Here is a 53055-nt window from a genome sequence, read left to right as displayed (position 1 = left end):
AGAAGCCGCTGCCGGATGGAGTCTTCCCGGTGCGGAGGAACTGACTCGCTGATGCGCCAGCGACGCAAGGTGCTCTGGTTTACGTCCAGGATCCTCGCGATTTCCTGATAGGTGTGGCTGCTGCGTGCTTGCCTGATCAGTTCGATCGGCTTCAGTTCGGCATTCATCTGCTCGCTCCCCGCTGGGACTACTTCCGCGCATTTTGCGCGCTTTTAGTCCCAGTGACTAGTCCTTAGTAGTAAGACTACTAAAACAGGTCGCAGGAGCTGAGATTTCCGACAGATCAATGAGTTGGACGCAGGTGGCCATCGGAAGACCCCCAGCCCGTGGCAGGATTACTCCATGCCCCCCATCCTCACCATCCGCAACCTCACCAAGACCTACGCCTCGGGCTTCCAGGCCCTCAAGGGCGTGGACCTGGACATCCGAAGGGGCGAGATCTTCGCGCTGCTCGGGCCCAACGGGGCCGGCAAGACCACGCTGATCAGCATCGTCTGCGGCATCGTCACTGCCAGCTCGGGCACGGTGACCGCGGACGGGCACGACATCGTCCGCGACTACCGGGCGGCGCGGTCGCTGATCGGGCTGGTGCCGCAGGAGCTGTCCACGGACGCCTTCGAGTCGGTCTGGGCCACCTGCCGCTTCAGCCGGGGTCTGTACGGCAAGCCCCCGGACCCGGCGCACCTGGAGAAGGTGCTGCGCCAGCTCTCCCTGTGGGACAAGCGCGACAGCAAGATCCTGGCGCTGTCGGGCGGCATGAAGCGGCGGGTGCTGATCGCCAAGGCGCTGGCCCACGAGCCGCGCATCCTGTTCCTGGACGAGCCCACCGCCGGCGTGGACGTGGAGCTGCGCCACGACATGTGGCAGATGGTGCGCGAGCTGCGCGAACAAGGCGTGACCATCATCCTGACCACGCACTACATCGAGGAGGCCGAGGAGATGGCCGACCGCATCGGCGTGATCAACCACGGCGAGCTCGTGCTCGTCGAGGACAAGGCCACGCTGATGCGCAAGCTCGGCAAGCGCCAGCTCGCGCTCACGCTACAGTCGCCGCTGCCTGCGATCCCGGAGGCGCTGGCCGACCTGCCGCTGGAGCTGTCCGAGGACGGCAGCACCCTCACCTATACCTTCGACGTGCAGCAGGAGGAGCGCACCGGCATCGCCAGCCTGCTGCGGCGGCTGGCCGAGCTGGGCGTGGACTTCAGGGACCTGCACTCGAGCGAGAGCTCGCTCGAGGACATCTTCGTCAGCCTGGTGCGGCAGCACTGATGGAGGCCACGTGAACCTCAACCTGCACGCCATCCGCGCCATCTACCGCTTCGAGATGGCCCGCACCGGGCGCACGCTGATGCAGTCCATCGTCTCGCCGGTGCTCACCACCTCGCTGTACTTCGTGGTGTTCGGCACCGCGATCGGTTCGCGCATGGGCGAGATCGACGGCGTGGGCTACGGCGCCTTCATCATCCCCGGCCTGGTCATGCTGTCGCTGCTCGGCGAGAGCATCTCCAACGCCTCGTTCGGGATCTACATGCCCAAGTGGTCGGGCACGATCTACGAGTTGCTGTCGGCGCCGGTGTCCTTCGTCGAGGTGGTGGTCGGCTACGTCGGCGCGGCCGCGACCAAGTCGCTGGTCCTCGGGGTGCTGATCCTGGCCACGGCGCGGGTGTTCGTGGACTACGAGATCCAGCACCCGTTCTGGATGCTCGCGTTCCTGCTGCTGACCGCGATCAGCTTCAGCCTGTTCGGCTTCATCATCGGGCTGTGGGCGGACGACTTCCAGAAGCTGCAGGTGGTGCCGCTGATGGTGATCACGCCGCTGACCTTCCTTGGCGGTGCGTTCTATTCGATCAAGATGCTGCCGCCGGTGTGGCAGACCATCACCCTGTTCAACCCGGTGGTCTACCTGATCAGCGGCTTCCGCTGGAGCTTCTACGGCACCGCGGACGTGGCGGTCGAAATCAGCATCGCGGCGATCCTGGGCTTCCTGGCCGCGTGCCTGGCGGCGGTGTGGTGGATCTTCCGGACGGGGTGGAAGCTGAAGGCCTGAAGCGGCCTGGCACTCGGCCCGCCCGCACTGCGTTGGAGGGGGCATGGACAGCGCACTCTCGATGTTCCTCGCCATGGCGCTTGCGCTGGCGGCCCCGACCAGCCACGCGCAGGAACCCGACTACTTCAGCCACGGCATGCCGGACGCCAGTCCGACCGAGGTCTACCTGCAGTACGCCAAGGCCATCCATGCGGCCGACTCGCCCGAGGCGATCTTCCCGTACTCGCCGCAGCCGGCCGCGCAGGTGCGGGCATCACTGGCCGGAATGACGCCGGACCAGGTGGAACAGGCGCTGGGGTTCATGCGCTCGCTGGTCCCGCTTCGGCCCGAGGTGCTGTCGGAAACCGTGGACGGCGACACCGCCACCCTGGAGGTGCGCGGCGCGTTGCCGGGGATGCTCGACGGCGAGCCTTCGCCGCACCGGGGGACGGTCACCCTGGTGCGCATGGGCGGCGAGTGGAAAATCTCCAACCAGTCCTTCGAAGAGGAAGGCTGAGGCCCGGCTAGCCTTCCTGGGCAGGGCCCGCGCCGGGCGACGTGCCCTTCGCCTCGCGCTTCTTCGCTTCCTTCTCTTCCTTCTTCTTTTTCTTCGCGATTTCGCGCTGGCGCTTTTCGTACGAGTAGTTGGGCTTGGCCACTAGTTCTCCTTGCTGGGGGTGTCGGGTTCTTCGGCATCGATCCTGAGCAGGGTGCGGGTGACGCCCAGGACTTCGATCTTGCCGCCGGCGCCGCGGAACGCATCGATGTCGGCGGCGATGGCCTCGTGGGTCATCGGGGTGCGGACGTGGGCCTTGCGCGGGATGGCGACGTGGTGCGGCTTCTTCGGCTTGGTCATGGGGCCTCCTGGTACAGCACGAGCGGGATGCCGCGGGCGTTGCGGTCGCGGTAATCGGCTTGCAGGTCGCGGCAGTACGGGCCGGACATGGCGAAACGGCGGCACACCTGCGGACGGGTCCCGTAGATCGAGCACTGCATGCGCGCGTTGTCCACGGCCACGCACCAGCCTTCGCCGTCGCGCGCCATGACCTCCAGTCCGCTGGCGGTGCGGGTGGTGTAGTGCGCGGGGATGCGATCCTCGGGCTGGACCACCACGGTCAGGCGGCAGCACACGGCGTCGCAGCGGCTGCAGGCGCTCATGCGGGGCCGCCGCGGCGGAAGTGCAGCAGGCGGCCGCGGTAGGGCGGCGGGTCGTCGTCGGCGATCGGGCAGCGCTCTTCCTCGACGTCGAAGCCCTGCCCCGCGAGCAGGCGGGTGAAACGGTTGCTGTTGCCACGGCCCGGGTCGGTGACCAGCACCTCGGCGCGGGGTTCGGCGTGGCGCCCGACCAGCCCGGCGATCAGTTCGGCATGGCCGCGCTCGTACAGCACGTCGCTGGCGATGATCGCGTCGAAGCGGCCCAGCGCCGGCAGCGGTTCGTCCCAGCGCATGTGCCGGTAGGTCACCGCCGGCAGGTTGTTGAGCGCGGCGTTGTAGGCGAGGAAGACCTCGGCCAGCGGGTGCGAGTCGGTGGCGGTGATGTCGGCGCCGCGCCGCTGCAGCACCAAGCTGGCCAGGCCGATGCCGCAGCCGAGCTCGAGGATGCGCTTGCCTTCGATGTCGAAGCGCTCCATGGCATGTGCCAGCAGCGCGCCGGCCGGCCACAGCTGCCCGAACAGGCTCCAGGTGGCCGACGAGATGCCGGCGCGCTCGCCGTGCCCGTCGGGGTCGGCGAACTGCTGGGTGTCGCTGAGCACGCGCAGCCGGAACGGACGGCCGGCGACGGCGTGCTCGATCTCGCGGACCTGGTAACCGGGCATCGGCCCTCCCGGAGGACGTCCGCCCCGCGTGGGGACGGTGACGCGTGGAAGGGGGCGCTGGGAAGCGCGGCGAGTCTCCATCCTACGCGGATGCCCGGCCCGGTGGCGTAACGGGCGTTCAGGCGGGGCAGCGCTGGTGGGCCGCGCGTGGCCATGGGAAGATCGCCGCACCATTCCGGTGTCATGCTTCCAGGGGGTTGCCGATGTCGTGGTCCATGCGTGTTGCGTTGTCGCTGTCGTTGCTGCTGGCCGCGGTCGCGCCGCTGGCGCTGGCCTCGGATGGTTCGGTGGAGTCGCGCCTGCAGGAGCGCGGCATCGAGTACCAGGTGGACGCCGACGGCGACTACATGATCACCCTGTCCTACAGCGACGAGGGGCGCACCCAGCTGGTGTTCGTGGGCGGCCGCACCGAGACCGTCGGCGGCTACACCGTGCGCGAGGTGTTCGCGCCGGCGGCGCGCCTGTCCCACGGGGTCGACGGGGACTTGGCTTTGAAGCTCCTCGCCGACAGCCGCAGCGCCAAGCTCGGCGCCTGGGAACTGGGCGGCGACATCCTCTACTTCGTGATCAAGCTGCCCGAGCCGATGGACGCGGAGCAGCTCGATGCAGCGATCGGAATCGCGGCCTCCACCGCCGACGACATGGAGATCCAGATCAGCGGCGAGCTCGACGAGTTGTAGGGGTCCGGCCGGCGGGGTGGCACGCGACGCGTCGCCTCAGCGCTTCGGCTTGCCCTTGCCCTTGCGCTTCTGGAACTCCCGGATGAGCTGGGCGAGCTCGTCGTCCTCGGCGTAGAAGTAGGCCACCGGCAGGCCGAGCACCGCCGCCAATCGCTGCAGGGTCTGCAGGTCGGGCTGGTGCACGCCGGTCTCGTAGCGGTTGACGCGCGTGCTGGCGACGAAATCGTCGAGGCCGGCCTCGATCCCCAGGTTGCGCTGCGAGATCCCGTAGGCCTCCCGAGCCTCGCGCAGGCGGCGGCTGAAGACAGGAAGTTGCCGTTTCTCGGCCAAGCGCGTGCACGTTCCAGGGGACCCGACGCAAAAGCATCGGGAACGGCGCGCGGTTTCGATACTACGGTAAACGTATACGGCGGCCGCAATGCCGCAGGAACAGGCCGCTCCGCCCGCGTGGGCGTCCACGGATGCCGCGGTGTCCACCGCTTGACTCCTGCACTACGCATATCGTAGTTTCGCTTTCAGGCTACGGAATTCGTAGTTACGGAGGCGTGACGAGGGGTAGAGGCACGCCCAAATATCACTTGGGGAGCAGGGATGAAGACGAGCATTCTTTACGACGCGATGTCGGTGGCGTTGCTGGCCGCCGTGGCCGGCGCGACGGGGTCTGCGCTGGCAGCGGAGCACGCGGCAGGAGCGAGCGGGCCGCAACGCCAAGTTGAAGCCGGTGAACTGGCGGGGTCCGAGTTCGACCTTCCGGCCGGGGAGCTGGCGTCCTCGCTGGATGCGTTCGAACGGCAAAGCGGCATGGAAGTCCGCTACCAGGTCGCCGACGTTGCCGGCAGGCAGGCGAGGGCGGTGCGCGGGCGCATGGGGTGGCCGGATGCGCTGTCGCGGTTGTTGCGGGGCAGTGGCCTCGGCTACCGGCGGATCGACGCGCGCACCGTGGTGATCGGCAGTCGCGCGGCCCAGTCGGAGCAGGCGGCAACGACGCTGGGCACGATCACCGTGACCGGCACGCGCATCCGCGGCGGCACCAGCCCGTCGCCGGTGATCATGATCGGCAGCGAGGACATCCGCGAGCAGGGCTTCGCCGATCTCGGCGAGGTCGTGCGCAGCGTGCCGCAGAACTTCAGCGGCGGCCAGAATCCGGGCGTTGCGGGCGGCGCGACCACCGGCGCCGCGGGCCTGGCCAACCAGAATCTCACCGGAGGCTCGTCGCTCAACCTGCGTGGCCTGGGCCCGGACGCGACGCTGACGCTGCTCAACGGGCGCCGCATGTCGTACGGCGGCTTCGTGCAGGCCGTGGACATCAGCGCGATCCCGGTGGAAGCCGTCGACCGGATCGAAATCCTGCCGGACGGGGCCTCCGCGGTGTACGGGTCCGATGCGGTGGGCGGCGTCGGCAATGTCATCCTGCAACGCGACTACGACGGCCTCACCGTCGGCGCTCGCTACGGACAAGCGACTGGCGGCGGCCTGGCGACGCGCGAATACACCGCCACCGCAGGCACGACCTGGTCGGGCGGCGGCCTCATCGCCACCTACAAGAACGCCTCCACCGATCCGCTGCTCGCAAGCCAGCGCGACTACACGCGCCACATGGCCGAGCCGACCACGCTCTACCCCGCAAGCCATCTGCGCAGCGCGCTGCTGAGCCTGCATCAGTCGCTGGGCCACCGCGTCGAGTTCTCCCTGGATGCCTTGAAGACGGGCCGCGACCAGACCCAGTACCCATACAACAGCAAGCTCCTGCCCTGGTACAACATCCTCGCCCAGGACTCGGACGCGACCATGGTCGCACCCGGCATCGACATCCTGCTGCCGGCCGACTGGAGCATGCGGTTGGGGGCGGGATGGGGCAGGAATCGGTTGCTGAGCTGGCAGACCAGGATCAACCTCGCCGACGGGTCGCCCACTCCGCTCAGCGCCGACTGCTATTGCAACGAACTCGCCTCCGGAGAGGTCGGCGCGGAAGGTCCGTTGTTCGCACTCCCGGGCGGCAAGGCCCGGCTCGCCTTCGGCGTCGGCTATCGCGACACCGAATTCGCCCTCGAGCAGCACCTGGCCGGTGCCGTCGCGGTGGACGGCTCGGAGAGTAGCCGCTTCGCCTACGCCGAACTCCACCTGCCCTTTGCCGCTCCCGACACGCGGATTGCATGGGCGCGGCGGCTCGAGCTGAACCTGGCTGCGCGTGGCGAACGGTACGACAGCTTCGGCAAGGTCACCACGCCCAAGGTCGGACTGATCTACAGCCCGGGGTCGGACCTCACGTTCAAGGCATCCTGGGGCAGGTCGTTCAAGGCGCCCACTCTGTTCCAGCGCTACTGGGCGCAACAGGCGCTGTTGCGGCCCGCCACGGAATTCGGAGGCCCGGGCTATCCCGCCGATGCCACCGTGCTGATGCTCGGCGGCGGCAACCCGGGGCTGGAGCCGGAGCGCGCCACCACGCGCAGCGCCTCGCTGGTGCTGCATCCGAAGGCCGTGCCGGCCCTGGACGCAACGCTGACCTGGTTCGACATCGACTACACCGACCGCGTCGTGCAGCCGATCACCGACCTGAACCTCGCGCTGGAGAACCCGGTCTACCAGCGATTCATCAGCCACGCCCCGACCGTCCAGGAACTGGAAGCGCTGCTCGACTCGGCCGATGTCTTCTACAACCTGGCAGGCCAGCCCTACGACCCCGCCAAGGTGGTCGCGATCATGTACGCCAACTACGCCAACGTGGCGCGCCAGCGCATCCGGGGTTTCGACCTGTCCGGGTCTTACCGGATGGATCTCGGGCCCGGGCAGCTGGCGCTGCAAGGCTCGGCAAGCTGGCTCGACAGTTCGCAGCAGAGCGTGCCGGGCGCGGAGACTTACGACCTCTCCGGTGTGTTGTTCGGCCCGCCGAGGTTCAAGGGCCGCGTGGGCGGGGTGTGGACCAATGGCGGATTCAGCGTCTCGGGATTCGCCAACCACATCGATGGCGTCATCGCGCCGTCGGTCGGAGGCGGAAAGGAAAAGTCGGGTTCGTTCACCACGCTCGATACCACGATCCGCTACGACACCGGCCCGGGCAACGGCGCCTGGTCCGACCTCGAGTTCGGGTTGTCCGCGCGCAACCTGCTGGACCGCGATCCGCCGACCTATCCGCCCGCCAGCCCGTCCTTCGCGCCGTACGACTCCACGAATTACTCGGCCATCGGCCGGTTCGTGAGCCTGTCCGTGACCAAGCGGTTCTGAGGAGGACGACCGGTGAGCAACGGAAGGAAGGACAAGATGCGCTCCATCGCCATGGCGGGCCTGATGCTGGCCGCTGTCGCGGGCGCGAGCCATGCGGCGAAGATTCCCCCGCAGCGACTGGTGGAGGTGGTGGATCTCTCCACTCCCAGCATTTCGCCGGATGGCCGGCTCGTGGCATTCCGGGCCGAGCAGGCGTCCGTCGACCGCAACACCTACGACTCGGCCTGGTACATCCAGGAGATGGACGGAAGCGCGCCGCCGCGTCGCGTGGGCGACGGGGGTGTGCCGCTGCGCGATTCCGCCGGCGGCTCCTTTCCGGCAACCGCGGTGTGGTCGCCGGATGGCAGGTTCATCTTCTACCGGGCAATGCTCGACGGCAGGGTCGACGTGTGGCGTGCGGCGGCGGACGGCTCCGGGGCGCAGCCCGTCACCCTCGATCCCGCGGACGTCAGGGAGTTCTCGCTGGTCGACGGAGGCAGGACGCTGAGGTACGCCGTGGGCGCCACGCGCGCCGAAGTCGTGCGCGCCGAGGAAGCGGAGTACGACAACGGCATCCACATCGACGAGACGGTCCCGGTGGGCGCCAACCTGTTCCGCTCCAGCTACGTGGGCGGTCGCCTGGCGACACAGCGCTACATCGGCATCTGGTTCGCCCGCGGCCCGCTGCTCGGAGATCTCCCGGACCGCTGGCGGGAGATCGACCTGGAGACGGGCGAGCGCCGGGAACTTCCCCCGGTGAATTCCGCCGGGGAGCAGGATCCGCGAAAGACCGATCCGTCCTTGCTGCCGCTCACCGTCTTCGAGGCGAAGGACGAACGCAGCGGCCGCACTGCCGTACTCCTGCGCACGGACGGCGGCGACCGCGCCAGGCGAACGACCTTGACCCGGCTTTCCGTCCTGCCCGCAAGCAAGGGTGGAGGGGAGATCACCTGCAAGGCCGAGGCGTGCACCGGCAAGTCGATCAGCAGCGTGCAGTGGCGGCCGGACGGCCAAGCGCTGCTGTTCACCGTGACCGACCACGACGCGGGTGAGGCGCAGTCGATTTTCCTCTGGAACATCGGTACCGGTGCGGTGCGCCCGGTGGTTGCGGCGCAGGGATTCCTCAACGGTGGCCGCACCCGCTCCAGCACCTGCGGAATGTCGGCCACGACCCTGGCCTGCGTCGCTGCCGAAGCTGCGAATCCCCCCAGGCTGGAAGCCGTCGACATCGCGACCGGGAAGCGCCGCGTGCTGTATGCGCCGAACGCCGCGCTCGATGCAGATCTGGAAGAAGCGATCTCATCCCGACTGGTCACCTGGACGGACGCGGAGGGAAGGAAGTTCGACGGACAACTGTTCGTCGGACGCTCGGGAGCCGCGGGGCCGCGGCCGCTGTTCATCAACTACTACCGCTGCAACGGCTTCCTGCGCGGCGGCATGGGCGACGAGTGGCCGCTGGCGTCCCTTGCCGAGGCCGGAATCTCGACCCTGTGCATCGACTCCCCGCCGCCGGTCAAGGACGCCGTGGTGCGCTTCGACACGGCACTCGGTGCGGTCAGGAGCGCGATCGACCTGCTCGCCACGGAGGGACTGGTCGACCGCGAGCGCGTGGGCATGGGCGGGCTCAGCTTCGGCAGCGAAGTGACCCTCTGGGTGGCCATGCGCTCCGGCCTGCTGGCGGCCGCCTCGGTGACGTCCCCGAACTGCACGCCCACCTACTATCTCCTGAACCAAATCAAGGGCGACATGTTCCGGACCGGCCTGCGGGCCATCTGGGGGTTGGGGTCGCCGAAAGAAACTCCGGAGCGATGGAAGCAACTGTCGCCGGTCTACGCCCTGGACAGCATCGACATCCCGATCCTGTTCCAGATGCCCGAGGAAGAGTACCTGTACGGGATGGACTACATCGCGCCGCTGATGCTGACCGGACGCGCCGACCTGTACGTGTTCCCCGACGAGCCGCACCGCAAGTTCCAGCCGCGCCACATGCTCGCCGCCTACGAACGCAACCTCGACTGGTTCCGGTTCTGGCTGCAGGGGATCGAGGATCCGGATGACGACAAGGCCGCCCAGTACGCGCGTTGGGGCGCCATGCGGGATCAGGACTGATGGCGGATCCAGTTCTCGGCCCTGCACAGGTCGACGACGCGCATGTACGACTGGTCGCGCGGGCCCAGCGGCCGATCGAAGAACGTGTCCAGCACATTCGTGTCGAGGAGGTTCATGGCACGGAGTTCACCGTCCATCAGGAACCTTCGCATGGCGTCCTTGTTGCGCCTGTAGACCGCGCCGTTGTACTGGGCGAAGTCGCCCTTGCTCCTTCGCTGCAGCACGATGGACGGTAGCGCGTCGGAGAACGCCATCCTTGCAACGGCGCGGTTCCTGCCGCCGTCTATCCACATCCAGCTCGGGATGGACAGGCAGGTTTCCATCACCGGCTGCGACAGCAGCGGGAGACGGAGACATCGCCGCATCGCGCGCGGCACTGCGTCCCGGAACAACTGGGTGCCTGCCAGTCCCTCGATGCGCTCCAGATCGCCGGGCAGCGCGGGGCAGGGCGGCTCCCGCCAGGGGTGCGGCTCCGAAGCATCCGGGACCACGGAGGGATCGAGCAGGCTGCCGTCGGCGGGCCTGCGCGGGGCGCCTGTCTTCGCCAGTTTCCGCAGCGCCAGCCTGGCGGCCAGCCAGAACGTACACTGATGCAACTCGGAGAGCTGGTCGACTGCACGGAGACCTGCCAGCACGCCACGTTCACGGAACGCATCCGCGGCGGGCGCCGCTCCGCCCAGGAACCCGAAGACCGTGTCGCCACCGCCGCCCGAGTACAGGGAGTCGAAGCCCTCGCGGGCGGCGACGCCTTCCATGATGCCGTCCACCGCGTGCTGGAGCGGGGCGATGCCCGGCGTCACGCACCACGGCGGCACCGGGGCGTCGAACCGTGCGTTGTCGACATCGAGGGGCTCGCAGCTCAATTCCGCGCCCAGGCTCCTGGCCACGGGTGCGGCATACATGCGTTCATCGGCACCGGGCAGTGCGGGGATCAGGGTGGCGCAGTGGATTCGCGCGGCCTTCCCCTGCAGGCAGGCGGCAACGATGGACGAATCGAGTCCTCCGGACAGTTCCACCAGCGCCGTGCCGTCCACCCCTGCCCAGGCCCCGACGGTGCGTTCGATCACGTCCCGCAACCCGGAGGCAGCCTCCACGATGTCGCGCTGACGCCGTGCCGGCGCGACGAAATCCCATGGAGACCAGGTGCGGCTGGTCGTGGCATCGCCGCGGTGCACGTGCAGCGTGCATCCCGGGAGCAGCTCGCGGATGCCGGACAGGCCGGTGCGCGCCGACTTCATGTACGGATAGGCCAGGAATTGGGCGATGAAGTCCCGGTCCACGCGGCGCTCGAACAGCCCCAGGCGCTCCGCGATCGAGATGTCCGAAGTGGCGAACCCCGCGGCGTCACGGATGGAGTGGACGCAGGCAACGCCCCCGGACGGGTCGCGCGTGATGCACGGGCCCAGCCCGTTGTCCCGGGCCGGTTGCACCAGCAGGTACTCGCCCCAGCAGTTCCGTGCCAGCCATCGGCCGGCGTCGTTCGCGTCGAGCGAGGCCAGGGCAGCCGACTGCTCGTGGAGCGGCATGCCGTCCGGTCGGAACAGATGTCCGATGACGATTCCTCCGCCCGGAACCCGAAGGGTCGGCGTCCCAGGCGATGCGTAGAGCGTCGCGCCCGCACACGAGTGGCGCTCTTGCATCCCCATCGCACGAAGCTGCCCGGGGATCACCGAGGTCTCGTCGCGGGAGTCGGCCGCCGGTTCCCCGAGCAAGAGGATGTAGCGACAGCCCATCACAGCACCCGGATGATGGTGTGGGCCATGGCCGTTCCGACCGTTTCGTTGAGTGCGATGTCGCCGGCCTGGACCCAGCAGTGCGCCGAGAATGGATCGTAGGTGACACCGAAAACGATGTTCGCGTAGAGGCCGCGGCGCGCGAGGAAGCGCAGGCAGGCGAGCGAATCGGGCAGGCAGCACGGGGTGGCGGGAACGTATCGTCGCGCCCGGAGGAATGCCCTTGCGACCCGCAGGAGGCGCTGTTCGGAAGCGCGAGCGGTTGCCGCAGATGGCGCGACGCACCGCAAGTCGCGGTACCGGGCCGCGCTATCGAGCACGGACTTGAGGGGCTTCCTTCGGAGTTGGCGCCGGCAGGTCCACACGGTGGACAGCAGGTCAAGGATGACACCAGCGTCGAAGACCGCATCGGACGAGGCCATCTCCCTTGCACTGCGTAGCGGGCTCTCGAGCCGCACGCCTGGATCCTGGCTATCGGCGGGGGTCGTCGGGACCAGAAGGCCACTCGCCAGAAGTGCCGGGGAAGCCGGCGCGTGATGGCGGTCGCCAGCGAATGCCAGGAACGCCCGCTGCAGGGGGTCGGGCAGTGTGAAGTACCGGTCCGCTTCGACGTCGAGGAACACCGCGTGCTCGCCGATCACGCAGTGGGACAGGTTGTCGCGGAGCCTGTAGTGCATGCGCGAAGAGGAAAGGGACGCACCTTGCCGGTGCGCCCCTTCCGTGCTCACTCGGCCGAGATGCCGGTCTGGAAGTTCATCCCCAGCGGCTCGTCTGCGCCGACCGGGAAGCCCTGCGTTTCCTCGCTGGCGATGCCGATCGCCCAGTGGCCGAGTGGTTCGTCGAGCTTGCCGGGAATGCCGCGCGTTTCTTCGCTGGCAATGCCGAGCACATCGTCCCGGCCCAACGGTTCGGTGGTGCCGACGGGGATGCCGCGGGTCTCGGTGCTGGCCGTCCCGAGTGCGATGTCGTCCGACTGCGACCTGCGCGCGGTGTTCTCGTTGATGTCCATCTTCTTCTCCTGCGATAGCGCCATGAAAGTCATGGCAAGCCGAGGCTAGGAGCGCGGAATCCTGATTTTCAAATCATTTCTGCATCGTATTCCGCTAATTCTTTCCCACCGCATCAATGCGGCAATCCGCTGGCGTCTCCCAGCATCGCCACGATCTCCGGCACGAGCTGCCGCCGACGCTCGTGGTAGGCGTCCAGCCCCGACCTGAGCGAGTCCATGTCCTGGCGCGCCCAATGCTCCGTGAGCATCGCGATTTCCTCGCGGGCGTCGTCGAAGAAGCCCTGGCCGACTTGCCGGATCGGCGCGAGCCTGTCGTTCGCTTGTTTCGCCGCCAGGTACAACGAACGCTGGTCGGCCGCGCGCGCGATCGCGTCGAACAGCTGCCAGGTCAGGCTCGCGATGTCGTCGCCATCGACATCGGGTTGCGGATCCACGGCGCCGGCGTGGCCGGCTTCCCCGCGGATGTCGCAGGCCATCAGCAGCAGTCGCCGCATCCAGTCGTAGAGGTCGCGCAATGCCAGTTCCGTCGGCAGCGGCACGTACAGCCCGCTGCGGCCGTGGTCCGTGATCAGGCCTTCGCCGACCAGGCGGTACAGCGCGAAGCGGACCGGCGTGGGGCTCGCATGGAACGCTTCCGCGAGCGTGGCAGGGTCGATCCGCTCCCCGGGAACGTAGCGTCCCGAACGGAGTGCGCGCCTGACTTCCCTGTAGAGGAGAGCACTCTTCGACTGGATCTCGGTCATCGCAAAACTCCATCTCTGCGAGGACGATCTAGGCGCGATACTACAGCCGCGATTTGTCGAGGCAACAATCAAACGATAATTGCGCGGACCCGGAACTGGCCTGCATGAAACCGTCAATTGACGGTCGTTCAATTATCGCTTTCGAACCGTTTGCGGGTGCATGATCCGGTGATGGTCAACGACGGCATCGTCCTGGCGGCATTCCTGGCCGGCTGCATCGCGGCCGCGGCCACCATGCTCGGTACCTTGCCGGCATTGTTCGCGCGCTCGCTGGGGCGACGGTTGCAGGACGCGATGCTCGGCTTCGGCGCCGGCATCATGCTCGCCGCGGTCGCCTTCTCGCTGTTGCTGCCGGCGCTGGGCACCGCGGAGCGGCTCGGCGCCGGCGCCTGGACCAGCGGCCTGCTGGTGGGCATCTCGCTGCTGGTCGGCGGCGCGGCGGTGATGTGGCTGGAGCGCGCGCTGCCGCACGAGCATTTCATCAAGGGCCCGGAGGGCGGCGACCGCCGGCGCATCGCGCGCACCTGGCTGTTCGTGTTCGCGATCTACCTGCACAACCTGCCCGAGGGCCTGGCGATCGGCGTGGCCTACGCGGCCGACGCGCAGCAGGGGCTGGTGCTGGCGACCGGCATCGCGATCCAGGACATTCCGGAAGGGCTGGTGGTGGCGCTGGCCCTGCTCGCGGCCGGTTACGGCCGGCGCCACGCGATCCTGATCGGGGTCGCCTCGGGATTGATCGAGCCGGTGGGCGCGGCGCTGGGCGCCAGCGTGGTGATCGCGGCCTCGCCGTGGCTGTTGCCCTGCGGCCTGGGCTTCGCCGCCGGCGCGATGCTGTTCGTGGTCAGCCACGAGATCATCCCGGAGTCGCACCGCCAGGGCCACGAGAACTTCGCCACCGCCGGGCTGATGCTCGGCTTCGTGCTGATGATGGTGCTGGATACCGCGCTGGCCTGAGCGGGCAGGTCCGGGAGACGGGTTTCAGCGATTCCTCAGGCGTTGCTCATGCGCCTCATCGCCGCTCCGGGGACGCTGGCGCCTCCACTTACTTGAGGATCCGGCAATGACGGAAGGAACGATGGCGCGGCGCGGCAACAAGGTGCGGATGGTGGCCTGGGGGCTGGCGGCGGCGCTCTGGCTCACGCCGCTGGTGGCGATGCAGTTCACCCGCGAGGTGGACTGGGACGTGTTCGACTTCGTGGTCTTCGGCGCGATGCTGCTGTTCGCGCTCGGCTGCTACGAGATCGTGTCGCGGATGTCGCCGAACCGCTTCTACCGGGCCGGCGTCGGGGTGGCGGTGGTGGCCGGGTTCCTGCTGGTCTGGGCCAACCTGGCAGTCGGGATCATCGGCGACGGCGGGCACTGGGCCAACCTCGGCTTCTTCCTGGTGCTGCTGGTCGGCATGGCCGGCGCGCTGGTCGGCTGGTTCCGGCCGGCGGGCATGGCGCGGGCGCTGTACGCGACCGCGGCCGCCAACGTGGCGCTGTCGCTGTGGTGCCTGGTCGCGGGCCCGGACCTGCGCGGCGCGATGGTCTCGCTGTTCTTCGTGCTGCCGTGGCTGCTCTCGGCCGGCCTGTTCCGCAAGGCGGCGCGCGAGGAAGCGGCCTAGGAGGCGGTCCCCGCCCCCTGGCCGAGCCGTGCGCGCAGGGCTGCGGCGAACCCCGCGCCCGCGGCGGGGTCCTGGCCGAGGAAGAAGTCCGGCTCGATCAGTTCGGCCTCCATCAGCAGCCAGCGGCCGTCGGCGTCGGGGAGCATGTCGATGCGCGCGTAGAGCAGCGGCTCGCCGATCGCGGCGAGGGTCCGCTCGGCCAGGGCAACGGCACCCGCCGGCGGTTCGGGCACCGCGTGGTAGCTGCCGCCGAAGTCGAGCTGGATGCGGAAGTCGCCGGCGGCCGGGCGCTTGTTGACGGCGTGGCTGAGACGGCCGCCGAAATAGAGCAGGGAGGTCTCGCCCTCGCGCTCGATCGTGGGCAGGTAGGGCTGCAGCATCGCGGCCGCCTCGGGAAGATCGGCGAGCGGATCGCCGCGGCGCAGGCGCTGCGTCTTCCATGCGCCGCCGGACACCACCGGCTTCACGATCACCTGCCCGGCGCCGGTGGCGTCGAACAGCGCCTCTACCTGGTCGGCGGTGACGGCCTCGCTCCAGGTGGTCGGCGGGATCGCCACCCCCTGGTCCGCGAGGCGCTGCAGGTAGCGCTTGTCCGAGTTCCAGGCCAGCACGTCGGCGGGGTTGGCCATCGCGATGCCGGCGGCCTGCCAGGTGCTGCAGGCGCGCAGCCAGCGCGCATGGTCGAGGTGGTAGCCCCAGGTCAGCAGCGGCAGCACCAGGTCGAAGCCGGCGAGGCCGGCGGCGTCCGCGACGTGGTCGGTCCATGGCGTCGGCACCACCTCCACGCCGGTGGCGGAGAGCGCGGACTCGAGCCGGGACAGCACCACCGGCCAGGTGGCCTCGTAGACGCCCTTGGCGGGGGTGAGGATCGCGATGCGCGGGCCGGGCATCGCGCAAGTCTAACCGTGGCCAAACGGCGGTTTCGCCCGCCGCCTTGAAACCTGCGTCCCGGACGCCATTTCCGGGGCATGGGCGGGGACGCCCCCGCCTGCCTGAAAGGAGGAACGACAATGAACAAGTTGACCCGTTATTCGTCGCCCACCGACCAGGACCCGATGCGTGCGCTGATCGACCGCGTCTTCGGAGGCAGCCTGCTCCCCGATGGCCTGCTTTCGAATGGCTTGTTCCGGGACCTCGCCGACGAGTCCTCGGTGGTGACCAGCCAGTGGATGCCGCGCGTGGACATCCGCGAGGAAGCCGACCAGTTCGTGCTCGACGCGGACATCCCCGGCGTGGACCCGCAGGACATCGAAGTCCAGATGGACAAGGGCATGCTCACCATCAAGGGTGAACGCCGGTCCGAGTCCAGGTCGGAGACCGAGCGCTACTCGCGCATCGAGCGCATGTACGGCAGCTTCCATCGCCGCTTCGCGCTCCCCGACAGCGCCGATCCGGACGGCATCACCGCCACCGGCAGCAACGGCGTGCTGCGGATCGTGATCCCGAAGCGCCCGGAGTCGACCCCGCGTCGCATCCAGGTGGGGTCGCCGACGCTGAATTCCTGATCCGCGCCTGGCGGAACACGCAAGTCGTGGAACAGGGGACCAGGGCTGCCGCGCGAGCGGCGGCCCTTTTTCATGCCGTCAGTCCGGATCCCTGCGCCAGAACCGGTAGATCAGCGCCCCCGCGACCAGTGCCAGCGCGCCGGCCGCCAGGTTCTCCACGCTTGCGCTCGCCAGCAGGCCGACCGCGACCAGCGTCGCCGCGACCGGGATGAGCAAGCCGCCGGGCAGGCGCAGCGCCTGTTCGCGGTCGCCATGACGCCGCTGCAGCACGATCACCGCCAGGGCGGTGCTGATGTAGGTCACCAGCCGCGCCACCACCGACAGCATCGCGAGCTGCACGAACGAACCGCTCAGCGCGAGCAGCAGCGACAGCACGCCGATCACCAGGATCGCCGGTACCGGCGTGCGGAAGCGCGGATGGATCCGGGTCAGGAACTTCGGCCCGAAGCCATCGTCGGCCACCGCCAGCAGGTAGCGCGGTCCGAGCATGATGGTGTTGCTGTTAGTGCCGAGGATCGACACCGCGGCGCCGACCGTGATCACCCACACCAGCCAGTCGTCGCCGAACCGCGCGGCCGCATCGGCGATCGGCGTCTGCGATTCCGCCAGCCCCGGCAGCGTGCCCAGCGCCACCCACTGCACCGCCACATAGATCGCGGTGACGGTCGCGATCATGGACAGCATCGCGAACGGCACGTCGCGTCGGGGGTTGCGGTACTCGCCGGCCGCAGCCGGCAGGTTCTCGAAGCCGGCGTAGGCGAACAGCAGCAGCAAGGCCGCCTCGCCCAGGTCGCGCAACGGGATGTCGTTCGCCAGCACCGCCGCCTGCGACAGGTCGGCGAACGCCGCGCCGATGGCGATGAACATCAGCAGCGGCACCACCTTGGCGATCGCCAGGAACACGCCGGTGCGGGCGGCCGCGCGTACGCCGATGATGTTGATCGCGACGAGGAAGGCCAGCGAGCCGGTGACGATCGCGATCCGCGCGCCGCCGCTGGCCGCGCCGGGCCAGAAGTGGGTCACCGCCTCGGCCAGGCCGTTGGCCAGCGCGGCGGCGCTGGCGATGCGGGTCAGCACCTGCATCCAGCCGACCTCGAGGCCGACGAACGGGCCGAAGGCTTCGCGCGCGTACAGGTAGCTGCCGCCGGGCTGGTCGAAGTAGCTGGCCGCCTGCGCGTAGCACAGCACCAGCAGGCTCACCGCGAGTCCCGCGAGCAGGATGCCCCACAGGCTCGCCGGCCCCAGCAACGCAGCGGCGGCAGCGGGCAGCAGGTAGATGCCGCTGCCGATGACGTCGTTGATCGAGAGGCCGTAGAGCTGCCAGCGCCCGACGGCGCGGCGGAGGGTCGGTCGTGGTGTCGTCGTGGAATCGATCACTCGGCAGGCAAGCTAGCACGACCCGCGACCAGTGGCGCCAGCGCGACCATCGCCCCGACGATGCAGGCGCCGAACAGCGCGCCTTCCATCGCGCCGGTGGCTGCCTGGCTCACCGGCCCGAAACCGGGTTCGCCGAACAGCGCGCCGATGCGGTCCAGGCGCAGGCGCGAGCCTTCGAAGCTGCCGGCGAGCAGGTCGAGGCTGCCGCCCATGAGGCGACCGCCGGACAGCGGTACGGCGACACCGGCGATCGCACCGGCGATGGCCGCCGCGACGATGCTGCGCCGGCGCCACGGCTCGCGTCCACCGCGCGCCCCGAACCACAGGCCGAAGCCGACCGAGGCGCCCAGCAGCAGGCCTTCCGCGCCGCCGGTGATGTCGCCCGGCGAGCGCCCGAGCAGCAGGTTGAAGGCATCGAGGCCGAGCAGCTTGACCACGACGCCAACCAGCATGCCGCCGAGCGCGCCGCCGGCGATGCTCCAGCGCCAGCGCGGCCCGGGCAGCAGCGCCGATGCCGCGATGCCGGCACTGACGCCGGCGCCGCCGGCGACCGCGGCGACGATCGTCAGGCACACCATCACCAGCAGCATCGAGACCGCGCCCATGCCCGGGGCCAGCGGCTGCGAGGCACCGGCGAAACCGTAGGCCAAGCCGCCGAGCAGGCCGGCGATGCCGGCACCGGTGGTGCCGGCCGCGGCGAGCAGCAGCGACTGCTGCCAGCCCCAGCCCTGCGCCGGCGCGGCGCGGATCGCATCAGGCGCGGGCGCGGGCGCGTCTACGGCGCTGCCGGCCACGACCGGCGCGATGAACCGGTACCCATGCTTCGGCACCGTCTCGATGAAGCGCGGATTCGTCGCGCTGTCGCCCAGCTCCCGCCGCAGCGTGCGGATGCACTGCGTCAGCGCCTCCTCGGTGACCGGGATGCCGTTCCACACTTCCTCCAGGAAGCGGTCCTTCGATACCAGCCGGCCGGCGTCGGCGACCAGCAGCGCCAGCGCATCGAAGTAGCGCCCGCCGAGCTCCACCGGCGCGTCGCCGCGCAGCAGCCGGCGCTCGGCGGTGTCGAGTGTGAAGCCTTCGAAGCGGTAGCGATCGGAGCGCGCCGGTGCAGTCGGTGCGCTGTATCCTGTAGTTGACATGGTGTGAACCACGGATTACAGTCCTTGCGTGATCGAGGTCAGGACGACCGAGGCTTTCGACAGGTGGTTTGGCCGGCTTCGCGACCGGCAGGCACGGGTTCGCATCCAGGTCCGCATCGATCGCTTGGCGTGGGGCAATCCGGGACAGTATCGCGCCCTTCCCGGCGGACTTCACGAGATGAAAATCGACCACGGCCCCGGTTACCGGATCTACTACACCCATTCGGATGGGGCAGTCGTGGTCCTGCTGTGCGGCGGCGACAAGCGGACCCAGCGTCGGGACATCGCGCTGGCCGCTGGAATGAAGCGGCTGCTGGAGGAGTGACATGGCACTCAAGACGACTCGATGGGATTCCGCACGGCACCTCGCCACCGAGGAGGACCGTGCGGCATACCTGGATGCCTGCATGGAGGAAGCCGGTGGCGATGCCGGTTTCATCGCGCACGCGCTTGGGGTCGTGGCGCGATCCCGAAGCATGAGCCAGTTGGCGCGCGACACCGGACTGACCCGCGAAGGTCTCTACAAGGCACTGTCCGAGGACGGGAACCCGAGTTTCAGCACCGTGTTGAAGGTTGTGGATGCGCTCGGGTACCGCTTTTCGCTTGTGCGGGAACCACGAGCGTCGTACAAGGCCACCGAAACACGGGCAGCACGCAAGCGTCGTTGAGTTCCACTCACATGTTGCGGAACAGGGCCATGTACGGCTGGCTGACCACGAGCGTTTCCGGGCGGGTCTTCAGCCGCAGGGTGCCGCGGCCGGCGTCGTCGCGGGTGACCGCGGCGACCGCGTGCAGGTTGACGATGGTGGAGCGGTGGACCTGCTTGAACACTGCCGGATCGAGCAGGGTCAGCAGTTCGCGGATCGGCGTGCGCAGCAGCGCCTCGCCCTCGGCGGTGACCACCGTCGTGTACTTGTCGGCGGCGCGGAAGTAGGCGACGTCGTCCACCAGGATCAGTCGCGTCTCGCGGCCGGCGCTGGCGGTGAGCCAGGTCAGCGGCGGCCGGGCGTCCGTCGCCTTCCCCGCGAGCGCGTCCTCGAGCTTCGCCACCAGTGCGGCGAGCGCCTCGGCGTCGCCGCTGGCGCGCATCTGCAGCCGGTCCACGGTCGCGGCCAGGCGCTCGGGGGTGATCGGCTTGAGCAGGTAGTCGATCGCGCCCTGTTCGAAGGCCTCGATCGCGTACTGGTCGTAGGCGGTGATGAACACCACCTGGGTGCGTGGGCTGGTGTCGGCCAGCGAGGCGGCGACTTCCAGGCCGGTGAGGCCGGGCATGCGGATGTCGAGGAAGGCGATGTCGGGCTGGTGCTCGGCCAGCGCCTCCAGCGCGCCTGCGCCGTCCTCGCATTCGGCAAGGATCTCCAGTTCCGGCCAGGCCACGCCCAGGCCTTCGACCAGCGCGTCGCGCAGCAGCGCTTCGTCCTCGGCGACGATCGCGGTCCAGGTGCGGTCGTTGTTCATGTCAGCGGACCTCGGCCGTGGCGGTCGTCGCCGGCAGCGCCGGCACGGTGATCGTGGCCGCGACGCCGGCGGGGAAGTTCGCCACCACCGCCAGCCCGGCGCGCTCGCCATGGCGCAGCTGCAGGCGCTCGCGCACGTTCTTCAGGCCGATGCCGCTGCCGGACGTGGCGCTGCTGCCGAGGCCGTTGCCGTCGTCGGCCACGGTGACGGCGACGCTGTCGCCGTCGCGGCGCGCGCGGATCCAGACGGTGCCGCCGCTGGTGCGCGGCTCGAGGCCGTGCTTGATCGCGTTCTCGACCAGGGTCTGCAGCATCATCGGCGGCAGCGGCGTGGCGCGCAGCGATTCGGGCACGTCGATCTGCACCTGCAGGCGCGGGCCCATACGGATCTTGAGGATCTCGAGGTAGGCGATCGCGCGCTCGAGCTCGTCACCGAGCGTGGAGGGCGCTTCCTCGCCGCGCGGCAGCGAATGGCGCAGGTACTGGATCAGGTGCCCGAGCATCTCGTCGGCGCGGCGCGGGTCGCTGCGCGTCAGCAGTTGCGCGCTGGCCAGGGTGTTGTAGAGGAAGTGCGGTTCGACCTGCGCGTGCAGCAGGCTCAGCCTGGCCACGGTGAGTTCCTTCTCGACCGCGGTCTGCGCGGCGGCGGCCTTCTCGTGGCGACGGTGCTCGGCGACCCGGCGCGAAATGGCACGGGTGATCGCCTCGAGGTTCTCGTAGTTGGTGCCGTCGTCCACGCGGAACCAGTCGCTCCACGCGGCGCTCTCGGGTTCGCAGATCAGGGTCACGCTGCCGCTGTCGTGGCCGGGAGTGACCGTGGCCAGGATCTGGTTGCGTGGCGTGCCGAACCAGTTCAGCGGGTTCCAGCGTCCGAACGGTTGCTTGCCGTAGGGATCGGTGCGCACGACCTTGGCGCGCACCTGCAGGCTGTCGCGCGCGCTGACCACGTCGGCGACGCCAGGCAGTTCGCGGATCGCCGCGTCGAGCAGGTCGAAGGCCTCGCCCGCCTCCAGCGGGATCTCGATCTGGCGCTTGTGGCGGTTGGCGAGGGTCTCGCCGTTCACCCGGCCGGCGATCAACCGCACCCGGCGGATGTGCGAGAACCCGCCGGCGACCACCAGCGCGGCGGTGACCATGCAGGCGAGCACGATCGGCCACTCCATCCAGCCGATCAGCGGCAGCGAGGACCACAAGGCCGCGGCGACGAACAACAGCGCGCCCCAGGCGATGAACAGGCGGGCGAGGAACAGGATGCTTCGGAACACGGCGGGCCTCGGCTGGCGTGGCGGGTGGTTGCGAAGAAGCATAGGGCGGGCGCGCGGCCGCCCGAAGCGGTTTGCGACGAAAGCCCGGAAACGCCGACGAAGCCCCGATCAGGCGGCGGGAACGCCGCATCGCCGCGCTATCCTGCGCCCGATCGCCCGGAGGACCACATGCGACAGACCGCCCGCTCCCGCTTCGCCCGCGCTGCCTGCGTGCTCGCCCTGTCCCTCGCTACCAGCGTGCCTGCCGCCATCGCCGCGCCGCAGGACGCGCCGTCGGAGGCCGCCAATCCGGCGGTGGCGAAGCTGCAGGCCCTGTACACCGGCGAGTGGGCGTGGCGGCAGGCGGAGTTCGCCTACCAGCAGGTGGATGGCGAATGGAAGCCGTCCGACCACTTCCCTTCGGTCACGCCCGCGGCCTGGGAACGCCGCGTCGCCTACTGGAAGCAGGTGCTGGCGCAACTCGATGCGATCGACGTGCAGGCGCTGCCGCACGAGGAGCAGGTCAACGCCGCGGTGTTCCGCGCCGACGTCGAGGCGTTGCTCAACAACGCCGAGTGGCGCACCTACGAAGCGCCGTTCAACAGCGACAGCTTCTTCTGGGGCTACCTCAACCCGTCGCAGCCGTACCGCAGCGAGGCCGACTGGCAACGCTTCATCGGCCGCCTGCGCGACCTGCCGCGCTACTTCGACGAGCACATCGCGAACATGGAGGCCGGGCTCGCGCGCGGCTGGAGCGTGCCGCGGGTGTCGATCGAGGGCCGCGACCGCACGCTCGAGCCGTACACGCTGGCCGGCGAGGGCAACCCGTTCCTCGACACCATTGCGCGCATGCCGGAGACGATCCCGGCGCCGGTGCGCGCGCGGTTGCAGGCCGAGGCGCGCGAGGTCGTGCTGCAACAGGTGGTGCCGGCCTACCGCGAACTGCTCGCCTACCTGCGCGGGGAGTACTACCCGCGCACCCGCACCACCCTGTCCGCCGCCGACCTGCCCGACGGCGCCGCGTTCTACCGCAGCCAGATCCGCGAGTACGTCACCCGCGACATGAGCGCCGGGGAGATCCACGCGCTCGGCCTGGCCGAGGTCGCGCGCATCAGCGCCGAGATGCAGGAGGTGATGGCGCAGGCCGGCTTCGACGGCACCCTGCAGGAGTTCATCGCCTTCCTGCGCAGCGATCCGCGCTTCTATGCGAAGACGCCGCAGGAGCTGCTGTCGCACGCCGCGTGGATCGCCAAGAAGATCGACGGCCAGCTCAAGCACGTGCTCGGCACGCTGCCGCGCTATCGCTTCACCATCCTGCCGGTGGCCGACGACATCGCGCCCAACTACACCTCGGCGCGCGGCGGCCTGGAGGCGTGCTGGTTCAACACCTGGGACCTGCCCTCGCGGCCGCTGTACAACATTCCCGCGCTGGTGCTGCACGAGTGCGCGCCCGGACACAGCCTGCAGGCGGCGCTCGCGCTGGAGGCGCCGGAGCGCCCCGATTTCCGCCAGAACATCTACTTCTCCGGCTACGGCGAGGGCTGGGGTCTGTACTCGGAATGGCTCGGCACGCAGATGGGCGTGTACGAGACCCCGTACGAGGACTTCGGCCGCCTGACCATGGAGATGTGGCGCGCCGCGCGCCTGGTGATCGACACCGGGCTGCATTCCAAGGGCTGGAGCCGCGAGCAGGCGATCGACTACCTGGCCGGGCACACCGCGCTGGCCCGGCTCGACATCGAGAACGAGGTGGACCGCTACATCTCCTGGCCGGGCCAGGCGCTGTCCTACTACATCGGCTACCGCACCCTGCGCGACCTGCGCGCGGAGGCGGAAGCGGAACTCGGCGAGCGCTTCGACCAGAAGCGCTTCCACGACACCATCCTCGCGCTCGGCGCGGTGCCGCTGCCGGTGCTGGAACAGGAAGTCCGCCGCTTCATCCGCGAACAGGAATGAAGCGGCGTTCCGGCGGCTACCAGTTCGGGATGACCTCCGGGCACGGCGAGCCGGCGGCGTCCATCGCCTGCAGCATCGCCGCCATCTGCGCGGCGTAGGCGTCGGCCTCCGGCGGGTTGGACATGCTGCGCTTGAGCGCGACCGCGGCGCAGGCCGCCCACGACTGGACGTTGTCCGGATCGCTCTCGATCATCGCCGAGTACTGTTCGGCCAGTGCCTCGTAGTGGTCGGTGGTGCCGGCATCGAGCTCGACCGGCGTCGCCGCGCCACCCATCCGCACCAGCCGCGTCGGCGCGCCGTCCACGTACGGCTTGAACGCCTCGATGGTGTTGGCGTCGATGACGCGGATGCCGTAGGTGGCGTCGGTGTTCGGGTTGTAGAAGTGGTAGCTGCCGTCGGCCTGGAGCGCATACTCCGACCGCTTGTTCGGCTCGACCACCACCAGGCTGTCGCCGGACTGCTCGACCGTGATCATGTAGCTGCCGCCCTCGACCATGTAGGTGCCGCTGGCCCCCGACTGCGCGGCGACGGCCGCGGACCCGAACAGGCACAGCAGGCCGAACACGGCCGTCGCGAAACCGCGCAACTTCGCTCGCATCATCTGGATTCCCCTGGTGGTGGCCCCGGCTCCGTGCCGGCGTCCGGGCGCATCTTGGCGCATGTCCAAAGCCGCCGCCAGAGGGTGCGCGGGGCGTCCACGCCCCCTGCCGGCCGCCGGTGCTATGTTCGGCGGGACCCTTTCCGGTCCACTGTCCAGGAGCACACCATGGCAGTCCCGTACGACCGCGTGCCGGTGCGCACGCTGCATCCGATCAACGCGATCTTCCTCGCCGCCACCATCCCGCTGTTCCTGGGGGCGCTGCTGAGCGACATCGCGTACTACAGGACCTACGAGATCCAGTGGAACAACTTCGCCTCCTGGCTGCTCGCCGGCGGACTGGTGGTCGGTGCGCTGGCGGTGCTCGCGGCGCTGTTCGCGCTGTTCGGCCGCACACCGCGGCGCGGCAGCACGACCCTGTACTTCGTGCTGGTGCTGGCGGCCTGGATCGTCGGCCTGGTCAGCGCCTTCCACCACGCCCGCGACGCCTGGGCGACCATGCCCGCAGGGCTGTGGCTGACCCTGGTGGCGACGGCGCTCGCCTGCGCCGCCAAGTGGATCGCTTTCTCCGGCCTGCGCATGGGAGGGACGCCATGAAGCGCACGAACATCCTTGCCCTGGCCGTGGCGGCGGGCCTGCTCGCCGGTTGCTCCGGCGGCGACGCGCCGGAACTCGACCAGTACGGGCCGAATCCGGAACTGCCGGAACCGAGCCGCGGCTTCCTGCCCAACATGACCATCGCCGAGCCGGCGGAGTGGGGCGACCGGCGCCCGACCGTGCCGGAGGGCTACACCATCACCGCGATCGCGACCGACCTGCTGATCCCGCGGCAGACCCTGGTGCTGCCCAACGGCGACATCCTGGTGGCCGAGGGCCGCGGCGGCAACGCGCCCAAGCTCAAGCCCAAGGACGTGATCGCCGGCATCATCAAGGCGCAGGGCAACACCAAGGTGCAGAGCGGCAACCGCCTGACCCTGCTGCGCGACGCCGACGGCGACGGCACCTACGAGCTGAAGACGGTGTTCGCCGAGAACCTCAACGCGCCGTATGGGCTGGCGCTGGTCGGCAACGCGCTGTACGTGGCCAACCAGGACGCGCTGGTGCGCTTCGACTACAGCGTCGGCCAGACCCAGGCCGCGGGCGCGCCGGTGAAGGTCACCGACCTGCCCTCGGAGATCAACCACCACTGGACCAAGGCGCTCGCGGCGAGCGCGGACGGCAGCCGCCTGTACGTCGGCATCGGCTCCAACAGCAACGCCTCCGAGCGCGGCATGACCGTCGAGGCCAACCGCGCGGTGGTGTGGGAGATCGACCCGGCCACCGGCATGCACCGCACCTACGCCACCGGCCTGCGCAACCCGACCGCGCTCGCGATCCAGCCCGGCACCGGGCAGCTCTGGGCAGTGGTCAACGAGCGCGACGAGATCGGCCCAAACCTGGTGCCCGACTACCTGACCTCGGTGCGCGAGGGCGCGTTCTACGGCTGGCCGTACAGCTACTGGGGCCAGAACGTGGACGAGCGGGTGCGGCCGCAGGATCCGGAGAAGGTCGCCTCGGCGATCGCGCCCGACTACGCGCTCGGCTCGCACGTGGCCGCGCTCGGCCTGGACTTCTCGGACGGCGCGATGGGCGGCCGCTTCGCCGAGGGTGCCTTCATCGGCGAGCACGGCAGCTGGAACCGCGCGCCGCCGGTGGGCTACAAGGTGGTGTTCGTGCCGTTCCGCAACGGCCGCCCGGCCGGCGATCCGATCGACTTCGTGTCCGGCTTCCGCGGCGAGGACGGCAAGACCCGCGGCCGCCCGGTGGGCGTCACCGTGGACCCGCGCGGCGCGCTGATCGTCGCCGACGACCTGTCCAACACGATCTGGCGGGTGGTGCCGGAATGACTTCCTGGCGCAAGGACCCGGAAGCGATCGCGCGGCTGACGCCGGAGCAGTACCGGGTGACCCAGGAGGCCGGGACCGAGCGTCCCGGCACCGGCGAGTATTTGCATGAGCACCGTCCGGGAATCTACGTGGACATCGTCTCGGGCGAGCCGCTGTTCGCCTCGTCCGACAAGTTCGACGCGCATTGCGGCTGGCCCAGCTTCACCCGGCCGCTGGAGCCGGCCCACGTGCGCGAGTTGCGCGACACCAGCCACGGCATGATCCGCACCGAGGTCCGCTCGACCCACGGCGACAGCCACCTGGGCCACGTGTTCCCGGATGGTCCCCCTGAACGCGGCGGCCTGCGATACTGCATCAATTCGGCGTCGCTGCGCTTCATCCCCCGCGAACGGATGGAGGAGGAGGGCTACGGCGCATGGCTCGACCAGGTGGAGGAACAAGGGTGACGACCGAACGCGCGCTGCTGGCGGGTGGCTGCTTCTGGGGCATGCAGGAACTGGTGCGGGCGATGCCGGGCGTGGTGTCCACGCGCGTCGGCTACTCCGGCGGCGACGTGCCCAACGCCACCTATCGCAACCACGGCACCCACGCGGAGACGCTCGAGGTCGTGTTCGATCCCGGCAAGCTGTCCTTCCGCGAGCTGCTGGAGTTCTTCTTCCAGATCCACGATCCGTCGACGGTGAACCGCCAGGGCAACGACATCGGCATGTCGTACCGCTCGGCGATCTTCTACACCACGCCCGAGCAGAAGCGGGTGGCCGAGGACACCATCGCCGACGTCGACGCCTCCGGCCTGTGGCCGGGCAAGGTCGTGACCGAAGTGCAGCCGGCCGGCGACTTCTGGGAGGCCGAGCCCGAGCACCAGGACTACCTGCAGAAGTTCCCCGAGGGTTATACCTGCCACTTCCCGCGCCCGGACTGGAAGCTGCCGCACCGCCAATGAAGGACCTGGACATCGCTTTCGACGAACCCGGCGACGGCCTGCTGCGCGTCCGGGTCCGCGGGCTGCGCGACCTCGACCAGACCATCGGCTACTGGGAAGCCATCCTCGCGCGGGTCGCGGACAGGCGGCCGCGTGGCCTGCTGGTGGTGGACGAACTCACCGGCGAGGACCTCTCGGCCTCGGAGTGGAAGCTGCTGGTGGAGAAGATGGCCGGCCGCGGGCTCGAGGGCATCCGGATCGCGCACGCCAAGGCCTTCGACCTCGACCAGATCAACTACTGCGAGGCCTACGCCAACGAGGCGGGGCTGACCTCGCGCACCTTCCGCAGCGAGGAAGAGGCCTTGGCCTGGCTGCGCGACCCGGCGGCCGGATGAGCGACGCCAGACGCAGTGCGCTCGCGATGCTGGCCCTGCTCAGCGTCATCTGGAGCTACAACTGGGTGGTGATGAAGCAGGTCCTGCAGTGGAGCGGACCGTTCGAATTCGCCGCCTGGCGCGCCGGCATCGGCACCGTGGTGCTGTTCGCGATCCTGCTGTGGCGGCGCGAGCCGCTGCGGCCGCCGCCGTGGCTGCCGGTGCTGCTGATCGGCGCGGCGCAGACGCTCGGCTTCCAGGCGCTGGTGCAGTGGGCATTGGTGGACGGCGGCGCCGGCAAGACCGCGATGCTGGCCTACACCATGCCGTTCTGGGTGGTGGGCGTGGCCTGGGTGGTGCTGCGCGTGCGCCCGTCGCGGGTGCATTCGATCGCTTCGGGCATCGCGTTCGCCGGGATGTTGCTGATGCTGGAGCCGTGGCAGGGGCTGGGTTCGCTGCCGAGCGCGCTGCTGGCCATCGGCGGCGGCCTGTGCTGGGCGATCGGCACCGTGCTGAGCAAACGGTTGTTCATGCAGGGCGAGGCGCGCGTGCTCTCGCTGAGCGCCTGGCAGATGCTGGTCGGCACGATCGGGCTGGTGCTGGTGGCGCTGCTGGTGGACGAGCCGGCGGTGCAGTGGACGCCGGGCTTCGTGGCGGCGGTGCTCTACAACGGCGTGCTCGCCTCCGGGCTGGCCTGGCTGCTGTGGTCCACGATCGTCGACCGCCTGCCGACCACCGCCGCGGGGCTGTCCAGCCTGGTGGTGCCGATCATGGGCGTGCTGTTCGCCTGGGCGCTGCTGGGCGAGGCGCCGTCGCCGGCCGAGTGGGCCGGGATCGGCCTGATGGCGCTTGCCCTGGCCGGGGTCGGCTTCTGGCGGATGCAGGCCGACTGAGGCCGGCGGCCGCTTGCCGCGGCGCGGCATGACAGCCCCCGGGGGAGTGGCCGTAGGATCGCGCCACCGCCGGCCCCCGGCCCCATCGAAGGTGACGTCATGAACAAGGTTTGCATGCTGCAGGCCGCGCTGGCCTGCCTGTTGCTGTTCCCGCTGGCGGCGCCGGCGCAGGACGAGGCGATGATGGCGGCGTGGGAAGCCGCGGCGACGCCCGGCCCGCAGCACGCGCAGCTCGCCGAGCACTTCGCCGGCAGCTGGGACACGAAGATGACGGTGTGGATGGACCCGGTGACGCCGCCACTGGTGGAAACCGGGCGCGCCACCAGCGCGACCGAGCTCGGCGGCCGCCACGTGCGCATGGAGTTCCGCGGCAGCTTCATGGGCGGCCCGTTCGAGGGCATCGGCAGCACCGGCTACGACAACGTGCGCGGGCAATACGTGTCCACCTGGAAGGACAACATGTCCACGGCGGTGATGCTGAGCTACGGCGACTACGATCCGGCCACCGCGACCTATACCTTCCGCGGCGAGATGCCCGATCCGCTCAACGCTGGCGCCCTGGTGCCGATCCGTGAGACGGTGCGGATCGTGGACAACGACCATCACGTGATGGAGATGTTCGAGACCCGCGACGGCGCCGAGACCCGGACCATGCGCATCGAGTTCACGCGCGCGTCGCAATAACCGCGAGGAGACGGCATGTCGGCAGCGACCGAGGACCTGGAACGTTTCGTCCGCGAGGCCCTGGTGCAGGGGCAGTCGCGGCCCGCGATCGAGGCGGCGCTGGTCGCCGCCGGCTGGCCGGCGGAGCAGGTGCGCGAGGCGCTGGCGGCGTACGCCGAGGTGCCGTTCCCGGTGCCGGTGCCGCGCCCGCGCCCCTACCTGTCGGCGCGCGAGGCCTTCCTGTACCTGGTGATGTTCGCCAGCCTGTACGTGTGGGCGATCCAGCTCGGCAGCCTGCTGTTCGACCTGGTCAACCACTGGCTGCCCGACCCGGCCGACCCGCCGTGGACGCGGCAGTGGCAGGGCCGCTCGATGCGCTGGGCGGTGGCCTCGATCCTGATCGCCTTCCCGCTGTTCCTGTACGTCTCGCGGCTGCTGTCGCGGGAGATGGCCGACAGCCCGGTGCAGCGGTTGTCGGTGGTGCGGCGCTGGCTCACCTACATGACCCTGTTCCTGGCCGCCGGCGTGCTGGTCGGCGACCTGATCACGCTGGTCTACAACGTGCTCGGCGGCGAGCTCACGCTGCGCTTCCTGCTGAAGGTGCTGATCGTCGCCGCGCTGGCCGGAGGCGTGTTCTGGTTCTACCTGCGCGAGCGCTTCGGGCGCGAGCTGGCGATCGTGGCCGCGGTGGTGGTCGCGGCGGCGCTGGTGGCAGCCTTCCTGGTGATGCGCTCGCCCTCGGTCGAGCGCGCGGTGACGCTGGACCAGCGCCGGGTACAGGACCTGCAGCGGATCGGTCATGCGGTGGATGCCTGGTACCGGGTGCACGACGCGTTGCCGGCCGACCTGGCGGCGGTCGCGAAGCAACCGGGAAGTACGGTGCCGACCGCGGATCCAGGCAGCGGCACGACCTACGAGTACCTCCCGGGCGAAGGCCGCGACTACCGCCTCTGCGCGACGTTCGAGACCGACACCGCGGAGACCGGCGAGGGCAACCGCTACCCGTCGCCCGCGGCGCAGGACTGGGACCACCCCGCCGGATACCACTGCTTCGCGCGCGAGGCGGCCGCGCGCTGAGCCGCGGCCGCGCGGTTACTGGTCGCGCCGTGGCAACGCGTAGGCGATCAGCGCATCGCCGCGCGGCGTCTCCATGAAGTGGTGGCCACCGGCCATGATCACCAGGTATTCGCGGCCGTCGATGGCGTACACCATCGGCGTGGCCTGTCCGCCGGCCGGCAGCGCGTCGCTCCACACGGTCTCGCCCGTGTCGATGTCGATCGCGCGGATCAGGTCGTCGGTGGCGGCGGCGATGAACACCAGGCCGCTGGCGGTGATCACGGCGCCGCCGTTGTTTGGCGTGCCGATCTCGATCGGCAGCATCGAGGGGATGCCGAACGGACCGTTCCTGCGCGCGGTGCCGAACGGGCGATCCCACAAGGTGCGCCCGGTGGCCAGTTCCATGGCGCGGATGCCGCCGTAGGGCGGCTGCTTGCACAGCAGGCCGGTGACCTCCATGCGCCAGCCGGCGTTGACGTCCACCGCGTACGGGGCGCCGGCCTGCGGGTCGCCCGCGCCCTCGGCACCGCCCATGTCGCCGCGCGCCTCGCTGCGGGGCGCCCAGCCCATCTCGTCCGCCTTCGCACGCGGCACCAGGGTGACGTAGTTGGGCATGTCGTTGTAGTTGGCGACGATGATCCCCCGGCGCGGATCGATCGCGATGCCGCCCCAGTCGGTGCCGCCGTTGTAGCCGGGGTACTGCACCGAGTGGCCGCCGGTGACCGGCGGGGTGTAGAAGCCGTCGTAGCTGGCGTTGGCGAACTGGATCCGGCAGATCATCTGGTCAATCGGGGTCAGGCCCCACATGTCGCGCTCGGTCAGGTCGCGCTTGCGCAGCGTGTGGTAGGTCGAATGCGGCTGGGTCGCGGTGCGCTGCGCCGGCTCGACGCCACCCTGCGGCGCCGGGCGCTCCTCGACCCCGACCAGCGGTTCGCCGGTGCGCCGGTCGAGCACGTAGATGTCGCCCTGCTTGCTCGGCAGCACGATCGCGGGCACGCGGCCGCCGGCGGTCGGGAAGTCCACCAGCGAGCCCTGTCCGCCGAGGTCGTAGTCCCACACGTCCATGTGCACGGTCTGGAAGTGCCAGCGCGGCTTGCCCGTGGCCACGTCGAGCGCGACCAGCGAGGTGGCGTAGCGGTTCTCCTCCGCGCTGCGCGTGGCGCTGAGGTAGTCGACCGCCGAGTTGCCCATCGGCAGGTACACCAGGCCGAGCTGCTCGTCGGCGCTGGCGATGGTCCACATGTTCGGCGTGCCGCGGGTGAACACCTCGCCGTCCGGCGGCGCGCCGGTCCAGTCGGGGTGGGTCATGTCCCAGGCCCAGCGCAGCTCGCCGGTCTCCGCGTCGAACCCCTGGATCACGCCGGAGGGCGCGTCGAGCTTCTGCCCGTCCAGCACCTGGTGGCCGGTGACGATCACGCCGCGCACCACCACCGGCGGCGAGGTGATCGAGACCATGCCCGGATACACCGGGCCCATGCCTTCGGTGATCGAGACCTGGCCGTTGTCGCCGAAGCCCGCGCAGGGGAGGCCGGTGCGGGCGTCCACCACCACCAGGCGGCCGTCGAGCGTGCCCTCGACGATGCGCGTGGCGCAGGTGGCATCGGCGCCGGTGGCCGCGACCGTGTAGTAGGCGACGCCTCGGCAGGCTGCGGTGTACGGGATGTACTCGTCCTGCACTTGCGGATCGTGCTTCCACTTCTGCTCGCCGGTCCGGGCGTCGAGCGCGAACAGGATGTTGCGCGCGCTGCACAGGTAGAGCGTGTCGCCGACCTTGAGCGGCGTGGTCTCCGCGCCCCAACGGGTGTCGGGCAGGTCGCCGGTATGGAACACCCAGGCGCGCTCGAGCCGGTGCACGTTGCTGCGGTCGATCTGCGCGAGCGGCGTGTAGCGCAATGCGTCGTAGCCGCGCCCGTAGGCCAGCCAGTCGCCGTCGGCCTGGGGCGTGATCGAGCTCGGCGTACCGGGCGTGGACGACGCCTGTGGCAGCGGCCCCTTGGCCGGGGTGACGCCGTAGGGCACGAAGGCCAGCGCGAAGGCGAGCACGAACATCCCGACCAGGGCGACGGCTAGCCCCCGCGACGCGCCACGGGTGAAGCGCCCGGGCAGCCGCCACTGCGCCAGTGCCACCAGGATGCCCAGCGCGACGAACAGGCCGACCCGCGGCACCCAGCGCCAGTAGTCGAGCCCGCTCTCCCAGGCCGTCCACAGGAAAGTGCCGGCAAGCACCCCCCAGTACCACCACGCCCCGGCCGCGCGACCGCGCGCCAGCAGCACGCCCGACACCAGCAGGCCAAGGCCGGCGGGGAGGTAGTACCAGGAGCCCCCTGCGGCCAGCAGCACGCCGCCGCCGATGGCGAGGGTGAGCCCCGCCAACGAGATGATCACTCCGAGCAGGGTGATCCAGGGGTGGGCGCGCCTGCCCGGAGTCTCGTTCGCCATGACCGTTCCCTGATCGTGTTCATGATCATGGTGGTGGGCGCCTTGTTAGCGTTGCGCGAAACGCGCGGTCGAACGTTCGGTCAATCGCCTTCGGGCGCCCCGGCCAGCGGCTCGCTCGCCGGCGTGCGCGGCTTGCTTCGCGACGCAGGCGGATCGAGGCGGAACGCGGCGCTGACCTGGATTTCCTGCGTGGCGGCGGCCGGTTCGAGCGGCAGGGAGGCGTCCCCGCCGGCCGCGCCCGCGGCAGGTTCCGGGCGGTCCGCATTCTCCTTCAGCGCCGCGATCATGAGCGACATCACCCGTCCGAACGCGCTGCGCGGCTGTCCGTCATCGGAGATCTCCGGCGTCGCCTCCGTCACCGACGCGGTCGCGTCGCTGCGCTCCGGCGCCGGCTGCGCCTGCTGCGCAAGGCACGCCGGCGAGAGGACGGCGAGCAACGCCAGCGCGCCGGGAAGCAGGCAGCGGGGGCAGGCTCGAGGGGCGTCAATGGCGTCCATGTGCGCAGGCTATGGCGCCCGGCTTGGAATCTCCGTGAAACACCGCTGGCGGCGCTGAATCGGTGCTGACCCCGCGGTCGCTGGCGTGATCACGACGTGGAGGCTGGTTCGCCGGGAGCCGGCGCCGCCGCGTCGGCTTCGTTGACGTCCTCCGCGCCCGGCGAGGCGGTCTGGCCGGCGACCTTGCCCGCTTCGTCCTGGAGCGTGCGCAGGGTTTCCCGGTGGTCCTCGCCCTGGCCACCGGCGGCGCGCGCCATGTCCACCCGCAGCCGCGGCAGCGCATCCGGGTGCGCGCAGGCCAGGTATTCGATCATGCGTTCGCGGACGGCACAGCGCAGGTCGAACAGCTCGCCGGAGTTGCGCGCGCTCACCAGCAGCCGCACCTGAATCGTGGTTTCGGCGGTTTCGGTGACCTGGGCGACGCAGACCCGGCCATCCCAGCGCGGGTCGGTCTCGCAGATGCGCTCCAGCGCCTCGCGCACATCGGCCATGGGCGTGCGGTAGTCCAGCCACAGGAACGCAGTGCCGAGCAGCTGCGAGGTGGTGCGGGTCCAGTTCTCGAACGGGTTTTCGATGAACCACTGCAGCGGCACCACCAGCCGGCGCTCGTCCCAGATGCGGACCACCACGTTGGTGCTGTTGATCTCCTCCACCCGGCCCCATTCGCCGGCCACGATCACCACGTCGTCGAGCCGGATTGGCTGCGCCAGCGCGATCTGCAGGCCGGCGATCAGGTTGCCGAACACCGGCCTGGCGGCGATGCCCGCAACCAGCCCCACCAGCCCGGCCGAGGCGAGCAGCGTGGTACCGAGCTCGCGCACCGCCGGGAAGGTCATCAACGCCAGCGCCAGTGCGACCAGGATCACCGCGCCCTGCGCGACCCGGCTGATCACCCGCGCCTGGGTCTGGATCCGGCGTGCCAGAAGGTTGTCGGCGACGTCCACCGGATACTCGCGCAGCACCCGACGCTCCAGCGCGCGGATCGCGCGCAGGGCAAGCCAGGCAAGCACCAGGAGCACGCCGATCGTGGCCAGGTGCCGAGGCCAGTCGCTGCTGGTGGACCATTCAGGCATCCTTCGCAAGGGTGCCGCACCGGGCGTGAAGGACAGTGCCACGCCCCGCGTGCTTCAATGACTGCAGACAGGAGGGGGCATGCACGCAGGTCGCACTACCGGCGAGCCACAGGGCGAGCATTCGCGCTGGGTTGCGCGCGACATCGACTCGAAGCTGGACGAGCGGCATTTCCGCTTGCTGGTGGAGACCGTGCGCGACTACGCGATCTTCCTGCTCGACACCCGGGGCCGGGTCGCGAGCTGGAACGCCGGCGCCGAGCAGATCAAGGGGTACAAGGCCAGGGAGATCGTCGGCAAGCACTTCTCGCTGTTCTATCCGCAGGAAGTGCGTGACAGCGGCTGGCCCGAACAGGAGCTCGAGATCGCGCTGCGCGAGGGTCGCATGCGCGACGAAGGCTGGCGCCTGCGCCGCGACGGCAGCCGTTTCTGGGCCAGCGTGGTGATCACCGCGCTGCGCGACGAGGATGGCCAGCACATCGGTTTCGCCAAGGTCACGCGCGACCTCACCGAGGTGCGCCGGGTCAAGGCGCTGGAGGACGAGGGCCGGCGAATGACCACCTTCCTGGCGATGCTCGGGCACGAACTGCGCAACCCGCTGGCGCCGATCGCGAATGCGGTGTCGGTGATGCAGCTCGAGAAGATCGAATCCGAGAACCTGCGCCGCTGCCGCGACATCATCGCGCGCCAGCTCGCGCAGATGACGCGGCTGGTCAACGACCTGCTCGACGTCGGTCGCATCACCAGCGGCAAGGTGCGCCTGGAAATGTCCGAAGTGGACCTGGCGAACAGCCTGCACGAGGCGGTGGAGATGGCGGAACCGCTGGCGCTGGCCCGCTCGCAACTGCTGACGGTGGAAACCGGGGGCGGCGAGGTGCCGGTGCGCGGCGACCATGCGCGCCTGGTGCAGGTGTTCAGCAACCTGCTCAACAACGCGGTGAAGTTCACTCCGGAAGGCGGGTCGATCAGCGCCTCGCTTCGCGTGGTCGACGAGAACGCGGAGGTGTCGGTGAAGGACAACGGCCCCGGCATCCCGCCGGCGCGGCTCGCGGACATCTTCAACCTGTTCGTGCAGGGGGAGGAGCAGCCCGAGCACCTGGGGACGGGGCTCGGGCTCGGGCTGAGCCTGGTGCAGCAGCTGGTGGTGCTGCACGGTGGCGACGTGGGCGCGTTCAGCGCCGGCGTCCCGGGCAAGGGCTCGGAGTTCGTGGTGCGGCTGCCTTTGCTCCGGGACGCGGATCCGGCCTAGGCGTGGATCAGTAGCCGAGCACCTGCGAGATGATGCCGGTGGCGACCTGCACCAGCAGGAACTCGTCGCTGTCGCGGTACGGACGCACCCAGCGGTAGCCGCGCGGCGGCGCGCTCAGGCGATAGGCGCGGTAGTCGGTCACGTAGTAGCGCGGCTCCAGGTAAACGACCGGGAGACGGTCGCCGCGGCGCCACTGCTGCTTGTACCAGCCCAGGTGGCGGCCGTTGTCGTGGCCGTTGCGCTTCCAGTGCTTGTGCTTGCCGTGCTTGTGGTGCTTGCCGCGGTCGTGGTGGCCGCGGTCCTGCCAGCCATGGCGGTCGCCGCGCCAGTCGCGGTCCGGGGAGGGCGCTGCGAAGGCCGGCGAGGCCGACAGCATCAGGCCGGCGATGGCGGTGGTCAGCAACAGGCGTTTCATCGTGTGCCTCCTTCTTCTTCTAGCTACGTCCGGTCTTGCGGACTCGGCCCGATCCTAGGCAGGCCCGGATGAACCGGGCTGGTACGCCGCCGGAACCGTTCATTCGGCTGCGGTACAGTTCCGCTGGCACGACCGCGCCCCGCTCCGCGTTGGGTCGGGGAGTCCCATGGATCACGGAGGTTTCCATGTTGCGCACCCGCCTGTTTCGTCCGGGCCTGCTCCACGCCGGAGCGCTTGCCCCGTTCCTCGTCTTACTGTTCCTCGTCGGGCTGTCCCCGGCGCTCGCGGCCGAGCTGCCGCCATTCCCGTTCTTCGACACCCCCGAGGGGCTGCAGTCCGCGTATCGCGAGGGCGAGCGCGAGATCCCCTACGAGGCCCACTACTTCATGCAGGGCGACACGCCGGTGCTGGTCGAGGGGCGGATCTTCCGCGACAAGTTCAACCTCGCCGGCAGCGGCCGCAAGTATTCGGCGACCGAGTTCCACCGCAACTACCAGAACGCGATCGAGGCACTCGGCGGCAAGCGCATCAGCACCAGCCAGTACACCCGCGAGGTGGTGGCCAAGGCCGGCGGGCGCCAGGCGCTCGAGCAGCACCTGTTCGGCGCGGTGGCGATCCCCGACTACCGGCACGAGAGCTACCTGCTCACCGCGCCCGGCAGGGAGTACTGGATCGAGGTCAGCACCGGCGCGATCCCGCTGCATGGCTACGTCGTGGTGCTGGAGCGCAAGGCGATGGAACAGTCGCTCGGCTTCCTCGACGCGGCGCAGATGAAGCAGGCGCTGGACAGGGACGGTCGCGTGGCGCTGCACGTCAACTTCGACACCGACAAGGCCACGCTGCGCGCGGACGCGCAGCCGGTGATCGCCGAGGTCGCGAAGCTGCTCGAGGACGACCCCGCCCTGCGCCTGTCCATCGAAGGCCACACCGACAACACCGGCGGCGCGGAACACAACCTGCAGTTGTCCACGGCGCGCGCACGCGCGGTGCTCGGGGCGCTGGTCGGGCTCGGCGTCGATCCGGCGCGCTTGCAGTCGCGCGGCTTCGGCCAGGACAAGCCGGTCGCCGACAACGGCACGGAAGAAGGGCGCGCGCAGAACCGCCGCGTGGAGCTGGTCCGGCTGTGATTCGTCCCGGCCCGGCGCTCAGTGCGCCGGGTCCGCGGGTGGCACCAGGTACCGCACGTGCAGGAAGCGGGCGAAGCGTGGAATGCCGGAACTGCTGGTCCCGTTGTAGCGATAGGTGATGGTGCTGCCGACCGGCGGCGGATCCGCGCGCTGCGCGTCGCTGAAGCCGGTGCCGATGCGGAAGCGCAGTCCGTCGGGGCGTTCGACCACCAGCGCGCCGAGCATGCCGGCGTACTTGCCACGGCCCACGGTGTGCGCGACTACCCGCGCCTCGGCATCCTGGTAGAGCTTGTACTTGAGCAGGCTGGTGCTGCGGCCGGCGTGGTAAAGCGCGTCCACGTGGTGCAGCACCAGGCCCTCGCCACCGGCGGCGACCACCGCATCGAGCCGGTCATCGAGGGTAGCGATGTCGGGAACGCGGAACTGCTCCACGGCCTGGAGCCAGGGAATTCCGACCGCCGGCACCAGGGCGCGCATGTGCCGCACGCGCTGGCCGAACGGTGCCGGATCGCGCGGCAGGTCGAAGACCATGAACCGGATCCGGCGCCAGGCGGCATCGCCGGCGCTGCGGCCGGCGCGCACCGTGCCGCTGGTTTCCTCGAACCGGCCGCGCCCGGCCCACAGTTCGCCGTCCATCGGTACGTTGGGCCACTCGGAGGTGAACCAGTAGGGAGCTTCCACCACCATGCCGCCACGCGTCAGCAGCCGGCGCCCGTCCCAGCGTGCCCGGACGCCGTCCAGCTTCTCGCTGACGTAGTAGTCGGCGACCTCCAGGTCGGCGTGATAGGCCACCGGGAGCATCACCCGTGGCGGCTCCGCGGCGGGCGCGGAAACGGCGGAGCCGAGCAGGGCCGCCAGCAGCAGTGCATGCAGTCCGTTCATGCAGCCAGCGTCGCACCGCCAGTGCCTGCAATCCGTCGGCCCGGCCAGCGATCCCGTGTCGGTTTTTGCCGCTCCGTGGACGTCCGCCGTGAGAGGGTCGGCACGGATCCACCAGGAGCACGGACATGGCGAACGCAACCGAGCGCGGCAGCGGCGAGGCCAGCGGCAAGCACCAGGGCATGTACCGCCCCGACGGGCAGCGCGAGGTCGACGAGAAGCTGGAGAACGTCGGCCTCGGAGACCGTGGCGAGTCGATGGAGGACCACCTGCGCGACAAGCGCGGCAACGGGGTCGCGGGCGAATACGACGATGCGACCGAGGCCTCCGGCGACCGCAAGGGCATCGCGCGGGGCGACTAGCGCCGGGTCAGGGTGCCTCGCCGCGGCCCTGGGCGCGCGCGTTGCGGATCACCGCGCGCACCAGTTCGCGATCGCGGTGGCGCGAGATCGGCACCGCGCCGAATTCGATCGCCAGCAGACGCAACTCGCTGGTGACGTCGTAGTGCGCGCCGCTGGTGCGGTTCTGGAAGGCGCGCGGGGGGATCCCCAGCCGCGCGGCCATCGCGTGCAGTTCCGGCAAGGTGTCGGCCATCAGATGGGCCCAGCGGCGGCCGCGCCAGAGCGTGACCGCGTCGTCCACGTAGACCGCCATCAGGCCCCGGCGCCGGCCTCGCCCGCGTCGGCACCCTCGCTGGCCTGCTCGTCGAGCAGGTAGGGCTCGACCTGGCCCTTGAGTTTCATCGTCATCGGGTTGCCGCGGCGGTCGAGGGACTTGCCGACGACCACGCGGATCCAGCCCTCGCTGATGCAGTACTCCTCGACGTTGGTGCGCTCCTGGCCGTTGAAGCGGATGCCGACGCCACGCTCCAGCAGGGCGGCGTCGTGGTGCGGGCTGCGCGGGTCGAGGGACAGGCGGTCGGGGAGTGTCGTGCTCATGCGCCAAGGATAAGCGATCACGGGCGTGCCATCCCGGGGTCCCTAGAATCGTCGTGATGAGGGACGAACCGGACAACGCCGCCCGGGTCGCGGACGTCGCCCCGGCCGATCCGCTCAGCCCGGCGGAGCGTTACGGCGAACTGTTCGTGGCGGTGCAGTGCGGGCGGGTGTTCGCCGACAGCAAGGTGTTCGTGGATTGCCTGCCGGTGCGCGAGCCCGACACGATCCTCGAGGAGTACCGCGTGCGCAAGGACGGCAAGGACTTCGACCTCGCACGCTTCGTCGCTGCCCACTTCGAGACCACCCACCCGCCCCCGAGCGACTACGTGTCCGACCCGGACCAGCCGCTGGCCGCGCACATCGACAACCTGTGGGACGTGCTCACGCGGCATCCCCGGCAGCACCGGCCGTATTCGTCGCTGTTGCCGCTGCCACGGCCCTACGTGGTCCCGGGCGGGCGCTTCGGCGAGCTGTACTACTGGGACTCCTACTTCACGATGCTGGGCCTCGCCGAGAGCGGGCGCCACGACCTGCTGCGCGCGATGGCCGACAACTTCGCCTGGCTGATCGACTGCTACGGCCACGTGCCGAACGGCAATCGCAGCTACTACCTGAGCCGCTCGCAGCCGCCGGTGTTCGCGCTGATGGTGGAGCTGTTCGAGGTCCACGGCGTGAGCGAGGCGGTCCGCTACCTGCCGCGGCTGCGCCGCGAGCATGCGTTCTGGATGGAGGGAAGCGAAGGGCTGGAGCCCGGCGAGGCGCGGCGCCACTGCGCCTGCATGCCCGACGGCAGCGTGCTCAACCGTTACTGGGACGAGCTCGCCCGGCCGCGCGAGGAGGAGTATCTGGAGGACGTCACCACCGCGGCCAGCCAGTCGGCGCGACCGGCCGAAGCGGTGTATCGGGACCTGCGCGCGGCCGCGGCCTCCGGCTGGGACTTCAGCTCGCGCTGGTTCGACGCCGGCGAGGAACTGTCGGCCACGCGCACCACCAGCATCGTGCCGGTGGACCTCAACGCGTTCCTGTTCGCGCTCGAGGAGCAGATCGCGGACCTCTCGCGGAAGTCCGGCGACGAGGCCACCGCCGCGCACTTCGGGCGCCTGTGCCGCGCGCGTGCCGAGGCCATCGAGCGCTGGCTCTGGGACGACCGCGCCGGCGCCTACTTCGACTACGACCTGCTGCGCGACGGCATCCGCAGCCATCGCCTGTGCGCGGCCGCGGCGACGCCGTTGTTCACCGGCATCGCCAGCCGGGAGCGCGCGCTGCGCACCGCCGGCACCTTGCGCGAGCGGCTGCTGCAGCACGGCGGCATGGGCACCACCGAGGTCGACAGCGCCGAACAGTGGGACGCGCCCAATGGTTGGGCGCCGTTGCAGTGGATGACGGTGGCCGGTTGCCGGCGCTACGGGCTCGACGCGCTCGCCGACGAGATCAGGCATCGCTGGCTGGGGACCGTGGGCAGTCTCTACGCACGCGAATCCAAGCTGGTGGAGAAGTACGTGCTGGCGCCGACCGGCGACGGCGCGATCGGCGGCGGCGGCGGCGAATACCCGCTGCAGGACGGGTTTGGCTGGACCAACGGCGTCACCCGCCGGATGTTGCGCGATGCGCCGGGCGACCCCGCGCACCGCGCGCGCGCGGGGCGGCTACACTCCGGCTGACACCACGACAGGGGCTGGCATGGCGATCCGGCGCGAGCTGTTCGCGGGCGAAGTGTTGTACCGGCAGGGGGAGCCGACCGACTGCGCATGGCTGGTCGAGCGCGGGCAGGTCGAGCTGGTCGCGGTGCACGGGCGCCGGACCACGCGCCACGGGGTGTTCGGGCCGGGCGAGCTGATCGGCGAGATCGGCCTGCTCGACGGCGCGCCGCACAGCGCGACCGCGACCGCGGTCGGGGACGCGGTGCTGATGTCGGTGGAGCGGGAGCAGTTCGTCGAGCGCCTCAACGGTGCCGACCCGATCCTGCGCACGCTGGTGGACAGCCTGCTCGGGCGCATCCGCAGCCTGGTCGCGACCTTGCCGCAGGACGTGCCGCTGCCGCCTGCCGACGTGCCCGCTGACGACCCGGTCGAGCGCATCGGGATCGACAAGATGCGTCTGGAGGCGCAGCTGCGCGACGCGCTGCGCTCGGGCACGCTGGACGTGCGCTACCAACCGATCTACGACATCGCCGCCGCGCGGGTCGGCGGCTACGAGGCCCTGGTGCGCTGGGAACTGCCCGGCCGCGGCGCGGTGTCGCCGGCGGAGTTCATCCGCCTGGCCGAGGAGACCTCGCTGATCGTGCCGGTGGGCGAGTACGTGCTCGACCGCGTGCTCGAGGTGCTGGTGGCGCTGCGCGACGCCGGCGCCGATCCGCTGCCGTCGATCGCGGTCAACCTGTCGGCGCGGCAGCTGGTCGAGCCGGGGATGGCGCAGCAGGTGGTGGCGCGGGTACGCAGCGCCGAGTTGCCGGCCGGCGCGCTCAAGCTCGAGGTCACCGAGAGCCGCATGCTCGACTACGCGCCTGTGGCGGCGGTGATGGCGCACTGCCGCGCGCACGGGCTGCCGTTCGCGCTGGACGATTTCGGCACCGGCTATTCCAACCTGACCCACCTGCACGCGCTCGACTTCGAGTTCATCAAGGTGGACCAGGCCTTCGCCCGGCACATGTTCGATTCGCCGCGCGCGATGGCGATGGTCGAGGCGATCGTGGCGATGGCGCACGCGCTCGGCGCGCAGGTGATCTGCGAGGGCGTGGAGACGCGCGAGCAGCTCCAGCGGCTGCGCGAGCTGGGCGTCGAGCACGCCCAGGGCTACCTCATCGGCAAGGCGGTCGAGGCGGCCGCCGTGCTCTCGGGCGAGGCCGCCCGCGAAGGCGCCGACGCCGCCCGCCTGTAGGAGCGGCGCTGGCGCCGCGACCGGGGAAAAGCTCGCCGCCATGGCGGCTCCCACGGGTCGCGGCGCCAGCGCCGCTCCTACAGGGCCTTCGCCGGGGCGTTGGGGTCGGGGGGGCGGTGGCCGTCGGGGGGCTCGGGCGGGGACGGGTTGGGCAGGTGCTCGACGAAGGCGACCTCGTCCAGCCACAGGTAGCGCTCGCCGCCGCCGTCGGTCTCGACCTTGACCACGCCGTTGAGGCCTTCGTTGCCCTCGGGGTCGAAGAAGCTCTGCACCGTGGGCTGCGGACTGACGATGCCGCGGATCCACTCGCCGCCGTCGGTGCGCAGCGCGATCCGGGCGTCCTGCTCCAGCCGGTCGCACAGCGATTCCATGCGGTCGATCACCGCCTGGTCGCCGTGCACCCGGGGCGCCGACCGGCTCATGCCGGCGGCGCTCCCGGGGTGGCCTCGAAGCGGCGCGCGTAGTCGCGCTCTTCGGAAACGCGCCGGACCACCTCGTCGGCGAGGTCCGGCGCGGCGTACACCGCGTAGGCGATGTCGCCGTCGCTGTCGCGACCGACGTGGTGGAGGTTGTAGCGCGAGAGCCCGGAGCCGGTGTTCTCCGGGTAGTGCGCCGGCGGCGTATCGCACGCCATGTCCAGTTCGCTGTTGTCCACGGTCCCGCCGACGAACAATGCCCGCATCTTGGTCTCGCCTGGTGTGGCCATGGCCCCATGCTGGACGCTTCGATGTTGAGGGCGGGTCAAGCACGGGTGAGCGGAAAGTAGAATCGCCGGATGCGCCCTTCCGATCCCGCCCTCGATGCCCTGCTGCTGCCGCTGCGCGATGGCGTCGTGGCCTGGCCACGGGCAGGCGGCGCCTTGTTCATCGGGGCACGCGCGGGCGCCGCGCTGCACGCGCTGCCCATGCCCGGACTGGTGTGCGTGCAGCCGCTGAAGCCCGAGGCCGAGGCGCTGGAGCGTGCCGGGTTCGAGGTCGCGGTGGAGGCGCCCGCGGGCCGCTTCCCGCTGGTGCTGCTGCTGCCCTCGCGCCAGCGCGAGCAGGCGCGGGCGCAGTTCGCGCGCGCGCTGCAGCGGCTGGCGCCGGGCGGGGTGCTGCTGGCGGCGATGCCCAACCGCGAGGGCGCGAAGTCGGGCGAGGCCGACCTGGTCCGGCTGGCCGGACCGATGCAGGTGCTGTCCAAGCACCATTGCCGCGTCTTCTGGACCGCGCCGCTCGCGGCTCCCGCGGACCCGGCGCTGGTGGAAGCCTGGAGCGGGCTGGACGCGCCGCGCCGGATCGGGGATGCGCGCGTCCCCGGCGGCGGCTTCCTGAGCCGGCCCGGGGTGTTCGCCTGGGATCGCGTGGACGCGGCCTCGCTGCTGCTCGCCGGACACCTGCCGCCGGACCTGGGCGGGCGCGTCGCCGACCTCGGCGCGGGGTGGGGCTATCTCGCCGGCCAGGTGCTCGAGCGCTGCCCGAACGTCACCGCGATCGACCTCTACGAGGCCGATGCGAACGCGCTGGCGCTCGCGCGCGCCAACCTCGAGGCCTGGGGCGCGAATGTCCCGACGGCATTCCACTGGCACGACGTCGCCGCCGGCCTGCCGGCGCGCTACGACGCGATCGTCACCAACCCGCCCTTCCATGGCGCCGGGCGCGAGGAGCGTCCCGATCTCGGGCGCGCCTTCATCGCCGCGGCCGCGGCGGCGCTGCAGCCGGGCGGACGGCTGTGGCTGGTGGCCAACCGACACCTGCCGTACGAGGCCGCGCTCGGCGCCGGCTTCGGCAGCGTGCGCGAGGTCGCCGCGCGCGACGGCTTCAAGGTGGTCGAAGCGGTGCGCGCGCGGTGAGCGGGCCGGTGAAGCTGGTGAAGCTGCTGGCCAACCTCGGCTACGGCAGCCGCAAGGAGGTCGCGCGCATGTTCCGCGAGGGCCGCGTCACCGACGCCGCAGGCGAGGTGCTGTACGCCGACGACCAGGTCGCGCACGCCGACGTGCGCGTGGACGGCGAACCGCTCGACCCGGCGCCGGGCCTGGTGCTGATGCTGCACAAGCCGGTCGGCTACACCTGCTCCACGCGCGACCCCGGACGCATCGTCTACGACCTGCTGCCGCCGCGCTTCCGCCTGCGCAAGCCGCTGCTGTCCACCGTTGGCCGCCTCGACCGCGACACCAGCGGCCTCCTGCTGATGACCGACGACGGCGCGCTGCTGCACCGGATCGTGTCGCCGAAGACGAAGCTGCCCAAGACCTACGAAGCGACCCTGGCCGAGGACCTGCGCGGCGACGAGGCCGCGCTCTTCGCCAGCGGCACGCTGATGCTGGAATCCGAGGACACCCCGCTGGCGCCCGCCCGCCTGGAGCCGCTCGGGCCTCGCCGCGCGCGCCTGGTGCTGACCGAAGGCCGCTACCACCAGGTCCGCCGCATGTTCGCCGCCACCGGCAACCACGTCACCGCCCTCCACCGCCCCCAGGTCGGCAACCTCACCCTCGGCGACCTCCCTCCCGGCGACTGGCGCCTCCTCGACGACCATGACCTCGCCGCGCTTTTCAACAGCAATTAGCCACAGATTTCACAGATAAAAAAAGGATTTGGTCGTCGCGGCGCCCAATTTGCCGCGAAACCAATCCTTTTCAATCTGTGGAATCTGTGGCTAAAAAAGCTTTTGCCAGCCGTCGCGGCCGAGGGTGCGGAGGGTCTGGATGTTGCGGTCGGTGATGGCGCTGGGGTCGGGGTAGGCGGCGACGGCGCGGGCGACGCTGTCTTCGCGCAGCAGGTGCAGGGTCGGGTGCGGCGAGCGGTTGGTGTGGTTCCCGATGTCGTCCGGGTGGCTGTCGGCGAACCGGTAGTCGGGGTGGAAGCTCGCGACTTGCAGCACGCCCTCGAGGTCCAGCTCGGCCACCAGCGCGTCGGCGGCTTCGAGGAAGTCGTTGTAGTCGAGGAAGTCGCCCAGCACCCCGGGATGCACGATCAGCGTCGTGTCCACCTCCTCGGGCGGTGTGTCGCGCAGGTGCAGCAGTTCCCGGCCGAGGTCCTCCAGCAGCGCCTCGGGCGTGGTGGCCTCGCTCAGCACGTAGCGGACCTGGCCCCTGGCCTGCACCGCCTTGGCGAACGGGCACAGGTTGAGGCCGATCACCGCGCGCTCGACCCAGCGGCGGGTGGCTTCGATCGGGTCGTCGGGCATGGTCATCGCCGCCAGCTTGCCGCATCCTCCGGCGATGGACCATCCCCGCGACACCGCGTCCGAAGAGAGGACCCGCCGCCAGCGCCGCGCGATGCTGCTGATGCTCGCGTGCGTGCTGGTGTTCTGCCTGATGGACGCGGCGCTCAAGGCGCTGGTCGCGCACTACCCGCCGTTCCAGGTCGCGGCCCTGCGCGGGGCGTCGTCCCTGCCGTGGCTGCTGGCGTGGGCGGCGGCGACCACCGGCCTGCGCCCGCTGCTGCGCGCGCGCTGGTCGCTGCACCTGCTGCGCGGCGCCATCGGCGTGATGATGATGGCCACCTTCGTGTACGCGCTGCAGACCCTGCCGCTGTCCACCGCCTACACGATCTTCTTCGTCGCGCCGCTGCTGATCACCGCGCTGTCGGTGCCGATGCTGCGCGAGCACGTCGGACCGCGGCGCTGGACCGCGATCGCGGCCGGCTTCCTCGGCGTGCTGGTGGTGCTGCGGCCGGGCGGGGAGGGCCTGCTCAGCATGGCCGGCCTGGCGGTGCTGCTGGCCGCGCTCGGCTACGCGGTGTCCGCGATCACCGTGCGCATCCTCGCGCGCACCGACTCGACCCAGTCCATGGTGGTGTGGCTGATGGTGTTCCTGGCGCTCGGCGCCGGCGCGCTCGCGCTTCCGGAGTGGCGTGAGATCCGGGGCGAACATGCGTGGCTGGTGGTCGGGCTCGGCGTGGCCGGCGCGCTCGGGCAGTACCTGATCACCGAGGCGTTCCGGCTCGGCGAGGCGTCGCTGCTGGCGCCGCTGGAGTACACGGCGCTGGTCTGGGGCGTGCTGCTGGACGTGGCCCTGTGGGGCGTGCTGCCGCGGCCGGTGACCTGGCTCGGCGCGGCGATCATCATCGCCAGCGGCCTGTACCTGTTCCGCCGCGAGCGCGTGCTCGAAACCGGCAGCGCGGCTGCTCAGGAGGAGCCGTAGCGCTTCTGGCAGGCCTCGCAGAAGAACGCCCGCCGCCGGGCGCGGCCGAGCTCCTTGCGGTAGGACAGGCGGGTGCCGTCGCGCGGGCAGTGGGTCTTGGTATGCACCTGGTAGTGCTTCTTGAGCACGAACGCCTTCTTCCACTCGAGGAAGTCGAAGCTGTACTCGCGCGCCTGCTTCACCAGTTCGATCTGCTTGCGCGGCGGCAGCGCGCCGACCTCGCTCTCGGGGTGCACGCGGATCCGCCAGAGCACCTCGTTCTTGATGATGTTGCCGACCCCAGCGAACCATTCCTGGTCGAGCAGCGCGTCGGCCGCGAGCACGTGCGGGCTCTCGCGCAGGCGTTTGCGTGCCCGCGCCGGGTCCCAGGCGTCGGCCATCACGTCCAGCGACCAGTCGTAGTGGTCGTCCAGCTCGCCTTCGAGGAACTGCACCGAGCAGGCGTAGAGGTCGAGCCGGCCGTTGTCGAACTCGAGCGTGAGCCGCGGCGAGCCGCCGGGCTTCGGGTCGTCCACGCGCGAGCGCCCGAACAGCAGGAAGTGCACGCGCAGCGCGAAGCCGTCGAACGGCAGTAGGAAGTGCTTGCCCCAACTGCAGACGTCGCGCACCACCAGCCCCTGCATGCGCGCGATGTCCTGGCGGCTGTTGCCGGAGACCTTCCGGACGGTCTTGCCGGCGAACTTCGCCGCCTGTTCCTTGAGGATGACGATGGAAGGGCCCTCGGGCATGGCACCAAGCTAGCGATGCCTGCCGCGAGGGCCCGTGAACCGTGGGGGCGGTTAGAACCGCACGCCCACGCCGACGCCGATCACCACGGGGTTGAGGTCGGCGTTGCCGGCCGGCTCGCCGTCCACTTCGATGTCGGAGTCGCCGTGCAGGTAGCGCAGGTCGGCCCGCGCGAAGGCCTTGTCGGTGAAGTTGAGGTCCACGCCGACCGTGGCCATCGGGCCGCTCGCGGTACCGACGCCGATGTGGTTGTCGGCATAGGGACCGATGGAGTCCTGGTCCTCGTCGCTGTAGTTGGACTGGTAGTAGCCCAGGCCGACGAACGGACGGATGGTCTCGTTGCCGTCGCGGAAGTGGTACTGCGCGCTCAACGCCCACGGCTGCGAACTGACCGTGGCGACCTTGCCGTCGGCGCCGGTGGTCACGCGGTGGTCGAACTTGCTCACCGCGCCCCAGCCTTCGATGGCGACGTTCTCGTTGAGGTACCAGCTTGCGCTGAGGGTGCCGGCGCCCGAGCCGTCGAACTCGGCGTCGGCGCCATCGAGGGTGGCGTCGCCGGTGGGCTCCTGGTGTGCGTAGCCGCCGACGATCGCGAAGCGCTTGCCGGCGGCGCCGGTGTCCTGCGCGAAGGCCGGGGCCGCGGCCATGCCGCCGGCCAGGGCCAGCGCGATGGCGGGGACGATCATCCGGTTGCGGGGGGAGGGAATGGCATGCATGCGGATCTCCTCGTAATTATTGGAAACGCCCCTGGGGAGTAGGGCGACGCCACCGTATCGGGGCGCAACTGAACGACGCGTCCCCCGCGCACCGGACCCGGTGGAACTTCCGGCGGGTTCCACGCGTCGCACGCGCGCTCGCGGGCGGGCGGGGTTCACGCCCCGGGGACGCTGCTGTAGCCCGGCTGAGCGAAGCGCGCCACAATAGAAGGTCCCCACCGTTCGCCCGAGGGTCCCTGATGGCCGAGTTGAAGGAAGCGCGCGTCCCCGATATCGGCGGCTACGACGACGTGCCGGTGATCGAGGTGCTGGTCGCGGTCGGCGATACCGTTGCCAAGGACCAGGGCCTGGTCACGCTGGAGAGCGAGAAGGCCACGATGGAAGTGCCCGCGCCGTTCGCCGGCGTGGTCAAGGAAGTCCGGGTCGCGGTGGACGACAAGGTCTCCGAGGGCGCCGTGGTCGCGGTGATCGAGGCCGAGGCCGGCGGCAGTGGCGGCGACGGTGAGGGCGCCAAGGCCGAGGCGCCGGCCGCGGCGGAGCCCGAGGCCGGGCCGGCAAGGCGGGCGCAGCCGGAGGACCCGCAGGAGCGCGTGCGCCCCGCCGAGGAGCCGAACGAGACCGAGCCCGCGCATGTGGCCGCGAAGCCCGACAAGCTCGCCCAGGCGAGCATGTCGGCGCAGGGCCGCGGCCCGGCCAACCCGCCGGTCCGCTTCGAGGCCGAGGCGGTAGCCCCGGGCAAGGTCCCCTACGCCAGCCCCGCGGTGCGCCTGTTCGCGCGCGAGCTCGGCGTGGAACTGTCGCAGGTGAGCGGCAGCGGCCGCGGCGGCCGCATCGGCAAGGACGACGTGCAGCAGTTCGTGAAGTCGACGATGCAGGGCGGCGGCAAGGCCGCGCGCGCCGGTGGCGGCGGCGGGCTCGATCTCCTGCCGTGGCCGAAGGTGGATTTCTCGAAGTTCGGCGAGGTGGAGACGCGCGAACTCTCGCGCATCCAGAAGCTGTCCGGCGCCAACCTCGCGCGCAACTGGGCGATGATCCCGCACGTCACCCAGCACGACGACGCCGACATCACCGAGCTCGAGGCGCTGCGGGTGGCGCTCAACGAGGAGAACGCCAAGGCCATTGCCAAGGGCGGCGCGGCGAAGCTCACGCTGCTGGCATTCCTGATCAAGGCCAGCGTCGCCGCGCTGCAGAAGTATCCGCAGTTCAACAGCTCGCTCGAGGCCGACGGCGAGCACCTGGTGCTGAAGAAGTACTACAACATCGGTTTCGCCGCGGATACGCCGAACGGCCTGGTGGTGCCGGTGGTGCGCGATGTCGACCGCAAGGGCGTGCTGGAGATCGCCGCCGAGACCGCCGAGCTGGCGGCGAAGGCGCGCGACGACAAGCTGGGCCCGGCGGAGATGCAGGGCGGCTGCTTCACCATCAGTTCGCTGGGCGGCATCGGCGGGACCAAGTTCACGCCGATCGTCAACGCGCCGGAAGTCGCGATTCTCGGCGTGTCGAAGTCGGCGATGCGCCCGGTGTGGGATGGCAGCGCGTTCCAGCCGCGGCTGGTGCTGCCGCTGTCGCTGAGCTACGACCACCGCGTGATCGACGGCGCCGCCGCCGCGCGCTTCACCGCCTACCTGGCGCAGCTGCTCGGCGACATGCGCCGCGCGCTGCTGTAAGGGGGCACGCATGGCCAAGACGGTCGAGGTGAAGGTCCCGGACATCGGCGGCTACGACGACGTGCCGGTGATCGAGGTGCTGGTCGCGGTCGGCGATACGGTGGCGAAGGACCAGGGCCTGGTCACGCTGGAGAGCGAGAAGGCGACGATGGAAGTGCCGTCGTCTGCGGCCGGCGTGGTCAAGGAAGTGCGGGTGCAGGTGGACGACAAGGTGTCCGAGGGCACCGTAGTCGCGGTGGTGGAGGTGGAAGGAGCGGCGGAAGCCGCGAAGGGGCAGCCTGTGGGAGCGGCGGAAGCCGCGAAGACCGGGGTTGCGCCGCCGCGTGACGAAGAGCGTTCACCCTCACCCCGGCCCTCTCCCGCAGGCGGGAGAGGGAGCACGACCGCGGGGGTCGCGGCTGGCGCCGCTCCTGCTGCAGCGAAGAGCTCGGGGCGGAAGGCGGACATCACTTGTGGGCTGGTGGTGCTGGGGGCGGGGCCGGGCGGGTACAGCGCGGCGTTCCGCGCGGCCGACCTCGGGCTCGATACGGTGCTGGTGGAGCGCTACGGCACGCTTGGCGGCGTCTGCCTCAACGTCGGCTGCATCCCGTCGAAGGCGCTGCTGCATGCGGCCGACGTGATCGACCAGGCCGCGCACGCGAGCGAGTTCGGCGTGGAGTTCAGCAAGCCCAGGATTTCGCTCGACAAGCTGCGCGAATACAAGGACAAGGTCGTCGGCCAGCTCACCAAGGGGCTGGCGGGCATGGCCAGGCAGCGCAAGGTGCGCGTCGCCACCGGCGAGGGCCGCTTCGTCTCGCCGAACGAACTCGAGATCCGCTCCGACGACGGCAAGGTGCAGTTGCTGCGCTTCGAGCAGTGCATCATCGCCGCGGGTTCGCAGGCGCTGAAGCTGCCGGGCTTCCCGTGGGACGATCCTCGGATCATGGATTCGACCGACGCGCTGCAGCTCGGCGAGGTGCCGAAGAAGCTGCTGGTGGTCGGCGGCGGCATCATCGGCCTGGAGATGGCGACCGTGTACCGCGGCCTCGGCAGCGAGGTGACGGTGGTCGAGCTCGCCGGGCAGCTCATCCCCGGCGCCGATGCCGACCTGGTCAGGCCGCTGGCCGCGCGCCTCAAGCAGCAGGGCGTCGCGGTCCACCTGGAAACGAAGGTGGTCGAGGCCAAGGCGCAGAAGAACGGCATCGCCTGCAGCTTCGAGGGCAAGAGCGTCCCCGAGGGCAAGCTCTACGACCGCGTGCTGGTCGCCGTCGGCCGTGCCCCCAACGGCGGCAAGCTCGATGCCGGCAAGGCCGGCGTGGACGTCTCCGAGCGTGGCTTCATCGCGGTGGACGCGCAGATGCGCACCAACGTGCCGCACATCTTCGCGATCGGCGACCTGGTCGGCCAGCCGATGCTCGCGCACAAGGCCACCCACGAGGGCCACGTCGCCGCCGAGGTGGCGGCCGGGCACAAGCGCGAGTGGGTGGCACGGGTGATCCCGTCGGTGGCCTACACCGACCCGGAGATCGCCTGGGTCGGGGTCACCGAGTCCGAGGCCAGGGCCAAGGGCATCGCGGTGGAGGTGGCGAAGTTCCCGTGGGCGGCCTCCGGCCGCGCCATCGGCCTGGGCCGCACCGAGGGCTTCACCAAGCTGCTGTTCGATCCGGAAACCCGCCGCATCGTCGGCGGCGGCATCGTGGGCGTGCATGCCGGCGAGCTCATCGCCGAGATCGCGCTGGCGATCGAGATGGGCGCGGAGGCGGCCGACATCGGCCACACCATCCACCCGCACCCGACCCTCTCGGAGTCGGTCGGCCTGGGCGCCGAGGTCTTCGAAGGCACCGTCACCGACCTCTACGTCCCCCGGAAAAGTTGAAGCCCCGGGGGTCCGGGGCTTCGGCGGCCTGCGGCGACTGACGAGGAAGGACGCAGGCCTTGCAGGGGTAGACCCGGCCGCCCGGGGAAAGTTCGCCTCGGAACCCGTCCCATTCACCTTCCGGGGTCCCGCGGCGGTTGCCGCTGAAAATAGCCCGCTGTTATAATTCTGCGGCTCAGCGGAGCCGTTTTTCGACGCGGCCACCGGTACCAAGACCTCCCAACGCAAAAGACCCAGTCGCGTGCACGATCCCATTGCCATGGGTCGCCGCGCAGCAACGCGCGCGGTAGCCATCCAGGCCGCCGTCGCGCTGGTCGTCGCCGCGGGGTTCCTGGCTGCCGGTCCGCGCCAGGCGCTGGCAGCGGCGGCGGGGGGCGTGGCAATGCTCCTCGGCAACGCGCTGGCGACGGCGGTGGCGCTGGGCGGCGGGATCCAGCCGGCAGGCGCGGCGTACGCGCGACTGCTGCTGGGCACGCTGGGCAAGTGGTTGGTGGCAATCGTGGTGGTGGCGGTGGCGCTGGGCCTGTTCCGGCTGCCTCCGTTGCCCCTCCTGGCGGGGCTGGCGGGCAGTTTGCTCGCCTACCTCCTGGCTTTGAACCTGCGCATGGGGCGGCAGCGTTGACTCCTCAAAATTCGACCGCGACCGAGCCGGCGAGCAGCGGCTCGACCGAATACATCAACCACCACCTGCAGCACCTGCAGGTCAGCGTGGGCGATGGCGCGTTCATGACCTTGAACGTGGACACCCTGTTCTTCACCGCGGTGCTGTCGCTGTTGTTCCTGGGCGTGTTCATCGCCTCCGCGCGCCGCGCCACCGCGGGCGTGCCGGGCAAGTTCCAGACCGTGGTCGAGATCATCGTCGGCTTCGTGGACGGCCTGGTCCGCGAGACCTTCCACGGCCGCAGCAAGCTGATCGCGCCGCTGTCGCTGACGATCTTCGTGCTCGTGTTCCTGATGAACTTCATCGACCTGATCCCGGTGGACTTCCTGCCGTGGACCTGGGCCAACGTCTACGCGGCCACCGGCCACGATCCCGCGCACGCCTACCTGCGCGCGGTGCCGAGCGCCGACCTCAACACCACCCTGGGCATGTCGCTGGCGGTGTTCGCGCTGACCCAGTGGTTCGGGCTCGCGCACAAGGGTCCGGTCGGCTTCACCAAGGAAATCTTCACCGCGCCGTTCCATGCCAACGGCCCGGTCGGCAAGGTCGCGCTTGCGCCGGCGAACTTCCTGCTGCGCGTGATCGAGGAGGGCGTCCGCCCGCTCAGCCTGAGCCTGCGACTGTTCGGCAACATGTACGCCGGCGAGCTGATTTTCGTGCTGATCGCGCTGATGACGCTCGACGCCTCGCTGGCCCACATCAGCACGTGGCTCATGGGCTCGGTGCAGTTCGTCGCCGCGTTCGCGTGGACCGCGTTCCACATCCTGATCATCACCCTGCAGGCCTTCATCTTCATGATGCTCACGATCGTCTACCTGAGCATGGCCGCCGAGAGCCACTGATCCCGCTTTCCAGATCCACCCTTTTCCTTTCACCGCGTCACAGATTCCAACCGGAGTAACAAGATGGATATCACCGTCCTCAACGCTGAAGTGCTGAAGTACACCGTCATCGCGGCCGGCCTGCTGATCGGCCTGGGCGCCCTGGGCACCGCGATCGGCTTCGCCATCCTCGGCGGCAAGTTCCTCGAGGGCGCGGCCCGCCAGCCGGAGCTGACCCCGATGCTGCAGACCAAGATGTTCATCGTCGCCGGCCTGCTCGACGCGGTGCCGATGATCGGCGTGGCGATCGCGCTGCTGCTGCTGTTCGCGAACCCGCTGCTGGGCTCGATCGCGGGCTAAGGCACCGCCGCAAGGCACATGGAACCAGCATCGCCGGCGGCACGCCGCCGGCAGCAGGAGCACAAGCACCATGCTACCCAACCTCACTCTGGTCGTTCAGTTCATCGCGTTCTTCGCGGTGGCCTGGCTGGTGATGAAATTCGGTTGGCCGCCGATCATGGCGGCGATCGAGGAGCGCCAGCGCAAGATCGCCGAGGGACTGGCCGCGGCCGACCGCAGCCAGAAGGACCTCGCGCAGGCCCAGGACAAGGCCAACGAAGCGCTGAAGGAAGCGCGGCTGAAGGCCAACGAGATCATCGAGCAGGCGCACCAGCGCGCGAACCAGATCGTCGACGCGGCCAAGAACGAGGCCGTCGCCGAGGCCAACCGCCAGAAGGCGCTGGCCGAGGCCGAGATCGCGGCCGCCGCCAACCGCGCCCGCGAGGAGCTGCGCCGCCAGGTGTCGGTGCTGGCCGTGGCCGGCGCCGAGAAGCTGCTGCGCAAGGAGATCGACGCGGCCGCGCACAAGGCGCTGCTCGACGACCTGGCCTCGCAGCTGGCGAAGGCGAGCTGATCCCGTGAGCCAGGCCCTGACCCTCGCCCGCCCCTACGCCCGCGCCGCCTTCGGCATCGCGCGCGACGAAGGCGCCTTCGCCGCGTGG

60 protein-coding genes and 3 pseudogenes (2 of these 63 running past the window's edge) are annotated in these 53055 nt (G+C 70.2%); 35 read left to right on the top strand and 28 right to left on the bottom strand.

The genetic code is table 11. The annotated features are described in order from the left end of the window. On the bottom strand, positions 1 to 167 hold the beginning of the coding sequence (gene dcm, locus E4F25_RS07115; protein ID WP_140909475.1) for a DNA (cytosine-5-)-methyltransferase. It extends 1048 nt beyond the left edge of the window; only the first 167 of its 1215 coding nucleotides appear in the window; it begins with the start codon at positions 165 to 167; its stop codon lies off the left edge, out of view. Positions 168 to 342: 175 nt separating this feature from the next. On the opposite strand from dcm, the gene E4F25_RS07110 reads away from it, so the two are divergent. From E4F25_RS07110 to E4F25_RS07100, 3 genes are read left to right on the top strand one after another with little or no spacing between them, the layout of a single operon-like run. Continuing rightward, complete coding sequence (locus tag E4F25_RS07110; protein ID WP_140909474.1) at positions 343 to 1269, top strand: ABC transporter ATP-binding protein; 927 nt, start codon at positions 343 to 345, stop codon at positions 1267 to 1269. A gap of 10 nt (positions 1270 to 1279) precedes the next feature. Beyond that, positions 1280 to 2047, top strand: coding sequence for an ABC transporter permease (locus tag E4F25_RS07105; RefSeq protein WP_140909473.1), 768 nt, complete (start codon positions 1280 to 1282; stop codon positions 2045 to 2047). A 43-nt stretch (positions 2048 to 2090) separates the two neighbouring features. Continuing rightward, positions 2091 to 2543 carry a nuclear transport factor 2 family protein gene (locus E4F25_RS07100; RefSeq protein WP_140909472.1) on the top strand — a complete coding sequence of 151 codons (453 nt, stop codon included), beginning with the start codon at positions 2091 to 2093 and terminating at the stop codon, positions 2541 to 2543. Positions 2544 to 2550: 7 nt separating this feature from the next. Here E4F25_RS07100 and E4F25_RS11655 read toward each other — a convergent pair whose 3' ends face one another. Genes E4F25_RS11655 through E4F25_RS07085 form a run of 4 tightly spaced genes read right to left on the bottom strand, consistent with a single transcriptional unit; the run spans position 2551 to position 3843 of the window. Further along, on the bottom strand, positions 2551 to 2685 hold the full coding sequence (locus E4F25_RS11655) for a hypothetical protein (protein ID WP_281283943.1): 135 nt from the start codon (positions 2683 to 2685) through the stop codon (positions 2551 to 2553). After that, complete coding sequence (locus tag E4F25_RS07095) at positions 2685 to 2882, bottom strand: hypothetical protein (RefSeq protein ID WP_140909471.1); 198 nt, start codon at positions 2880 to 2882, stop codon at positions 2685 to 2687. The genes E4F25_RS11655 and E4F25_RS07095 overlap by 1 nt, the downstream gene beginning before the upstream one ends. Further along, positions 2879 to 3184, bottom strand: a complete 306-nt coding sequence (locus E4F25_RS07090) for a YkgJ family cysteine cluster protein (RefSeq protein WP_140909470.1) — start codon at positions 3182 to 3184, stop codon at positions 2879 to 2881. Before E4F25_RS07090 ends, E4F25_RS07095 begins: the two co-directional genes overlap by 4 nt. After that, entirely contained in the window at positions 3181 to 3843 is a 663-nt protein-coding gene (locus E4F25_RS07085; RefSeq protein WP_140909469.1) for a class I SAM-dependent methyltransferase, read from the bottom strand. Before E4F25_RS07085 ends, E4F25_RS07090 begins: the two co-directional genes overlap by 4 nt. A gap of 203 nt (positions 3844 to 4046) precedes the next feature. On the opposite strand from E4F25_RS07085, the gene E4F25_RS07080 reads away from it, so the two are divergent. Continuing rightward, the gene (locus E4F25_RS07080; protein WP_140909468.1) at positions 4047 to 4523 is read left to right on the top strand and encodes a hypothetical protein; all 477 of its coding nucleotides are present in this window, start codon (positions 4047 to 4049) and stop codon (positions 4521 to 4523) included. 36 nt (positions 4524 to 4559) lie between these two features. Here the strand turns inward: E4F25_RS07080 and E4F25_RS07075 are convergent, their stop codons facing one another. After that, on the bottom strand, positions 4560 to 4853 hold the full coding sequence (locus E4F25_RS07075; RefSeq protein WP_140909467.1) for a helix-turn-helix domain-containing protein: 294 nt from the start codon (positions 4851 to 4853) through the stop codon (positions 4560 to 4562). A gap of 261 nt (positions 4854 to 5114) precedes the next feature. Here E4F25_RS07075 and E4F25_RS07070 point away from each other — a divergent pair, with 261 nt between their 5' ends. Both E4F25_RS07070 and E4F25_RS07065 read left to right on the top strand, forming a co-directional pair. After that, the gene (locus E4F25_RS07070) at positions 5115 to 7745 is read left to right on the top strand and encodes a TonB-dependent receptor (RefSeq protein WP_140909466.1); all 2631 of its coding nucleotides are present in this window, start codon (positions 5115 to 5117) and stop codon (positions 7743 to 7745) included. A 36-nt stretch (positions 7746 to 7781) separates the two neighbouring features. Then, positions 7782 to 9833: an Atxe2 family lasso peptide isopeptidase gene (locus tag E4F25_RS07065; protein WP_140909465.1), complete on the top strand. Its 2052-nt coding sequence runs from the start codon at positions 7782 to 7784 to the stop codon at positions 9831 to 9833. Here E4F25_RS07065 and E4F25_RS07060 read toward each other — a convergent pair. The 4 genes from E4F25_RS07060 to E4F25_RS07045 all read right to left on the bottom strand — a co-directional run bounded on the left by E4F25_RS07060 (position 9824) and on the right by E4F25_RS07045 (position 13318). After that, positions 9824 to 11566, bottom strand: coding sequence for an asparagine synthase-related protein (locus tag E4F25_RS07060; protein WP_140909464.1), 1743 nt, complete (start codon positions 11564 to 11566; stop codon positions 9824 to 9826). The genes E4F25_RS07065 and E4F25_RS07060 overlap by 10 nt on opposite strands. Further along, positions 11566 to 12243 carry a lasso peptide biosynthesis B2 protein gene (locus E4F25_RS07055; protein ID WP_140909463.1) on the bottom strand — a complete coding sequence of 226 codons (678 nt, stop codon included), beginning with the start codon at positions 12241 to 12243 and terminating at the stop codon, positions 11566 to 11568. Before E4F25_RS07055 ends, E4F25_RS07060 begins: the two co-directional genes overlap by 1 nt. A 47-nt stretch (positions 12244 to 12290) precedes the next feature. Next, positions 12291 to 12575, bottom strand: coding sequence for a hypothetical protein (locus E4F25_RS07050; protein WP_140909462.1), 285 nt, complete (start codon positions 12573 to 12575; stop codon positions 12291 to 12293). Positions 12576 to 12688: 113 nt separating this feature from the next. Then, on the bottom strand, positions 12689 to 13318 hold the full coding sequence (locus tag E4F25_RS07045) for a GntR family transcriptional regulator (RefSeq protein ID WP_181168234.1): 630 nt from the start codon (positions 13316 to 13318) through the stop codon (positions 12689 to 12691). Between the two features lie 171 nt (positions 13319 to 13489). On the opposite strand from E4F25_RS07045, the gene E4F25_RS07040 reads away from it, so the two are divergent. Together E4F25_RS07040 and E4F25_RS07035 are read left to right on the top strand one after the other, a co-directional pair. Next, entirely contained in the window at positions 13490 to 14272 is a 783-nt protein-coding gene (locus E4F25_RS07040) for a ZIP family metal transporter (protein ID WP_140909461.1), read from the top strand. Positions 14273 to 14378: 106 nt separating this feature from the next. Next, a complete protein-coding gene (locus E4F25_RS07035) occupies positions 14379 to 14924 on the top strand; it encodes a hypothetical protein (RefSeq protein ID WP_220433193.1) in 546 nt (181 codons plus the stop codon). On the opposite strand, the gene E4F25_RS07030 is transcribed toward E4F25_RS07035, so the two are convergent. Beyond that, positions 14921 to 15814: an ATP-grasp domain-containing protein gene (locus E4F25_RS07030; protein WP_140909460.1), complete on the bottom strand. Its 894-nt coding sequence runs from the start codon at positions 15812 to 15814 to the stop codon at positions 14921 to 14923. The genes E4F25_RS07035 and E4F25_RS07030 overlap by 4 nt on opposite strands. A 249-nt stretch (positions 15815 to 16063) precedes the next feature. Between E4F25_RS07030 and E4F25_RS07025 the strand changes: the two are divergent. Continuing rightward, positions 16064 to 16429, top strand: a pseudogene (locus tag E4F25_RS07025) (Hsp20/alpha crystallin family protein); the annotation flags it as partial. A 78-nt stretch (positions 16430 to 16507) separates the two neighbouring features. On the opposite strand, the gene E4F25_RS07020 reads toward E4F25_RS07025, so the two are convergent. Then, complete coding sequence (locus E4F25_RS07020; RefSeq protein ID WP_140910366.1) at positions 16508 to 17803, bottom strand: APC family permease; 1296 nt, start codon at positions 17801 to 17803, stop codon at positions 16508 to 16510. Continuing rightward, positions 17803 to 18945, bottom strand: a complete 1143-nt coding sequence (locus tag E4F25_RS07015; RefSeq protein ID WP_140909459.1) for a winged helix-turn-helix domain-containing protein — start codon at positions 18943 to 18945, stop codon at positions 17803 to 17805. The genes E4F25_RS07020 and E4F25_RS07015 overlap by 1 nt, the downstream gene beginning before the upstream one ends. A gap of 28 nt (positions 18946 to 18973) precedes the next feature. On the opposite strand from E4F25_RS07015, the gene E4F25_RS07010 reads away from it, so the two are divergent. Together E4F25_RS07010 and E4F25_RS07005 are read left to right on the top strand one after the other, a co-directional pair. Beyond that, entirely contained in the window at positions 18974 to 19270 is a 297-nt protein-coding gene (locus E4F25_RS07010) for a type II toxin-antitoxin system RelE/ParE family toxin (protein ID WP_140909458.1), read from the top strand. Between the two features lies 1 nt (position 19271). Further along, entirely contained in the window at positions 19272 to 19613 is a 342-nt protein-coding gene (locus E4F25_RS07005) for an addiction module antidote protein (RefSeq protein WP_140909457.1), read from the top strand. Between the two features lie 7 nt (positions 19614 to 19620). Here E4F25_RS07005 and E4F25_RS07000 read toward each other — a convergent pair whose 3' ends face one another. Then, the gene (locus E4F25_RS07000; RefSeq protein ID WP_140909456.1) at positions 19621 to 20403 is read right to left on the bottom strand and encodes a LytR/AlgR family response regulator transcription factor; all 783 of its coding nucleotides are present in this window, start codon (positions 20401 to 20403) and stop codon (positions 19621 to 19623) included. Position 20404: 1 nt separating this feature from the next. Then, the gene (locus E4F25_RS06995) at positions 20405 to 21667 is read right to left on the bottom strand and encodes a sensor histidine kinase (RefSeq protein ID WP_181168233.1); all 1263 of its coding nucleotides are present in this window, start codon (positions 21665 to 21667) and stop codon (positions 20405 to 20407) included. Between the two features lie 168 nt (positions 21668 to 21835). On the opposite strand from E4F25_RS06995, the gene E4F25_RS06990 reads away from it, so the two are divergent. Further along, positions 21836 to 23602, top strand: a complete 1767-nt coding sequence (locus E4F25_RS06990; RefSeq protein WP_140909454.1) for a DUF885 domain-containing protein — start codon at positions 21836 to 21838, stop codon at positions 23600 to 23602. Positions 23603 to 23618: 16 nt separating this feature from the next. Here the strand turns inward: E4F25_RS06990 and E4F25_RS06985 are convergent, their stop codons facing one another. After that, entirely contained in the window at positions 23619 to 24203 is a 585-nt protein-coding gene (locus tag E4F25_RS06985; RefSeq protein WP_140909453.1) for a hypothetical protein, read from the bottom strand. A gap of 165 nt (positions 24204 to 24368) precedes the next feature. On the opposite strand from E4F25_RS06985, the gene E4F25_RS06980 reads away from it, so the two are divergent. From E4F25_RS06980 to E4F25_RS11470, 8 genes are all read left to right on the top strand, one after another. Continuing rightward, positions 24369 to 24797, top strand: a complete 429-nt coding sequence (locus E4F25_RS06980; RefSeq protein ID WP_140909452.1) for a DUF2231 domain-containing protein — start codon at positions 24369 to 24371, stop codon at positions 24795 to 24797. Continuing rightward, a complete protein-coding gene (locus tag E4F25_RS06975; RefSeq protein WP_140909451.1) occupies positions 24794 to 26086 on the top strand; it encodes a PQQ-dependent sugar dehydrogenase in 1293 nt (430 codons plus the stop codon). The genes E4F25_RS06980 and E4F25_RS06975 overlap by 4 nt, the downstream gene beginning before the upstream one ends. Next, positions 26083 to 26532, top strand: coding sequence for a peptide-methionine (R)-S-oxide reductase MsrB (gene msrB / locus E4F25_RS06970; RefSeq protein ID WP_140909450.1), 450 nt, complete (start codon positions 26083 to 26085; stop codon positions 26530 to 26532). Before E4F25_RS06975 ends, msrB begins: the two co-directional genes overlap by 4 nt. Further along, positions 26529 to 27029, top strand: a complete 501-nt coding sequence (msrA, locus tag E4F25_RS06965) for a peptide-methionine (S)-S-oxide reductase MsrA (protein ID WP_342776928.1) — start codon at positions 26529 to 26531, stop codon at positions 27027 to 27029. Before msrB ends, msrA begins: the two co-directional genes overlap by 4 nt. After that, entirely contained in the window at positions 27026 to 27403 is a 378-nt protein-coding gene (locus E4F25_RS06960; RefSeq protein ID WP_140909448.1) for a hypothetical protein, read from the top strand. The genes msrA and E4F25_RS06960 overlap by 4 nt, the downstream gene beginning before the upstream one ends. After that, positions 27400 to 28275 carry a DMT family transporter gene (locus E4F25_RS06955; RefSeq protein WP_140909447.1) on the top strand — a complete coding sequence of 292 codons (876 nt, stop codon included), beginning with the start codon at positions 27400 to 27402 and terminating at the stop codon, positions 28273 to 28275. The genes E4F25_RS06960 and E4F25_RS06955 overlap by 4 nt, the downstream gene beginning before the upstream one ends. Positions 28276 to 28374: 99 nt before the next feature. Next, the gene (locus tag E4F25_RS06950) at positions 28375 to 28959 is read left to right on the top strand and encodes a DUF1579 domain-containing protein (protein ID WP_140909446.1); all 585 of its coding nucleotides are present in this window, start codon (positions 28375 to 28377) and stop codon (positions 28957 to 28959) included. Positions 28960 to 28974: 15 nt separating this feature from the next. After that, the gene (locus E4F25_RS11470) at positions 28975 to 30015 is read left to right on the top strand and encodes a DUF5671 domain-containing protein (protein WP_181168231.1); all 1041 of its coding nucleotides are present in this window, start codon (positions 28975 to 28977) and stop codon (positions 30013 to 30015) included. Between the two features lie 15 nt (positions 30016 to 30030). On the opposite strand, the gene E4F25_RS06940 is transcribed toward E4F25_RS11470, so the two are convergent. The 3 genes and pseudogenes from E4F25_RS06940 to E4F25_RS06930 all read right to left on the bottom strand — a co-directional run. Beyond that, complete coding sequence (locus tag E4F25_RS06940) at positions 30031 to 32433, bottom strand: membrane-bound PQQ-dependent dehydrogenase, glucose/quinate/shikimate family (RefSeq protein WP_140909445.1); 2403 nt, start codon at positions 32431 to 32433, stop codon at positions 30031 to 30033. Between the two features lie 80 nt (positions 32434 to 32513). After that, a complete protein-coding gene (locus E4F25_RS06935; RefSeq protein ID WP_140909444.1) occupies positions 32514 to 32930 on the bottom strand; it encodes a hypothetical protein in 417 nt (138 codons plus the stop codon). Between the two features lie 89 nt (positions 32931 to 33019). Further along, positions 33020 to 33970: pseudogene (locus E4F25_RS06930) on the bottom strand (mechanosensitive ion channel family protein); the annotation flags it as partial. A 193-nt stretch (positions 33971 to 34163) separates the two neighbouring features. Between E4F25_RS06930 and E4F25_RS06925 the strand changes: the two are divergent. Continuing rightward, a pseudogene (locus E4F25_RS06925) lies at positions 34164 to 35249 on the top strand (PAS domain-containing sensor histidine kinase); the annotation flags it as partial. A 7-nt stretch (positions 35250 to 35256) separates the two neighbouring features. Here the strand turns inward: E4F25_RS06925 and E4F25_RS06920 are convergent. After that, positions 35257 to 35664: an RcnB family protein gene (locus E4F25_RS06920; RefSeq protein ID WP_140909441.1), complete on the bottom strand. Its 408-nt coding sequence runs from the start codon at positions 35662 to 35664 to the stop codon at positions 35257 to 35259. 185 nt (positions 35665 to 35849) lie between these two features. Here E4F25_RS06920 and E4F25_RS06915 point away from each other — a divergent pair, with 185 nt between their 5' ends. Next, the gene (locus E4F25_RS06915; RefSeq protein ID WP_181168230.1) at positions 35850 to 36791 is read left to right on the top strand and encodes an OmpA family protein; all 942 of its coding nucleotides are present in this window, start codon (positions 35850 to 35852) and stop codon (positions 36789 to 36791) included. An 18-nt stretch (positions 36792 to 36809) separates the two neighbouring features. On the opposite strand, the gene E4F25_RS06910 is transcribed toward E4F25_RS06915, so the two are convergent. Continuing rightward, positions 36810 to 37673, bottom strand: a complete 864-nt coding sequence (locus E4F25_RS06910) for a DNA ligase (RefSeq protein ID WP_140909439.1) — start codon at positions 37671 to 37673, stop codon at positions 36810 to 36812. A 125-nt stretch (positions 37674 to 37798) separates the two neighbouring features. Between E4F25_RS06910 and E4F25_RS06905 the strand changes: the two genes are divergently transcribed. Then, on the top strand, positions 37799 to 38032 hold the full coding sequence (locus E4F25_RS06905; protein WP_140909438.1) for a hypothetical protein: 234 nt from the start codon (positions 37799 to 37801) through the stop codon (positions 38030 to 38032). A gap of 7 nt (positions 38033 to 38039) precedes the next feature. Here E4F25_RS06905 and E4F25_RS06900 read toward each other — a convergent pair whose 3' ends face one another. Beyond that, complete coding sequence (locus tag E4F25_RS06900; RefSeq protein ID WP_140909437.1) at positions 38040 to 38324, bottom strand: DUF4031 domain-containing protein; 285 nt, start codon at positions 38322 to 38324, stop codon at positions 38040 to 38042. Further along, positions 38324 to 38608: a DUF3297 family protein gene (locus tag E4F25_RS06895; RefSeq protein ID WP_140909436.1), complete on the bottom strand. Its 285-nt coding sequence runs from the start codon at positions 38606 to 38608 to the stop codon at positions 38324 to 38326. The genes E4F25_RS06900 and E4F25_RS06895 overlap by 1 nt, the downstream gene beginning before the upstream one ends. 56 nt (positions 38609 to 38664) lie before the next feature. Between E4F25_RS06895 and treF the strand changes: the two genes are divergently transcribed. Together treF and E4F25_RS06885 are read left to right on the top strand one after the other, a co-directional pair. Next, positions 38665 to 40269: an alpha,alpha-trehalase TreF gene (treF, locus tag E4F25_RS06890; protein WP_140909435.1), complete on the top strand. Its 1605-nt coding sequence runs from the start codon at positions 38665 to 38667 to the stop codon at positions 40267 to 40269. Between the two features lie 19 nt (positions 40270 to 40288). After that, entirely contained in the window at positions 40289 to 41485 is a 1197-nt protein-coding gene (locus E4F25_RS06885; protein ID WP_181168229.1) for an EAL domain-containing protein, read from the top strand. Positions 41486 to 41562: 77 nt separating this feature from the next. Here E4F25_RS06885 and E4F25_RS06880 read toward each other — a convergent pair whose 3' ends face one another. Both E4F25_RS06880 and E4F25_RS06875 read right to left on the bottom strand, forming a co-directional pair. Then, positions 41563 to 41907, bottom strand: coding sequence for a DUF3247 family protein (locus E4F25_RS06880; protein ID WP_140909433.1), 345 nt, complete (start codon positions 41905 to 41907; stop codon positions 41563 to 41565). Continuing rightward, the gene (locus E4F25_RS06875; protein WP_140910365.1) at positions 41904 to 42167 is read right to left on the bottom strand and encodes a hypothetical protein; all 264 of its coding nucleotides are present in this window, start codon (positions 42165 to 42167) and stop codon (positions 41904 to 41906) included. Before E4F25_RS06875 ends, E4F25_RS06880 begins: the two co-directional genes overlap by 4 nt. A 93-nt stretch (positions 42168 to 42260) precedes the next feature. Between E4F25_RS06875 and E4F25_RS06870 the strand changes: the two genes are divergently transcribed. Then, on the top strand, positions 42261 to 43316 hold the full coding sequence (locus E4F25_RS06870) for a class I SAM-dependent methyltransferase (protein ID WP_140909432.1): 1056 nt from the start codon (positions 42261 to 42263) through the stop codon (positions 43314 to 43316). Positions 43317 to 43324: 8 nt separating this feature from the next. Further along, positions 43325 to 44029, top strand: coding sequence for a pseudouridine synthase (locus E4F25_RS06865; protein ID WP_140909431.1), 705 nt, complete (start codon positions 43325 to 43327; stop codon positions 44027 to 44029). A gap of 90 nt (positions 44030 to 44119) precedes the next feature. Here the strand turns inward: E4F25_RS06865 and E4F25_RS06860 are convergent, their stop codons facing one another. Continuing rightward, complete coding sequence (locus E4F25_RS06860) at positions 44120 to 44656, bottom strand: DUF1415 domain-containing protein (RefSeq protein WP_140909430.1); 537 nt, start codon at positions 44654 to 44656, stop codon at positions 44120 to 44122. A gap of 94 nt (positions 44657 to 44750) precedes the next feature. Between E4F25_RS06860 and E4F25_RS06855 the strand changes: the two genes are divergently transcribed. After that, a complete protein-coding gene (locus tag E4F25_RS06855; RefSeq protein ID WP_140910364.1) occupies positions 44751 to 45608 on the top strand; it encodes a DMT family transporter in 858 nt (285 codons plus the stop codon). Here the strand turns inward: E4F25_RS06855 and E4F25_RS06850 are convergent. Beyond that, positions 45593 to 46336, bottom strand: coding sequence for a DNA-formamidopyrimidine glycosylase family protein (locus E4F25_RS06850; RefSeq protein ID WP_140909429.1), 744 nt, complete (start codon positions 46334 to 46336; stop codon positions 45593 to 45595). The two genes, E4F25_RS06855 and E4F25_RS06850, sit on opposite strands and share 16 nt — an antisense overlap. A gap of 51 nt (positions 46337 to 46387) precedes the next feature. Then, on the bottom strand, positions 46388 to 47050 hold the full coding sequence (locus E4F25_RS06845; protein WP_246069804.1) for an OmpW/AlkL family protein: 663 nt from the start codon (positions 47048 to 47050) through the stop codon (positions 46388 to 46390). A 68-nt stretch (positions 47051 to 47118) separates the two neighbouring features. Here E4F25_RS06845 and E4F25_RS06840 point away from each other — a divergent pair, with 68 nt between their 5' ends. The 7 genes from E4F25_RS06840 to E4F25_RS06810 all read left to right on the top strand — a co-directional run. Continuing rightward, the gene (locus E4F25_RS06840; RefSeq protein WP_407062827.1) at positions 47119 to 48717 is read left to right on the top strand and encodes a dihydrolipoyllysine-residue acetyltransferase; all 1599 of its coding nucleotides are present in this window, start codon (positions 47119 to 47121) and stop codon (positions 48715 to 48717) included. A gap of 10 nt (positions 48718 to 48727) precedes the next feature. After that, positions 48728 to 50572 (top strand): dihydrolipoyl dehydrogenase, encoded by a 1845-nt coding sequence (gene lpdA / locus E4F25_RS06835; RefSeq protein WP_140909427.1) that lies wholly within the window; start codon positions 48728 to 48730, stop codon positions 50570 to 50572. 259 nt (positions 50573 to 50831) lie between these two features. After that, positions 50832 to 51194, top strand: coding sequence for an ATP synthase subunit I (locus E4F25_RS06830; RefSeq protein WP_140909426.1), 363 nt, complete (start codon positions 50832 to 50834; stop codon positions 51192 to 51194). Then, on the top strand, positions 51191 to 52075 hold the full coding sequence (gene atpB / locus E4F25_RS06825; RefSeq protein WP_140909425.1) for a F0F1 ATP synthase subunit A: 885 nt from the start codon (positions 51191 to 51193) through the stop codon (positions 52073 to 52075). The genes E4F25_RS06830 and atpB overlap by 4 nt, the downstream gene beginning before the upstream one ends. 63 nt (positions 52076 to 52138) lie before the next feature. Next, the gene (gene atpE, locus E4F25_RS06820; protein WP_140909424.1) at positions 52139 to 52414 is read left to right on the top strand and encodes a F0F1 ATP synthase subunit C; all 276 of its coding nucleotides are present in this window, start codon (positions 52139 to 52141) and stop codon (positions 52412 to 52414) included. A 70-nt stretch (positions 52415 to 52484) separates the two neighbouring features. After that, positions 52485 to 52967: a F0F1 ATP synthase subunit B gene (locus E4F25_RS06815; protein ID WP_140909423.1), complete on the top strand. Its 483-nt coding sequence runs from the start codon at positions 52485 to 52487 to the stop codon at positions 52965 to 52967. Positions 52968 to 52971: 4 nt separating this feature from the next. Further along, a protein-coding gene (locus E4F25_RS06810) for a F0F1 ATP synthase subunit delta (protein WP_140909422.1) crosses the window boundary here: on the top strand, positions 52972 to 53055 show its beginning. Its footprint extends 444 nt past the window's final position; only the first 84 of its 528 coding nucleotides appear in the window; its start codon is at positions 52972 to 52974; its stop codon lies beyond the right edge, outside the window.

Source organism: Cognatiluteimonas lumbrici, from assembly GCF_006476065.1.
GTDB lineage: Bacteria > Pseudomonadota > Gammaproteobacteria > Xanthomonadales > Xanthomonadaceae > Cognatiluteimonas > Cognatiluteimonas lumbrici.
This window is presented reverse-complemented; position numbering and strand designations above follow the sequence as displayed.

Excerpts from the sequence above, each read along its gene's own strand:
- E4F25_RS06960 (WP_140909448.1), top strand. The coding sequence starts at position 27,026 with ATGAAGGACCTGGACATCGCTTTCGACGAACCCGGCGACGGCCTGCTG.
- E4F25_RS06955 (WP_140909447.1), top strand. The coding sequence starts at position 27,400 with ATGAGCGACGCCAGACGCAGTGCGCTCGCGATGCTGGCCCTGCTCAGC.
- E4F25_RS07045 (WP_181168234.1), bottom strand. The coding sequence starts at position 13,318 with ATGACCGAGATCCAGTCGAAGAGTGCTCTCCTCTACAGGGAAGTCAGG.
- E4F25_RS06830 (WP_140909426.1), top strand. The coding sequence starts at position 50,832 with ATGGGTCGCCGCGCAGCAACGCGCGCGGTAGCCATCCAGGCCGCCGTC.
- E4F25_RS07055 (WP_140909463.1), bottom strand. The coding sequence starts at position 12,243 with ATGCACTACAGGCTCCGCGACAACCTGTCCCACTGCGTGATCGGCGAG.
- E4F25_RS06900 (WP_140909437.1), bottom strand. The coding sequence starts at position 38,324 with ATGGCGGTCTACGTGGACGACGCGGTCACGCTCTGGCGCGGCCGCCGC.
- E4F25_RS06880 (WP_140909433.1), bottom strand. The coding sequence starts at position 41,907 with ATGAGCCGGTCGGCGCCCCGGGTGCACGGCGACCAGGCGGTGATCGAC.
- E4F25_RS06815 (WP_140909423.1), top strand. The coding sequence starts at position 52,485 with ATGCTACCCAACCTCACTCTGGTCGTTCAGTTCATCGCGTTCTTCGCG.
- E4F25_RS07060 (WP_140909464.1), bottom strand. The coding sequence starts at position 11,566 with ATGGGCTGTCGCTACATCCTCTTGCTCGGGGAACCGGCGGCCGACTCC.
- E4F25_RS07015 (WP_140909459.1), bottom strand. The coding sequence starts at position 18,945 with ATGTCAACTACAGGATACAGCGCACCGACTGCACCGGCGCGCTCCGAT.
- E4F25_RS06850 (WP_140909429.1), bottom strand. The coding sequence starts at position 46,336 with ATGCCCGAGGGCCCTTCCATCGTCATCCTCAAGGAACAGGCGGCGAAG.
- E4F25_RS06950 (WP_140909446.1), top strand. The coding sequence starts at position 28,375 with ATGAACAAGGTTTGCATGCTGCAGGCCGCGCTGGCCTGCCTGTTGCTG.
- E4F25_RS06985 (WP_140909453.1), bottom strand. The coding sequence starts at position 24,203 with ATGATGCGAGCGAAGTTGCGCGGTTTCGCGACGGCCGTGTTCGGCCTG.
- atpE (WP_140909424.1), top strand. The coding sequence starts at position 52,139 with ATGGATATCACCGTCCTCAACGCTGAAGTGCTGAAGTACACCGTCATC.
- E4F25_RS06885 (WP_181168229.1), top strand. The coding sequence starts at position 40,289 with ATGGCGATCCGGCGCGAGCTGTTCGCGGGCGAAGTGTTGTACCGGCAG.
- treF (WP_140909435.1), top strand. The coding sequence starts at position 38,665 with ATGAGGGACGAACCGGACAACGCCGCCCGGGTCGCGGACGTCGCCCCG.
- E4F25_RS07090 (WP_140909470.1), bottom strand. The coding sequence starts at position 3,184 with ATGAGCGCCTGCAGCCGCTGCGACGCCGTGTGCTGCCGCCTGACCGTG.
- E4F25_RS07050 (WP_140909462.1), bottom strand. The coding sequence starts at position 12,575 with ATGGACATCAACGAGAACACCGCGCGCAGGTCGCAGTCGGACGACATC.
- E4F25_RS06905 (WP_140909438.1), top strand. The coding sequence starts at position 37,799 with ATGGCGAACGCAACCGAGCGCGGCAGCGGCGAGGCCAGCGGCAAGCAC.
- E4F25_RS07080 (WP_140909468.1), top strand. The coding sequence starts at position 4,047 with ATGTCGTGGTCCATGCGTGTTGCGTTGTCGCTGTCGTTGCTGCTGGCC.
- E4F25_RS07100 (WP_140909472.1), top strand. The coding sequence starts at position 2,091 with ATGGACAGCGCACTCTCGATGTTCCTCGCCATGGCGCTTGCGCTGGCG.
- E4F25_RS06910 (WP_140909439.1), bottom strand. The coding sequence starts at position 37,673 with ATGAACGGACTGCATGCACTGCTGCTGGCGGCCCTGCTCGGCTCCGCC.
- E4F25_RS06980 (WP_140909452.1), top strand. The coding sequence starts at position 24,369 with ATGGCAGTCCCGTACGACCGCGTGCCGGTGCGCACGCTGCATCCGATC.
- E4F25_RS06915 (WP_181168230.1), top strand. The coding sequence starts at position 35,850 with ATGTTGCGCACCCGCCTGTTTCGTCCGGGCCTGCTCCACGCCGGAGCG.
- msrB (WP_140909450.1), top strand. The coding sequence starts at position 26,083 with ATGACTTCCTGGCGCAAGGACCCGGAAGCGATCGCGCGGCTGACGCCG.
- E4F25_RS07110 (WP_140909474.1), top strand. The coding sequence starts at position 343 with ATGCCCCCCATCCTCACCATCCGCAACCTCACCAAGACCTACGCCTCG.
- E4F25_RS06875 (WP_140910365.1), bottom strand. The coding sequence starts at position 42,167 with ATGCGGGCATTGTTCGTCGGCGGGACCGTGGACAACAGCGAACTGGAC.
- E4F25_RS06975 (WP_140909451.1), top strand. The coding sequence starts at position 24,794 with ATGAAGCGCACGAACATCCTTGCCCTGGCCGTGGCGGCGGGCCTGCTC.
- lpdA (WP_140909427.1), top strand. The coding sequence starts at position 48,728 with ATGGCCAAGACGGTCGAGGTGAAGGTCCCGGACATCGGCGGCTACGAC.
- E4F25_RS07070 (WP_140909466.1), top strand. The coding sequence starts at position 5,115 with ATGAAGACGAGCATTCTTTACGACGCGATGTCGGTGGCGTTGCTGGCC.
- E4F25_RS06940 (WP_140909445.1), bottom strand. The coding sequence starts at position 32,433 with ATGGCGAACGAGACTCCGGGCAGGCGCGCCCACCCCTGGATCACCCTG.
- E4F25_RS07030 (WP_140909460.1), bottom strand. The coding sequence starts at position 15,814 with ATGCCCGGCCCGCGCATCGCGATCCTCACCCCCGCCAAGGGCGTCTAC.
- E4F25_RS06870 (WP_140909432.1), top strand. The coding sequence starts at position 42,261 with ATGCGCCCTTCCGATCCCGCCCTCGATGCCCTGCTGCTGCCGCTGCGC.
- E4F25_RS07035 (WP_220433193.1), top strand. The coding sequence starts at position 14,379 with ATGACGGAAGGAACGATGGCGCGGCGCGGCAACAAGGTGCGGATGGTG.
- E4F25_RS07065 (WP_140909465.1), top strand. The coding sequence starts at position 7,782 with ATGCGCTCCATCGCCATGGCGGGCCTGATGCTGGCCGCTGTCGCGGGC.
- E4F25_RS06920 (WP_140909441.1), bottom strand. The coding sequence starts at position 35,664 with ATGAAACGCCTGTTGCTGACCACCGCCATCGCCGGCCTGATGCTGTCG.
- E4F25_RS07040 (WP_140909461.1), top strand. The coding sequence starts at position 13,490 with ATGGTCAACGACGGCATCGTCCTGGCGGCATTCCTGGCCGGCTGCATC.
- E4F25_RS07085 (WP_140909469.1), bottom strand. The coding sequence starts at position 3,843 with ATGCCCGGTTACCAGGTCCGCGAGATCGAGCACGCCGTCGCCGGCCGT.
- E4F25_RS07000 (WP_140909456.1), bottom strand. The coding sequence starts at position 20,403 with ATGAACAACGACCGCACCTGGACCGCGATCGTCGCCGAGGACGAAGCG.
- E4F25_RS06845 (WP_246069804.1), bottom strand. The coding sequence starts at position 47,050 with ATGCATGCCATTCCCTCCCCCCGCAACCGGATGATCGTCCCCGCCATC.
- E4F25_RS06895 (WP_140909436.1), bottom strand. The coding sequence starts at position 38,608 with ATGAGCACGACACTCCCCGACCGCCTGTCCCTCGACCCGCGCAGCCCG.
- E4F25_RS06990 (WP_140909454.1), top strand. The coding sequence starts at position 21,836 with ATGCGACAGACCGCCCGCTCCCGCTTCGCCCGCGCTGCCTGCGTGCTC.
- E4F25_RS07095 (WP_140909471.1), bottom strand. The coding sequence starts at position 2,882 with ATGACCAAGCCGAAGAAGCCGCACCACGTCGCCATCCCGCGCAAGGCC.
- E4F25_RS06855 (WP_140910364.1), top strand. The coding sequence starts at position 44,751 with ATGCTCGCGTGCGTGCTGGTGTTCTGCCTGATGGACGCGGCGCTCAAG.
- E4F25_RS07005 (WP_140909457.1), top strand. The coding sequence starts at position 19,272 with ATGGCACTCAAGACGACTCGATGGGATTCCGCACGGCACCTCGCCACC.
- E4F25_RS06860 (WP_140909430.1), bottom strand. The coding sequence starts at position 44,656 with ATGACCATGCCCGACGACCCGATCGAAGCCACCCGCCGCTGGGTCGAG.
- E4F25_RS11470 (WP_181168231.1), top strand. The coding sequence starts at position 28,975 with ATGTCGGCAGCGACCGAGGACCTGGAACGTTTCGTCCGCGAGGCCCTG.
- E4F25_RS06935 (WP_140909444.1), bottom strand. The coding sequence starts at position 32,930 with ATGGACGCCATTGACGCCCCTCGAGCCTGCCCCCGCTGCCTGCTTCCC.